At 67.7% G+C, this 56,416-nt stretch carries 52 protein-coding genes, 3 tRNA genes and 1 other RNA gene (1 of these 56 cut by a window edge); 20 read left to right on the forward strand and 36 right to left on the reverse strand.

The features are described from left to right. On the forward strand, positions 1 to 1,019 hold a 1,019-nt coding region (locus E3O57_RS00830; protein WP_174776292.1), incomplete at its 5' end, for a 2-oxo acid dehydrogenase subunit E2. A 22-nt stretch (positions 1,020 to 1,041) separates the two neighbouring features. Here E3O57_RS00830 and E3O57_RS00835 read toward each other — a convergent pair. Then, positions 1,042 to 2,604 carry a hypothetical protein gene (locus E3O57_RS00835; RefSeq protein WP_103480216.1) on the reverse strand — a complete coding sequence of 521 codons (1,563 nt, stop codon included), beginning with the start codon at positions 2,602 to 2,604 and terminating at the stop codon, positions 1,042 to 1,044. A 105-nt stretch (positions 2,605 to 2,709) separates the two neighbouring features. On the opposite strand from E3O57_RS00835, the gene lipB reads away from it, so the two are divergent. From lipB to E3O57_RS00850, 3 genes are read left to right on the forward strand one after another with little or no spacing between them, the layout of a single operon-like run. After that, positions 2,710 to 3,345: a lipoyl(octanoyl) transferase LipB gene (gene lipB / locus E3O57_RS00840; RefSeq protein WP_103459767.1), complete on the forward strand. Its 636-nt coding sequence runs from the start codon at positions 2,710 to 2,712 to the stop codon at positions 3,343 to 3,345. Then, positions 3,342 to 4,328 (forward strand): lipoyl synthase, encoded by a 987-nt coding sequence (gene lipA / locus E3O57_RS00845; protein ID WP_103480215.1) that lies wholly within the window; start codon positions 3,342 to 3,344, stop codon positions 4,326 to 4,328. The genes lipB and lipA overlap by 4 nt, the downstream gene beginning before the upstream one ends. A gap of 48 nt (positions 4,329 to 4,376) precedes the next feature. After that, complete coding sequence (locus tag E3O57_RS00850) at positions 4,377 to 5,087, forward strand: DUF4191 domain-containing protein (RefSeq protein WP_088456159.1); 711 nt, start codon at positions 4,377 to 4,379, stop codon at positions 5,085 to 5,087. Between the two features lie 68 nt (positions 5,088 to 5,155). On the opposite strand, the gene E3O57_RS00855 is transcribed toward E3O57_RS00850, so the two are convergent. After that, complete coding sequence (locus E3O57_RS00855) at positions 5,156 to 5,599, reverse strand: RDD family protein (protein WP_241990253.1); 444 nt, start codon at positions 5,597 to 5,599, stop codon at positions 5,156 to 5,158. A gap of 145 nt (positions 5,600 to 5,744) precedes the next feature. Here E3O57_RS00855 and glnA (E3O57_RS00860) point away from each other — a divergent pair, with 145 nt between their 5' ends. Continuing rightward, positions 5,745 to 7,169, forward strand: a complete 1,425-nt coding sequence (glnA, locus tag E3O57_RS00860; RefSeq protein ID WP_088456157.1) for a type I glutamate--ammonia ligase — start codon at positions 5,745 to 5,747, stop codon at positions 7,167 to 7,169. A gap of 70 nt (positions 7,170 to 7,239) precedes the next feature. Here the strand turns inward: glnA (E3O57_RS00860) and E3O57_RS00865 are convergent, their stop codons facing one another. Together E3O57_RS00865 and glnA (E3O57_RS00870) are read right to left on the reverse strand one after the other, a co-directional pair. Next, positions 7,240 to 10,275 carry a bifunctional [glutamine synthetase] adenylyltransferase/[glutamine synthetase]-adenylyl-L-tyrosine phosphorylase gene (locus E3O57_RS00865; protein WP_103459764.1) on the reverse strand — a complete coding sequence of 1,012 codons (3,036 nt, stop codon included), beginning with the start codon at positions 10,273 to 10,275 and terminating at the stop codon, positions 7,240 to 7,242. Positions 10,276 to 10,301: 26 nt separating this feature from the next. Beyond that, positions 10,302 to 11,639, reverse strand: a complete 1,338-nt coding sequence (gene glnA, locus E3O57_RS00870; protein WP_066595282.1) for a type I glutamate--ammonia ligase — start codon at positions 11,637 to 11,639, stop codon at positions 10,302 to 10,304. Between the two features lie 115 nt (positions 11,640 to 11,754). Between glnA (E3O57_RS00870) and panB the strand changes: the two genes are divergently transcribed. Then, positions 11,755 to 12,627, forward strand: coding sequence for a 3-methyl-2-oxobutanoate hydroxymethyltransferase (gene panB, locus E3O57_RS00875; RefSeq protein ID WP_103480214.1), 873 nt, complete (start codon positions 11,755 to 11,757; stop codon positions 12,625 to 12,627). 22 nt (positions 12,628 to 12,649) lie between these two features. Here panB and E3O57_RS00880 read toward each other — a convergent pair whose 3' ends face one another. Then, entirely contained in the window at positions 12,650 to 12,838 is a 189-nt protein-coding gene (locus tag E3O57_RS00880) for an SPOR domain-containing protein (protein ID WP_088456154.1), read from the reverse strand. Between the two features lie 12 nt (positions 12,839 to 12,850). Here E3O57_RS00880 and map point away from each other — a divergent pair, with 12 nt between their 5' ends. Together map and ppgK are read left to right on the forward strand one after the other, a co-directional pair. Next, entirely contained in the window at positions 12,851 to 13,729 is an 879-nt protein-coding gene (gene map / locus E3O57_RS00885; protein WP_088456153.1) for a type I methionyl aminopeptidase, read from the forward strand. 4 nt (positions 13,730 to 13,733) lie between these two features. Continuing rightward, complete coding sequence (gene ppgK, locus E3O57_RS00890) at positions 13,734 to 14,501, forward strand: polyphosphate--glucose phosphotransferase (protein WP_103480213.1); 768 nt, start codon at positions 13,734 to 13,736, stop codon at positions 14,499 to 14,501. A gap of 25 nt (positions 14,502 to 14,526) precedes the next feature. Here the strand turns inward: ppgK and E3O57_RS00895 are convergent, their stop codons facing one another. The 7 genes from E3O57_RS00895 to E3O57_RS00925 form a co-directional block, all read right to left on the reverse strand. After that, positions 14,527 to 14,895 (reverse strand): TIGR02611 family protein, encoded by a 369-nt coding sequence (locus E3O57_RS00895; protein ID WP_088456151.1) that lies wholly within the window; start codon positions 14,893 to 14,895, stop codon positions 14,527 to 14,529. 77 nt (positions 14,896 to 14,972) lie between these two features. Then, an RNA gene (gene rnpB / locus E3O57_RS00900) (RNase P RNA component class A) lies at positions 14,973 to 15,345 on the reverse strand. Between the two features lie 64 nt (positions 15,346 to 15,409). Next, positions 15,410 to 16,147, reverse strand: a complete 738-nt coding sequence (locus E3O57_RS00905; protein WP_103480212.1) for a zinc ribbon domain-containing protein — start codon at positions 16,145 to 16,147, stop codon at positions 15,410 to 15,412. A gap of 53 nt (positions 16,148 to 16,200) precedes the next feature. After that, the gene (locus E3O57_RS00910; RefSeq protein ID WP_103480211.1) at positions 16,201 to 17,022 is read right to left on the reverse strand and encodes a Nif3-like dinuclear metal center hexameric protein; all 822 of its coding nucleotides are present in this window, start codon (positions 17,020 to 17,022) and stop codon (positions 16,201 to 16,203) included. Positions 17,023 to 17,072: 50 nt separating this feature from the next. Further along, a complete protein-coding gene (locus E3O57_RS00915) occupies positions 17,073 to 17,576 on the reverse strand; it encodes a DUF427 domain-containing protein (protein WP_088456148.1) in 504 nt (167 codons plus the stop codon). A gap of 7 nt (positions 17,577 to 17,583) precedes the next feature. Next, a complete protein-coding gene (locus tag E3O57_RS00920) occupies positions 17,584 to 18,213 on the reverse strand; it encodes a response regulator transcription factor (protein ID WP_088456147.1) in 630 nt (209 codons plus the stop codon). Beyond that, positions 18,213 to 19,931, reverse strand: coding sequence for a GAF domain-containing protein (locus tag E3O57_RS00925; protein ID WP_240632454.1), 1,719 nt, complete (start codon positions 19,929 to 19,931; stop codon positions 18,213 to 18,215). Before E3O57_RS00925 ends, E3O57_RS00920 begins: the two co-directional genes overlap by 1 nt. Before the next feature lie 140 nt (positions 19,932 to 20,071). On the opposite strand from E3O57_RS00925, the gene E3O57_RS00930 reads away from it, so the two are divergent. Both E3O57_RS00930 and E3O57_RS00935 read left to right on the forward strand, forming a co-directional pair. Further along, a complete protein-coding gene (locus E3O57_RS00930; protein WP_103459760.1) occupies positions 20,072 to 20,953 on the forward strand; it encodes a universal stress protein in 882 nt (293 codons plus the stop codon). Then, complete coding sequence (locus tag E3O57_RS00935; protein WP_103459759.1) at positions 20,950 to 21,831, forward strand: universal stress protein; 882 nt, start codon at positions 20,950 to 20,952, stop codon at positions 21,829 to 21,831. Before E3O57_RS00930 ends, E3O57_RS00935 begins: the two co-directional genes overlap by 4 nt. A 49-nt stretch (positions 21,832 to 21,880) precedes the next feature. Here the strand turns inward: E3O57_RS00935 and E3O57_RS00940 are convergent, their stop codons facing one another. From E3O57_RS00940 to E3O57_RS00955, 4 genes are all read right to left on the reverse strand, one after another. Beyond that, the gene (locus E3O57_RS00940; protein ID WP_133159863.1) at positions 21,881 to 22,219 is read right to left on the reverse strand and encodes a hypothetical protein; all 339 of its coding nucleotides are present in this window, start codon (positions 22,217 to 22,219) and stop codon (positions 21,881 to 21,883) included. Positions 22,220 to 22,298: 79 nt separating this feature from the next. Beyond that, positions 22,299 to 23,009 carry a GAF and ANTAR domain-containing protein gene (locus tag E3O57_RS00945; RefSeq protein ID WP_103480210.1) on the reverse strand — a complete coding sequence of 237 codons (711 nt, stop codon included), beginning with the start codon at positions 23,007 to 23,009 and terminating at the stop codon, positions 22,299 to 22,301. A gap of 45 nt (positions 23,010 to 23,054) precedes the next feature. Beyond that, a tRNA-Val gene (locus tag E3O57_RS00950) sits at positions 23,055 to 23,127 on the reverse strand. A 63-nt stretch (positions 23,128 to 23,190) separates the two neighbouring features. Next, a complete protein-coding gene (locus tag E3O57_RS00955) occupies positions 23,191 to 23,658 on the reverse strand; it encodes a peroxiredoxin (RefSeq protein WP_088456141.1) in 468 nt (155 codons plus the stop codon). A gap of 241 nt (positions 23,659 to 23,899) precedes the next feature. Here E3O57_RS00955 and aceE point away from each other — a divergent pair, with 241 nt between their 5' ends. From aceE to E3O57_RS00985, 6 genes are all read left to right on the forward strand, one after another. Beyond that, positions 23,900 to 26,626 (forward strand): pyruvate dehydrogenase (acetyl-transferring), homodimeric type, encoded by a 2,727-nt coding sequence (aceE, locus tag E3O57_RS00960; protein ID WP_103431778.1) that lies wholly within the window; start codon positions 23,900 to 23,902, stop codon positions 26,624 to 26,626. A 71-nt stretch (positions 26,627 to 26,697) separates the two neighbouring features. Then, positions 26,698 to 27,840 carry a PucR family transcriptional regulator gene (locus E3O57_RS00965; protein ID WP_370289680.1) on the forward strand — a complete coding sequence of 381 codons (1,143 nt, stop codon included), beginning with the start codon at positions 26,698 to 26,700 and terminating at the stop codon, positions 27,838 to 27,840. A gap of 90 nt (positions 27,841 to 27,930) precedes the next feature. Then, entirely contained in the window at positions 27,931 to 28,851 is a 921-nt protein-coding gene (locus E3O57_RS00970; RefSeq protein WP_103480209.1) for an ACP S-malonyltransferase, read from the forward strand. A gap of 30 nt (positions 28,852 to 28,881) precedes the next feature. Then, positions 28,882 to 29,883: a beta-ketoacyl-ACP synthase III gene (locus E3O57_RS00975; RefSeq protein WP_088456137.1), complete on the forward strand. Its 1,002-nt coding sequence runs from the start codon at positions 28,882 to 28,884 to the stop codon at positions 29,881 to 29,883. Between the two features lie 61 nt (positions 29,884 to 29,944). Then, the gene (locus E3O57_RS00980; protein WP_022883990.1) at positions 29,945 to 30,193 is read left to right on the forward strand and encodes an acyl carrier protein; all 249 of its coding nucleotides are present in this window, start codon (positions 29,945 to 29,947) and stop codon (positions 30,191 to 30,193) included. A 126-nt stretch (positions 30,194 to 30,319) separates the two neighbouring features. Next, entirely contained in the window at positions 30,320 to 31,555 is a 1,236-nt protein-coding gene (locus E3O57_RS00985; protein ID WP_103459755.1) for a beta-ketoacyl synthase, read from the forward strand. Positions 31,556 to 31,588: 33 nt separating this feature from the next. Here the strand turns inward: E3O57_RS00985 and E3O57_RS00990 are convergent, their stop codons facing one another. Next, positions 31,589 to 32,110, reverse strand: coding sequence for a DUF3145 domain-containing protein (locus tag E3O57_RS00990; protein WP_103459754.1), 522 nt, complete (start codon positions 32,108 to 32,110; stop codon positions 31,589 to 31,591). 212 nt (positions 32,111 to 32,322) lie between these two features. Between E3O57_RS00990 and E3O57_RS00995 the strand changes: the two genes are divergently transcribed. Continuing rightward, the gene (locus E3O57_RS00995) at positions 32,323 to 32,910 is read left to right on the forward strand and encodes a PadR family transcriptional regulator (protein ID WP_241990254.1); all 588 of its coding nucleotides are present in this window, start codon (positions 32,323 to 32,325) and stop codon (positions 32,908 to 32,910) included. A 1-nt stretch (position 32,911) separates the two neighbouring features. Here the strand turns inward: E3O57_RS00995 and E3O57_RS01000 are convergent, their stop codons facing one another. From E3O57_RS01000 to E3O57_RS01015, 4 genes are all read right to left on the reverse strand, one after another. Continuing rightward, positions 32,912 to 34,660, reverse strand: a complete 1,749-nt coding sequence (locus tag E3O57_RS01000) for a bifunctional 3'-5' exonuclease/DNA polymerase (protein ID WP_103480207.1) — start codon at positions 34,658 to 34,660, stop codon at positions 32,912 to 32,914. Between the two features lie 16 nt (positions 34,661 to 34,676). Continuing rightward, positions 34,677 to 34,750 (reverse strand) — tRNA-Ile (locus tag E3O57_RS01005). Between the two features lie 34 nt (positions 34,751 to 34,784). Beyond that, on the reverse strand, positions 34,785 to 36,035 hold the full coding sequence (locus E3O57_RS01010) for a glycosyltransferase (RefSeq protein ID WP_088456132.1): 1,251 nt from the start codon (positions 36,033 to 36,035) through the stop codon (positions 34,785 to 34,787). Positions 36,036 to 36,236: 201 nt separating this feature from the next. Then, positions 36,237 to 37,151 carry a DMT family transporter gene (locus E3O57_RS01015; RefSeq protein WP_088456131.1) on the reverse strand — a complete coding sequence of 305 codons (915 nt, stop codon included), beginning with the start codon at positions 37,149 to 37,151 and terminating at the stop codon, positions 36,237 to 36,239. A 40-nt stretch (positions 37,152 to 37,191) separates the two neighbouring features. Between E3O57_RS01015 and def the strand changes: the two genes are divergently transcribed. Beyond that, positions 37,192 to 37,758 carry a peptide deformylase gene (def, locus tag E3O57_RS01020; protein ID WP_103459751.1) on the forward strand — a complete coding sequence of 189 codons (567 nt, stop codon included), beginning with the start codon at positions 37,192 to 37,194 and terminating at the stop codon, positions 37,756 to 37,758. Positions 37,759 to 37,781: 23 nt separating this feature from the next. Here the strand turns inward: def and E3O57_RS01025 are convergent, their stop codons facing one another. The 14 genes from E3O57_RS01025 to recO form a co-directional block, all read right to left on the reverse strand. Then, positions 37,782 to 38,657, reverse strand: a complete 876-nt coding sequence (locus E3O57_RS01025) for a sensor histidine kinase (protein ID WP_241983651.1) — start codon at positions 38,655 to 38,657, stop codon at positions 37,782 to 37,784. Positions 38,658 to 38,745: 88 nt separating this feature from the next. Further along, positions 38,746 to 38,818: transfer RNA gene (locus E3O57_RS01030), tRNA-Asn, on the reverse strand. A gap of 85 nt (positions 38,819 to 38,903) precedes the next feature. Continuing rightward, positions 38,904 to 39,896: a D-isomer specific 2-hydroxyacid dehydrogenase family protein gene (locus tag E3O57_RS01035; RefSeq protein WP_103480206.1), complete on the reverse strand. Its 993-nt coding sequence runs from the start codon at positions 39,894 to 39,896 to the stop codon at positions 38,904 to 38,906. Further along, entirely contained in the window at positions 39,893 to 40,822 is a 930-nt protein-coding gene (locus tag E3O57_RS01040; protein ID WP_103459748.1) for an ATP-binding cassette domain-containing protein, read from the reverse strand. Before E3O57_RS01040 ends, E3O57_RS01035 begins: the two co-directional genes overlap by 4 nt. Positions 40,823 to 40,827: 5 nt before the next feature. Beyond that, entirely contained in the window at positions 40,828 to 42,537 is a 1,710-nt protein-coding gene (locus tag E3O57_RS01045; protein ID WP_103459747.1) for an ABC transporter ATP-binding protein, read from the reverse strand. Further along, on the reverse strand, positions 42,534 to 43,601 hold the full coding sequence (locus E3O57_RS01050; protein WP_088456125.1) for an ABC transporter permease: 1,068 nt from the start codon (positions 43,599 to 43,601) through the stop codon (positions 42,534 to 42,536). The genes E3O57_RS01045 and E3O57_RS01050 overlap by 4 nt, the downstream gene beginning before the upstream one ends. A 2-nt stretch (positions 43,602 to 43,603) precedes the next feature. Continuing rightward, positions 43,604 to 44,707, reverse strand: a complete 1,104-nt coding sequence (locus E3O57_RS01055) for an ABC transporter permease (protein WP_088456124.1) — start codon at positions 44,705 to 44,707, stop codon at positions 43,604 to 43,606. 91 nt (positions 44,708 to 44,798) lie between these two features. Further along, a complete protein-coding gene (locus E3O57_RS01060) occupies positions 44,799 to 46,427 on the reverse strand; it encodes an ABC transporter substrate-binding protein (RefSeq protein WP_103480205.1) in 1,629 nt (542 codons plus the stop codon). 157 nt (positions 46,428 to 46,584) lie between these two features. Then, the gene (gene dnaG / locus E3O57_RS01065) at positions 46,585 to 48,444 is read right to left on the reverse strand and encodes a DNA primase (RefSeq protein WP_088456122.1); all 1,860 of its coding nucleotides are present in this window, start codon (positions 48,442 to 48,444) and stop codon (positions 46,585 to 46,587) included. Next, on the reverse strand, positions 48,432 to 49,730 hold the full coding sequence (locus tag E3O57_RS01070) for a deoxyguanosinetriphosphate triphosphohydrolase (protein WP_241990256.1): 1,299 nt from the start codon (positions 49,728 to 49,730) through the stop codon (positions 48,432 to 48,434). The genes dnaG and E3O57_RS01070 overlap by 13 nt, the downstream gene beginning before the upstream one ends. Next, a complete protein-coding gene (gene dusB / locus E3O57_RS19000) occupies positions 49,723 to 50,886 on the reverse strand; it encodes a tRNA dihydrouridine synthase DusB (protein ID WP_088456120.1) in 1,164 nt (387 codons plus the stop codon). Before dusB ends, E3O57_RS01070 begins: the two co-directional genes overlap by 8 nt. A 209-nt stretch (positions 50,887 to 51,095) precedes the next feature. Further along, entirely contained in the window at positions 51,096 to 51,776 is a 681-nt protein-coding gene (locus E3O57_RS01080) for a DsbA family protein (RefSeq protein WP_103459745.1), read from the reverse strand. A gap of 52 nt (positions 51,777 to 51,828) precedes the next feature. Then, positions 51,829 to 52,656, reverse strand: coding sequence for an isoprenyl transferase (locus tag E3O57_RS01085; protein ID WP_088456118.1), 828 nt, complete (start codon positions 52,654 to 52,656; stop codon positions 51,829 to 51,831). After that, positions 52,653 to 53,375 (reverse strand): DNA repair protein RecO, encoded by a 723-nt coding sequence (recO, locus tag E3O57_RS01090; RefSeq protein ID WP_088457987.1) that lies wholly within the window; start codon positions 53,373 to 53,375, stop codon positions 52,653 to 52,655. The genes E3O57_RS01085 and recO overlap by 4 nt, the downstream gene beginning before the upstream one ends. A 76-nt stretch (positions 53,376 to 53,451) precedes the next feature. On the opposite strand from recO, the gene E3O57_RS01095 reads away from it, so the two are divergent. Then, entirely contained in the window at positions 53,452 to 54,189 is a 738-nt protein-coding gene (locus E3O57_RS01095) for a trimeric intracellular cation channel family protein (RefSeq protein ID WP_088456117.1), read from the forward strand. A 111-nt stretch (positions 54,190 to 54,300) separates the two neighbouring features. Beyond that, positions 54,301 to 55,008: a hypothetical protein gene (locus E3O57_RS01100; protein WP_206750285.1), complete on the forward strand. Its 708-nt coding sequence runs from the start codon at positions 54,301 to 54,303 to the stop codon at positions 55,006 to 55,008. Between the two features lie 78 nt (positions 55,009 to 55,086). Here E3O57_RS01100 and leuA read toward each other — a convergent pair whose 3' ends face one another. Beyond that, positions 55,087 to 56,416 carry the 3' portion of a 2-isopropylmalate synthase gene (gene leuA, locus E3O57_RS01105; RefSeq protein WP_103431755.1) on the reverse strand. Its footprint extends 437 nt past the window's final position, so 1,330 of the gene's 1,767 nt are visible here — the last part of the coding sequence; its start codon lies beyond the right edge, outside the window; it ends in the stop codon at positions 55,087 to 55,089.

Raw genomic sequence — 56,416 nt, forward strand, 5'->3', positions numbered from 1 at the left:
CCCCGGCACCCGTGGCAGCAGCACCCGCCCCCGCACCGGCGGCCCCGGCACCGGTAGCAGCAGCACCCGCCGCCGCCCCGGCAGCCCCGGCAGCACCCGCTGCCGAGCCGACCCGTGGCGCCCACGCCGGCACCAGCGGTTACGTCACGCCCATCGTCCGCAAGCTCGCGAACGAGGCCGGCGTCGACCTGTCCACCATCACCGGCACCGGTGTCGGCGGACGCATCCGCAAGCAGGACATCGTCTCCGCCTCCGCCACGGCTACGCCCGCGACTCCGGCCGCCGCCGAGGTCGAGGTGTCTCCGCTGCGCGGAACCACCGTGCCGATGTCCCGCCTGCGCAAGGTCGTCGCCGAGCGCGCTGTAGCGTCGATGCAGCAGACGGCCCAGCTCACTACTGTCGTGGAGGTTGACGTCACCCGTGTCGCCATGCTCCGCGACAAGGTCAAGGTCTCCTTCCACGAGAAGACCGGCAACAAGCTGTCCTTCCTGCCGTTCTTCGCCCTGGCCGCGGCCGAGGCGCTGAAGGCGAACCCGATCATCAACGCGACCGTCGACGGCACGTCGATCGTGTACCCGGGCCAGGAGAACATGAGCATCGCCGTGGACACCGAACGCGGGCTGCTGACTCCTGTCATCCGGGACGCCGGAGACCTCGATCTGGCCGGTTTCGCCGCCCAGATCGCTGACCTGGCTGCCCGCACCCGCGACAACAAGCTCAAGCCCGACGAGCTGTCCGGTGGCACGTTCACCCTCACCAACACGGGTTCGCGCGGCGCTTTGTTCGATACCCCGGTGGTCTTCCTGCCGCAGAGCGCCATTCTCGGCACCGGCGTTGTCTACAAGAAGCCCGTCGTCGTGACCGACAAGGGTCTGGACTCCATTGCGATTCGTTCGACGGTGTTCCTCGCGCTGTCCTACGACCACCGCATCATCGATGGAGCGGACGCCTCGCGCTTCCTCACCACCATGAAGGCACGTCTGGAAGCCGGCGCATTCGAGGCCAACCTCGGAATCTAGTGTCACAGACCCGCCAGACGGGTCAGTAGTCGAAGAGTTCGCGTAACCGCCAGCCGGCCTCGCCCTTGATCACCAGGGCTGAGGCCGGTTGTGTGTTCGCGGGACCGCCGGCCGCCGGCGTCAGAACTATCAGCGCGGCGTTGCCACGGCGCTCCTGCACGGTGGCCGTGAAACCCGCAGCAGTGCGGTCGGCGCTCGGTTCCATCTGAAGTGCCTGATACGAGTCGGCGGCCATGGCCACGGAACCGGCCTGGTCGACACTTTCCAGACACAGCACCGACGCCTCCGCCAAACACCCCTCGCGCAGCTCGAGCAGGACCAGGGTCGCCGCCGCCGGATCGTCAGACGCGAGAGTCGCTGCAGATCCGTCGGCGCCTGCCGGCCCGTCGCCTCCCGGCCCCGCGGTCGCGTCGGCACCCGGTGACGAGGACCGCGACGCGGGCGCCGACAGGTCGCCGGCGTCCCCGGCGACCACCGGGGACTCGGCCGGGGACTCGGCTGGGGACAGCGCGGCAAGGCCTCCGGCGGCCAGCACCACCGCGAGGCAGACACCGACGATGACCGGCCGTGCTCGACTCCGGTTCCGCAGCAGCGCCTGCAGCCACCGAGCGCCCGCCCGCGACCGAGCATTCACGATTCGCAGCCCTGACCGGCATCCGGCCAGCCCACGCCGCACCTCCCGCTCCAACCGCCCTGTCGGCTTCGCCGCGCTTCCACGCTCTGCACCCGCCAGTCGCCCGCGGGCTCGGATGGCCGGCTCACGCGCCCCGGCCGGGCGGGCCGGTCTGGTCAGTCGGCTCGACGGTGCGGCCAGGCCGTGGGTATCCTCCGGTCCCTCGGGATCTGCCGGCACTGTGCCCGGTACCGCACCCCGGACGGCTGTCGCTGCCGCCCAGTCGAACAGAACGGATTCCACGCCGGACAAATCCGGCGGGACGGGTCGCGCCGTGGCCGCGGCTTCGAACTCGGCCACGACCGACTCCGCCGTCGCCGCCTCCGGAGCCTGAGGGTCCAGGTGGTCACAGATGGATCTCACACAGCCCGCCAGGCGCACGAGGTCGTCCCGCCGCCGCGCGACACCGGCTCCCCCGGCGGGCAGATCCTCCAGCGCGCCCAGCCCGAGAAGCACCGGTCGGCCACGGCCGTCGAACCGTACGCAGGCAGGTCCGATCATGGAGTGGCTGAATCCGGCGTCGTGCAGCGCCTGCAGTGCTGCCGTGATCGTCGCGGCAATGGTCACGACCTCACCGGCACCGATGGTGCCCCGCTCGGCCAGCAGCCGGTCCAACGACGAACCGGTCAAGCGGTCCAGCACGAGGCAGAGCCGGCCGTCGGGTGCCGTCGCCACGTCCCGCAACGGCGCGAGCATCGCCGGCGGCACTGTGAGCATGGCTCGCACCTGCCGGTCGAGCGCCGGCCTGTCAGCATCCGGCCCGAACACCTTCAGCGCCATATTCAGGGCCTGGCCCTGCTTTCCGGGCGCCCGGCCGAGGTAGATGATCGAACGGCTCCCCGTGCCGATCCGGCGTATCAGCCGGAACCCGGCCAGGGTCTCCTCTCGGGCGGGAATCTGCCTGTGCTCCATCACTCCACCGTGCCGTTCGGACCGGCGGCCCCCTCCCCTCGGTGGGAATCTGGCGGAAACTCGAGCGGTGCTCAGGCTGGGGAGGAGACCCCCTAGACTTGCCGCATGCTCGACTTTGTCGTCGCGGGGCTAAGCGCCAACTCCGTGCCATATTTCGAGGGCCTTGAGCTCCAGCGCGCCGTCCATCGCACGGTGGTGTCCGGTCAACGACCGAACACCGTCCTGCTCCTCGAACACCCCGCCGTGTACACGGCCGGCAAACGCACCCAGCCGGAGGACCGTCCCACCGACGGCACGCCGGTCGTGGACGTCGACCGCGGCGGCCGGATCACCTGGCACGGGCCCGGTCAGCTGATCGGCTACCCGATCCTGCGCCTGCCCGAACCTCTCGACGTGGTCGGATACGTGCGTCTGCTCGAGGACATCCTCATCGACGCGCTGGCCGATTTCGGGATCGACGGCAGACGGGTTCCCGGACGCAGCGGTGTCTGGGTCGGGCCCGCCGGGGCCGAGGACAAGATCGCCGCCATCGGCATCCGGGTCGCCGACGGTGTGACCATGCACGGGTTCGCCCTCAACTGCAACAACTCGCTCGAACCGTACGACCGTATTGTCGCCTGCGGCATCGTCGATGCGGGCGTCACCACCATGTCTCAGGTACTCGGCCGAGACGTCAGCACCGAGGACGTCGTCGACTCCATCACAACCCATTTCCGCAGCCGGCTGGCGGTGTCGGCATGACCGCCGCGCCCGACGGACGCCGGATGCTGCGACTGGAAATACGCAACGCCGAGACGCCCATCGAGCGGAAGCCCGACTGGATCAAGACTCGCGCCAGGATGGGCCCCGAATACCGCCACCTGCAGGATCTGGTGAAGAGCGAGAACCTGCACACGGTGTGCCAGGAGGCCGCCTGCCCGAACATCTACGAGTGCTGGGAAGACCGCGAGGCCACCTTCCTGATCGGCGGCTCCCAGTGCACCAGGCGCTGCGACTTCTGTCAGATCGACACGGGCAAGCCCGCAGACTACGACACCGACGAGCCGCGCCGGGTCGCCGAGTCGGTGGTGGCGATGAACCTGCGTTACGCGACGGTGACCGGGGTCGCCCGCGACGACCTGCCCGATGAGGGAGCCTGGCTCTACGCCGAGACGATCCGGCAGATCCACCTCCAAAGCCCGGGGACCGGGGTCGAGATCCTCGTCCCCGATTTCACGGGCAACCCGATCCACCTGGCCGAGGTGTTCTCTGCCAGCCCTGAGGTCTTCGCGCACAACGTCGAGACGGTCCCGCGGATCTTCAAACGCATTCGTCCCGCCTTCCGTTACGACAGGTCCCTCGACGTGCTCAGCCAGGGGCGGGCCGCGGGACTGATCACCAAGTCGAACCTGATTCTCGGCATGGGCGAGGAACGCGCCGAGGTGTCCCAAGCGCTGCAGGACCTGCACGATGCCGGGACCGACATCATCACCATCACGCAGTACCTGCGGCCGAGCCCCCGGCACCTGCCGGTGGCCAGGTGGGTGCGACCGGAGGAGTTCGTTGACCTCAAGGCCGAAGCGGAGCAGATCGGTTTTCTCGGCGTCCTCGCCGGACCGTTGGTGCGTTCCTCCTACCGGGCCGGTCGGCTCTGGGCACAGTCGATGACGGCCACCGGACGCCAGGTGCCCGCCCACCTGCAGCACCTCGCCGACGCGACCGTGGCCTTCAGCCAGGCCGTTTGACCCTAAATCCGTTCCGCGGATATCGACCGACTGGGTAGTCTTAGAACCATGGCACGAAGCAAGGACAAGAGTCCCCGCACCCCCAAAGAACCTGGCCGCTTGAAGCAAATGTGGCAGGTCTTCCAGATGACCCGGCGCTACGACTCGAACATCGTTCTGTTCATGATCCTGGGTTTCCTGATCCCTGTTGTTGTCGGCTTGGCCCTTGCGCTGTTGCTGACCCCCGACAACGGTTTCACCATCGCCCTCTGGATCGTCGCCGGCGTGCTCGCCGGCGTCCTGGCGATGCTGATCATCCTGGGTCGGCGTGCAGAGAAGGCCGCGTACTCGCAGATCGAGGGCCAGCCCGGCGCCGTCGGCGCGGTTCTGCGCAGTTCGTTGAAGCGCGGCTGGGTGGGGAGCGAAATGCCCGTCGCCGTCAACGGTAAGACCCAGGACGCCATCTATCGCGCCGTCGGCCGCGGTGGAGTTGTGCTCATCAGCGAGGGACCGCGCACCCGCACCGCCCGCATGTTGGACGAGGAAAAGCGTTCGGTGGCCAAGGTCGGCGGCAACGTCGCGGTCACCGTCATCACCGTGGGCCCAGACGCCGACGCCGTTCCGCTGCACAAGCTCGCCCGGCGGCTGACCAAGATCAAGCCGACCCTGACCAAGGCCGAAGTGCTGGCGGTCAACAACCGCCTCAACTCCATGACCAAGAAACTGCCGATTCCCAAGGGTGTCGACCCCACCAAGGCCCGTCCGCAGCGCGGCAACTAGCCACACGCATCCACCAGAACAACGAAGGGCACGGGGTCAACCCCGTGCCCTTCTCTGCGTGCCGGAGACTAGCGCCTGATCAGGACGGTGCCGGCGATCTTGTCGTGGAAGCCCCGCTGGTCCGAGTCCCAGACCAGGGCGGGAACGGCCAGACCCAGCAGCACCGACCGGACGATCGGGCGCCACAGGCCCGCACGGCCTCCGGTGAGGGCGATCACTCGCAGGCCGAGCAGGCGGTGGCCGACGCTCCCCCCGAACACGGCGAGTTGCAGGGCTTGGAGGCCCACGAAGACCATCAGGACCACGAAGCCGTCATAGTTGAGCCAGGTGTACCCCCAGATCAGGCAGGTCAGGGCCACGGCGACGGCCCAGTCGATGGCCAGCGCCGCGATGCGCCTGCCGACCCGCCCCACGGAATGCGGTCCGGTCCGAGGCAGGCCGAGTCGCTCCCCTGGCCAGGTGCTGGGCGGTAACTGCCCGAAGGTGGTGGGTCTTGACGGCGTCGAATTCACCCGATCAGTGTACCGACCGAGCCCTCTGTAACATGGAGGAAACATAAGCGTCATTCTTAAGTAACCCGTCCGTAATAGTGTCGGGGAAGCCGCAGTGTGCGACATTTCTAGTCACCCACGCCTACGTCGTTTGGAGTCAACCCGCATGTTCCGCGATTCGTCCGAAGTCCTCTCGTTCATCAAGGACACCGATGTCAAGTTCCTTGACCTCCGTTTTACCGACCTGCCGGGTGTGCAGCAGCACTTCAACATCCCCGCGTCGACCGTTGACGAGGACTTCTTCACCGTCGGCCAGATGTTCGACGGCTCGTCGATCCGCGGTTTCGCGTCGATCCACGAATCCGACATGCAGCTCATCCCCGACGTCACCAGCGCGTACATCGACGCGTTCCGCGCCGAACGCACCCTGATCATGCTCTTCGACATCTACAACCCCCGCAACGGCGAGATCTACTCCAAGGACCCCCGCCAGGTGGCCAAGAAGGCCGAGAAGTACCTCGCCTCCACCGGCATCGGCGACACCGCGTACTTCGGCTCAGAGGCCGAGTTCTACATCTTCGACGACGTGCGCTACGAGGTCAACCAGCACACCAGCTTCTACTCCGTCGACTCCAGCGAGGGTGCCTGGAACTCCGGCCGCAAGGAAGAGGGCGGCAACCTCGCCAACAAGACCCCGTTCAAGGGCGGCTACTTCCCGGTCAGCCCGGTCGACCAGCACGCCGACATGCGCGACGACATCTGCCTCAAGCTGATGGACGCCGGCCTCATCCTCGAGCGCAGCCACCACGAGGTGGGCACCGGCGGCCAGGGCGAGATCAACTACAAATTCGACACCATGGTGCACGCGGCCGACGACCTGCTGAAGTTCAAGTACATCGTCAAGAACACCGCGCACGAGTGGGGCAAGACCGCCACGTTCATGCCCAAGCCGCTGTTCGGCGACAACGGCTCCGGCATGCACACCCACCAGTCCCTCTGGGCCGACGGCAAGCCGCTGTTCTACGACGAGGCCGGCTACGGCGGCCTGTCCGACGTTGCACGCTGGTACATCGGTGGCCTGCTCAAGCACGCTCCGGCTGTGCTCGCCTTCACCAACCCGACGGTCAACTCGTACCACCGCCTGGTTCCGGGCTTCGAAGCTCCGGTCAACCTGGTCTACTCGGCCGGTAACCGCTCGGCCTCGATCCGTATCCCGATCACCGGCACCAACCCCAAGGCCAAGCGCCTCGAGTTCCGCGCCCCCGATGCCTCCGGCAACCCGTACCTCGCCTTCGCCGCCCAGCTGATGGCCGGCCTCGACGGGATCAAGAACCGCATCGAGCCGCACGAGCCCGTCGACAAGGACCTCTACGAGCTGCCGCCGGAAGAAGCGAAGAACATCCCGCAGGTTCCCGCATCGCTGGAAGAGGCCCTGCAGGCGCTGGAGGCCGACCATGACTTCCTGCTCGCCGGCAACGTCTTCACCCCCGAGCTGATCGAGACCTGGATCGACTACAAGCGCGAGAAGGAAATCAAGCCCCTCGCGCAGCGCCCGCACCCGTTCGAGTTCGAACTGTACTACGGGGTCTAATCTCCCCAACGCACGACGAAGGGGCCGCAACCGTCAGGTTGCGGCCCCGTCGTCGTCGACGGTGTCGAGGTCAGCCGGAGAACGGCCCCGGCCGTTCGACCGGTCCATAGAACCGGCGTTCGAAGACCGCACGGGCGCGCCGGGTCACCGCGAGGTAGTCTTCCTCGAGCTGATTCGCCGAACCCGGCGGGTACTCCATCATGCGGGCGACGCCGTCGAGCTGCATCCTGTCAGTGGGCAGCACATCCGCGGTCTTGTTCGTCCACAGGGTGATCGCCGAGCGGCACCGTGACGCGAACAGCCACGCGGCGCGGAGGACGGCGGCATCCGGTTCGGTGACCAAACCGGCGCGGGTGGCCTCCTCGAGTGCTTCGAGGGTTGACGTCGTGCGCAGGGCGGGGACGCTCGCGGCGTGCTGGAGCTGCAGCAACTGGACGAACCACTCCACATCGCTCAGCGAGCCGCGGCCCAGCTTGAGGTGCCGGTTCGGGTCGGCTCCCTGCGGGAGACGTTCGTTCTCGACGCGGGCCTTAATGCGCTTGATCTCACGGACGTCCTGGTCACTGATCTGTTCCGGGTACCGCACAGTGTCCATCACGGCGTGGAAGGACTCCAGGAGCGCGGGTTCGCCCGCGACACCGCGGGCGCGCAACAGCGCCTGGGCCTCCCAGGTGAGCGACCAACGGCGGTAGTAGGCCTGGTAGGAATCGATGGACCGCACCACCGCACCGTTCTTGCCCTCGGGGCGCAGGCCGATATCCAGGTCGAACGGCAGCCGGTTGTCCTCGGTGAGTCGGTTCAGCTCCCGGACGATGAAGGTGGCCCGGTCGTGGGCCGCACCGCCCTCGAGGGCAGCGGGCCTGAAGACGTACATGACGTCAGCGTCGGAACCGAAACCGAGTTCGGCTCCCCCGAACCGGCCCATGGCGATCACAGCGAACTCGATGCCGTCCGGAGCGAACGGACCGTCGTCCCCGGTGAGACCGGCACCACGGATGGCGCCGAGGATTCCCTGGATGATGACGGTGGAGATATCCGTCAGGCCCGCGGCGAGCTCGTCAATGCTGATGCGACCGAGGATGGCCGACAGCGCCAGGCGAAGCATCTCGCGTCGCCGGCTGGTGCGGAGCACGGACGCGGCGGCGTCGGGACTGCCGTGCCTGGCCAGCACGGCACGCGCCTCGTCCTGCAACACGCTGAGCGGGCGGGGGCGCAGGTCATTGTCGTGTTCCAGCCAGGCGACGGCCTCGGGAATGGTCTCCAGGAGTTCGCCGACGTACCGCGACGCCGAGAGCACCCGGGTGAGACGTTCGGCGGCCCCCGACGAGTCCCGGAGCATCCGCAGGAACCAGTAGGTGGAACCGAGGCTGTCGCTCAGCCGCCGGAAGGCCAGCAGCCCGTAGTCGGGGTCGGCGCCATCGGACAGCCACTGCAGCAGCACCGGCAACAGGTGTTGCTGAATGGTCGCCCGCCGGGACACACCGCTGGTCAGCGCGGCGATGTGGGCCAGGGCGCCCGTGGTGTTGCGGAAGCCGATCGCCGCCAGCCGGGCCTCGGCCTGCGCGCTGGTGAGGTTCAGGCCCTCAGCGGGCAGGGCGGCGACCGCGGAGAGCAACGGCCGATAGAACAGCCGTTCGTGCAGGCCGCGCACCCGGTGTTTGGTGGCCTCCCACCGGGTTGTCAGCGCCGCCGCGCTCGTGGCCAGGCCCGTCGCCCGTGCCAGGACCCGCAGCCCGGACTCGTCGCGGGGCAGCAGGTGTGTTCGGCGCAGCCGGTCCAGTTGCAGCCGGTGTTCCATCAGGCGCAGCATCCGGTAGTCCTGGGCGAACTCGGCGGCCTCGGCGCGACCGACGTAGCCGGCATCGGCCAGGGCGGCCAGGGCCGGCAGGGTGCCGGGCTGACGGATGTCGGGATCGGTCTGGCCGTGCACGAGCTGAAGCAGTTGCACGGTGAATTCAATGTCCCGCAGACCGCCGGGGCCCAGCTTGAGTTGCACGGCGACCTCGTCGGCGGGGATGTTACTGGTCACCCGTTCGCGCATCCGCTGCACGGAGTCGACGAAGTTCTCCCGGCTGGCGCTGGTCCATACCTTGGGGGCCACCGCGGCGACGTAGCGGGAGCCGAGCTCCAGGTCGCCGGCAAGGGGGTGTGCCTTCAGCAGCGCCTGGAACTCCCAGCTCTTGGCCCAGCGGTCGTAGTACGCGATGTGGGAGTCGAGGGAACGCACCAGGGCGCCGGACTTGCCCTCGGGGCGCAGGTTGGGATCGACCTCCCACAGCTCAGGCTCCATGCTGGGCTGGTTGAGCCCACGCATCATCAGGACCGCGAGCCGGGTGGCGATGTCCACCGCCCTAGCGGCGCTGAGCCCGGCGTCGTCGTTGCCCTCGGCGACGAAGATGACGTCAACGTCACTGACGTAGTTCAGCTCCCCCGCCCCCGCCTTACCCATTCCGATCACGGCGAGCTTGGTCAGCCGCACCTCGTCAACGGGATAGACGCCGTGCGCGGCCACGGTGCCGCTGCACATCCCCCTGGCGACCGCTAGGGAGGCTTCCAGCGCCGCCGCGGCCAGGTGCGCCAGGGTCCTGGCGATCCGGTCGAGTCCGGCCACGGGGTCGGCCTGTTCGAGGTCGAAGGCTGCCAGTTCGGCGAGCCGGCGGCGGTACCGCACCCGCAGGGCCACCCACCCGTCGTCGTCGATGAGTTCGGCGAAGCCGTCCTTCGACTGGACGGCGTCGAGCAGGTCGTCGGTCAGCTCACGGAGCCCGGCCACGGCGGTGGTCTTCTCGTGCAACACCGCGAGTTCTGCCGGATGCCGGAGGAAAAAATCGGTCAACCCGGTCGAAGCCCCGGACACGAGCACCAGGCGCTGCAGGGCGCCGGGATGCCGCCGGAGCGCCACGAACTCGGTCGGGGCCTGGCGCACCAACGACAGCACGGCGAAGAGGGCCGCATCGGGATTCGCAGCCCGGGTGAGCAGCGGGAACAGATCCGACGGGTCAGGCCCGCCGAGTTCACCGACCTCGTCGAGACGCGCGCGGGCCTCGCCAAGATCGGCGAAGCCCACCCGAGCGAGGTCCGTCAGAGTCAACTGTTCTCTCGCCATGTCCTGTACCTGTCTGAGGTGAGTCCCTAGAGCATCTCGAGGTTCTTATTGAGTTCGAATGGGGTGACCTGCGAGCGGTACTCTCGCCATTCCTGACGCTTGTTCAGCAGCACGTAGTTGAACACGTGCTCCCCCAGCGTCTCGGCGACCAGCTCGGACTCCTCCATGTACTGGATGGCATGGTCGAGGCTGGCGGGCAGCTGGTGGTATCCCAGCGCGCGACGCTCGGTGTCGCTGAGTCCCCACACGTTGTCCTCGGCCTCCGGCGGAAGCTCGTAGCCCTCCTCGATGCCCTTGAGCCCGGCGGCGAGCATCAGCGAGTACGCGAGGTACGGGTTGGCTGCCGAGTCGATCGCCCGGTACTCGATGCGCGAGCTCTGGCCCTTGTTGGGCTTGTAGAGCGGAACGCGAATCAGCGCGGACCGGTTGTTGTGGCCCCAGCACACGAAGCTGGGGGCCTCGTCGCCACCCCACAGGCGCTTGTACGAGTTCACGAACTGGTTGGTCACCGCCGTGATCTCCGGCGCGTGCCGCAGCAGACCGGCAATGAACTGACGTCCGGTCGTCGACAGCTGGTATTGTGCGCCGGCTTCGTAGAACGCGTTGGTGTCGCCCTCGAAGAGCGAGAGGTGGGTGTGCATTCCGGAGCCGGGCTGGTCGGAGAGCGGCTTGGGCATGAACGTCGCGTAGACGCCCTGCTCGATCGCCACCTCCTTGATGACGGTGCGGAAGGTCATGATGTTGTCGGCGGTGGTGAGAGCATCCGCGTAACGCAGGTCGATCTCGTTCTGGCCGGGGCCGGCCTCGTGGTGACTGAACTCCACCGAGATGCCGAGATCCTCGAGCATCCGCACCGACCGGCGCCGGAAGTCGTGCGCCGTGCCGCCGGGAACGTTGTCGAAATACCCGGCAGAATCGACCGGGACCGGTCCGTTCTTGCCGAACTTGGACGATTTCAGGAGATAGAACTCGATCTCCGGGTGCGTGTAGAACGTGAAGCCTCGTTCGGCGGCCTTCGCCAGGGTGCGCTTGAGCACGTTCCGGGGGTCGGCGACGGCGGGCTGTCCATCCGGAGTGGTGATGTCGCAGAACATCCGGGCGGTGGGGTCGACCTCGCCCCGCCAGGGCAGGATCTGGAACGTGGTGGGGTCCGGGTGGGCCAGCACGTCGGCCTCGAACGAGCGCGTCAGGCCCTCGATCGCTGACCCGTCGAAGCCCAGTCCCTCGGCGAACGCACCCTCCACCTCGGCCGGCGCGATGGCAACCGACTTGAGGGTGCCGACCACATCGGTGAACCATAGTCGAATGAACTTGATGCCCCGTTCCTCGATGGTCCGAAGAACGAAGTCGCGCTGCTTGTCCATCCACGCCCTTTCTTGTTGCCCCTAGGCTACCGGCTGCCGACAGCGCGCGGGCGAAAACCGGCTGATCGCAGCTGCGAATGACTCTCAGAATCGACCGCTGAGTACACTTGGGCACATGCCAGAGATCCCCACGCCAGACGCCGCCAACGCCGTCGAGGTGCAGAATCCATTCGTCAGTGCCACCGCAGGGCCCAAGCGCGTGCGCACCAGGCATTTTCAGAACGCGAAGCAGCAAGGTATCCCGATCACGGGCCTGACCAGCTATGACATGCTCACCGCCCAGATTTTCGACCAGGCCGGCATCGACTTCCTACTGGTGGGAGATTCCGCCGGGAACAACGTCTTCGGTTACGAGACCACCCTCCCCGTCACCGTCGACGAGTTGATCCCACTGACCCGCGCCGTGGCCAGGGCCGTGACCCGGGCGCTGGTCGTTGCCGACATGCCGTTCGGCAGCTACGAGACCGGTCCGTCTGAGGCCCTGCACACCGCGGTGCGTTTCATGAAGGAAGCCCAGGCTCACGCCGTGAAGCTGGAGGGCGGGGTGCGCAGTCGCAAGCAGATCTCGCGGATCGTGTCTGCCGGCATCCCGGTCATGGGGCACATCGGCTTCACCCCACAGAGCGAACATGGTTTGGGCGGACACATGATTCAGGGACGCGGCGCGGGCGCCGAACAGCTGATCACGGATGCTCTCGCCGTGCAGGACGCCGGCGCTTTCGCGGTCGTTCTGGAGATGGTGCCGTCAGGCGTCGCCGCAGAGGTCACCGAACGCCTGGAGATCCCCACCATCGGCGTCGGGGCCGGGCCCGGCGTCGACGGTCAGCTGATGGTCTGGACAGATTTCGCCGGCATGACCGGGGGACGCGTGCCCCGGTTCGTGCGGCAGTACGCGAACCTGCGTTCGGTCCTCACCGATGCGGTGCACTCGTTCAAGAACGACGTCGATTCCGGCGCCTATCCGGGCCCCGAACACAGCTACGAGTAAACACTGCCGGAGCGGGTGCGCCTCAGCGGTCCTCGGCCTCGTCGTCTTCGGCCCATTTGGCGCTGTTGGCGCGGAGCTTGTCGAGGGCGTTCGTCGCCTCGTCGAATGTCGAGAACGGGCCTACCCTGTCGACGGACGGCGACAGCATGCCCTTCTCGACGGCGCCAGTGCGCATGTTGTACCAGAACTGGTGATCAGCATCTTCGGCCATAAGGTTGATCCTATGCCTAAGGATTCAATCGGTCACCTCGTTCCGGGAGCCGTGTCCAGCCACCGCTCCGTTCCCTCCCACATCGTTCGGCCCGAGTATGTCGGGCACACCGCGCCGGCCCGGTTCACCGGATCCGATGTCTACTCCCCCGAACGCATCGCACTGATCCGGGAGTCCGGCCGCATCGCCGCGAACGCGATCCAGGCGGTCGGGCGTGCGGTACGCCCCGGGGTCACGACCGAGGAACTGGACAGGGTCGGCCACGAGTTCCTGATTCGGAACGACGCCTACCCGTCCACGCTCGGCTACCGCGGCTACCCGAAGTCGCTGTGCTCCTCGGTCAACGAGGTCATCTGCCACGGAATTCCTGACGACACCGTGCTCGAAAACGGTGACATCGTCAATATCGACATCACCGCGTACAAGAACGGGGTGCACGGTGATTCCAACGTCACCTTCATCGTCGGCGAGGCCACCGAGGAGGTCACCCTGCTCGTCGACCGCACCCGGGAGGCCCTGGCGCGCGGAATCAAGGCCGTGGCACCCGGACGGCAGGTGAACGTGATCGGCCGCACCATCGAGTCGTACGCCAAGCGGTTCGGCTACGGGGTCGTTCGCGACTTCACCGGTCACGGGGTGGGGGACGCGTTCCACTCGGGCCTGATCATTCCGCACTATGACTCCGCACCGCAATACGACACCGTCATGGAGGTAGGCATGGTGTTCACCATCGAGCCGATGCTGACCCTCGGCACCAGTGACTGGGACATGTGGGCGGATGACTGGACGGTTCTGACCCGCGATCGCAGCATCACCGCGCAGTTCGAGCACACCCTGGTGGTCACCGAACGTGGCGCCGAAATCCTGACGCTGCCGCAGCCGGTAGATTGACATCATGAGTTCAACCACTGCCATCGGCATCGATATCGGCGGAACCGGCATCAAGGGGGCTGTGGTGGACCTGTCCACCGGGGCCCTGCTCTCCGACCGCGTCAAGCTGCCCACCCCCAAGGGCGGCCGGCCCCAGGACATCATCGAGACCACCCGCCAGCTCCTGGCAACGGTGTCCGCCGGAACGGGCGAGATGCCCATCGGCGTGTGTTTCCCCGCCGTCGTCAAGCACGGTCACACGATGTCGGCGGCCAATGTGTCCGACAAGTGGATCGGCCTCGCCGCGGAAAAACTTTTCGAGAAGGGCCTGGGCGTGCCCATCCACTTCGTCAACGACGCTGACGCGGCCGGATACGCGGAGTCGACGTTCGGCGCGGCCAAGGGTGTCGACGGTGTCGTGCTGCTCACCACGCTGGGCACCGGCATCGGCACGGCCCTGATCAACGACGGGGCCCTGGTGCCCAACACCGAGTTCGGTCATCTGGAGATCGACGGCGTGGACTACGAGACCCGCGCGGCCTTCTCGGCCAAGGAACGGGACAACCTCAGCTGGGAGAAGTGGGCGTCACGCCTGCAGAAGTACTACTCCACGCTGGAGTCCCTGTTTACTCCCGACCTGTTCATCGTCGGCGGCGGCGTATCGAAACACCACGAGAACTTCCTTCCCCTGCTGCACCTGAACACCCGGATCATCCCGGCCGTCCACCGCAACAATGCCGGCATCCTGGGCGCAGCCGCCCTGGCCGTCAAGCACGCGCCAGTTTCCGCATAGCGGACTCCGGCCTCGCCGACTCCGCTTAGCTGTACGCCCGGGTGCTCTGGCGCTGCTGACGCGCCCGCCACCAGAGTCGCACCCGGTGCGCGAGCCGTCGGACGACCGTGGTGACCCGGTGGGCAGCGGGGAACTCCGTGCCGAGCACGGCGACGCCCACGAAGACGATCAGCCAGCCCGGTCCCGGCAGGGGCACCAGGATGAGACCGACGACCATGACCGTCAGCCCGGCGAGGGCGACGAGCAGCCGATACGGCGCCCGCAGGCGCGGGTGAGCGTGGATCCAGGTCCGGGACCGGCCGAGCAGCGCCCTGAACCGCAGCCAGACCCCGGACGAGGCCGTGGCCGGGCGGTGCGTGGTGACGGCATCGGAGGTGGACCCGGGGGTGCTCATGGCCCCAGCGTAGGAGCACCGGCTGGGAATGCACCACCCCCGCGGCACGGTCCCGCGCAACTCACAGGTTCGAGAGGGGAATGGGCCGACTATTACGCCGGGTTTTGTCCCGGTTTTCACCATGGACGGCCATCTATCTCGGGACTACGTTGCCGCAGCCCTCTAGCGGTCTACCCGGAAACTCGGCGAGCCGCCTTGGCGTTTCCTGTTCGACCTTGCTCCGGACGAGGTTTACCTAGCCGGCCAGGTCACCCTGGCCGCTGGTGGTCTCTTACACCACCGTTTCACCCTTACCGCCGGCTTGCGCCGATGGCGGTCTACTTTCTGTGGCACTGTCTCGCGGGTTGCCCCGGGTGGGTGTTACCCACCGTCCTGCTCTGTGGAGCCCGGACGTTCCTCGGCATCACGAGCTGTGAAAAGCCCGGATGACGCGACCGTCTTGTCGACCCATTCCGTCGTCGAGCCTACAGCGCCCCGGCCCTGTTGCCGAACCGGGCCCTGGCGGCGGCCTGCTCTAGATGCCGGATTCCTCGGTGCGGACGAGGATGGCGCCGCAGTCCGGGCAGAAGACGATGTCGTCGGCGGGCGCTGCCCGCACCTCTTCGAGGTCGTTGCCCGTCAGGGTCATGGTGCATCCGCTGCAGGTGCGGGCGCGGAGCAGGGACGCCGCGTTGCCCCGCCCGGCCACGCGCCGCTTCTCGTACAGCCCCGACAGGTCCTCGCCGATGGCGGAGACGATCGCGACCCGGTCCCGGGCCAACTCGCCCAGCTGGCGGTTCAGATCGACCAGAAGCGCGTCGCGGTCGGCTTCAATTCCGGCGACCCGGCCCGCGACGTCGGCGCGTTCGGATTCGGTCTCAGCGACGGCCGCTTCCTTTTCCTCGAGACGTTCCATCACCGCGAGTTCGATCTCCTCGAGCGCGGCCAGGCGCGCGCCCAGGGCGGTGAGTTCGCTCTCCAGTGCGTGAATATCCTTCATCGAGGAGGTGTGCTGGGCGCGCTCGGTATCGCGGGCGATGCGCTTCTCGACCACCTCGACATCCGACTCGATGCGGCGCAATTCGATCTGGGCGTCCTCGACCTCGCCGACGCGACCGGTCAGGACCGTCTTGGACGCATCGAGTCCGCGGCCCAGCTCTGCGAGCTCGGCGTGTTGCGGCAACGCCTTGGCCTGATGTTCGACCTGCTGCAATTTGATGTCGAGGGCCTGGAGCCGCAGAAGCTCCTTCTGCTCGGTGGGAGATGCCTTCACAATGTCCTGACCTTCATGATTATGGAGTTGAAATGAACGGGGGTGAGCCAGGCTCACTGGGTGACGGCGAAGTCCCAGGGGTCGGTCCGCACGTCGCTGACCTCGATGCGGATGCCGGGCAGCTTCTGCCGCAGCGCCGAGGCGGCGACGTCCAACCAGAGCCATTCGCTGGCCCAGTGTGACACGTCGATGAGGGCGGGGCCAACCCCCGCCAGGATCGACTGTTCCCTGGACTCCGACGCCGGGTGATGCCGGAGGTCGGAGGTGATGAACACGTCGGCGGAGCGCACGGCAGGTTCGCGCAGCAGCGAGTCACCGGCTCCCCCGCACAGGGCGACGGTCTGGATCGTGTCGGCATAGCCGCCGGCCACACGCACACCCGTCGCCGTCGGGGGGATCAGCGCCGCCAGGCGGCGGGCGAGAAGACCGAGCGTCGTGGGCTCCGGGAGCCGGCCGACCCGACCGATGCCCGTGCCAGGGACCAGTCCACCCGTGATCGGGCGCGTCTCGACCAGGCCCAGACTGGAGGCGATGACATCGGAGACCCCGTCTTCGACGACGTCGGCATTGGTGTGGGCGGCCAGGAGACCGCAATCGGCACGGATCAGCCGAGCGAGCAGGGCACCCTTGTAGCGGTCTTCGGCGACGCTGGTGACCCCGCGCAGCAGCAGCGGGTGATGGGCCAGCAACAGGTCGGCCCCGGAGGTGATCGCTTCCGCGACGGTCTCGGAGACGACATCGACGGCCAGCAGAATGGAATCGACCCGACGCGCGGGGTCGCCACTGATCAGACCCGGCGCATCCCATTCCTCGGCGCCGGACAGGGGCCACAGTTCATGGGAGACCCGGGCGACTTCAGCGAGCGAGAATGACACCCTGTCAGCCTACTAGCCGGCGGCCGCCACAATCGGCGACGTGCCGACGCTCACCAGCCCAGTGTGCCCGGCGCACCCTTGAACGGGCCGACGATCCGGTCGGTGATCCACCCGCCGTAGAAGTCGCCCGGCTGAGCGCGCACGAGTTCGCCGTCCACCGTGCACTCGTCGAGCCGGCCGGGGTAGACGGCCACCCGGCCGGCCAGCGATTCGAAGCCGGCCTCCGGATGGGGATAGTGCCAGGCAACCGCATCGGCCCGTCGGTCGCCGACGACGATGCTGAGGTAGGACGCCAGCCCTTTGTACTCGCAGAAGCTGTGCCCGTTGACCGGGGCGAGCACACCGGCCGAGAACGCGTCCCTCGGCAGGTAGTAGGTGGGCGGATGGCTGGTCTCCAGCACGCGCACGCTGTCCCTGGTATCGGCGATCACTGTGCCGTTGAACCGGAGCACAACATGCTCCAGACTCGGTTCCACCCGCGGCGGGCGCGGGTAGTCCCAGACCGACTCCTGGCCGGGACCCGGTATCGCCGGGTGCCGGTTCGTGGCGCTCATCGGCTGGCTACCGCGGGCGCAACCCGGCGCCGTACACGGCTGCCTGGGTGCGCCTGGCCATGCCGAGCTTGGCGAGCAGGCCCGACACATAGTTCTTCACGGTCTTCTCGGCCAGGTCGAGCTGGTCACCGATCTGCCGGTTCGTCAGTCCTTCCGCGATCAGCTCGAGCACCTGGCGCTCCCTCGTCGTGAGATTGGAGGCCGGCGAATCCGCGGCGGTGCCGGTGAGCTCGGTGACCACCTTGCGGGTCACGGCCTTCTGCACGAGGGACTCGCCGCGGGCGACCCGACGGATGGACTCGACCAGGTGCTGCCCGCGGATGTCCTTGAGGACGTAGCCAGATGCGCCGGCGAGGACAGCCGAGTAGCTGGCCTCGTCGTCGTCGTATGCGGTGAGCATGAGGCACTGCACCCCGGGGTTGGCCGAGCGGATGGTGCGGCACACGTCGATACCGCTGCCGTCGGGCAGCCGCACGTCGAGGACCGCCACGTCGGGTACCGTTGCCGCGACCCTGGCGACCGCCTGCCGAGCCGTCGACGCTTCACCGACGACCTCGAGGTCGGGCTCTGCGTTGATCATGTCCGCGATTCCGCGGCGCACCACTTCGTGGTCATCCACGAGGAAGACTCGGATCATCACGATTCCTTTCGTACAGGTTCAGGTTCTATGAGGGCGGTCCAGCGCAGTCGGCTGCCGCCCCTGGCACGGTTCTCGAGGACGAGGTCGCCGCCCCACTGCTGCGCCCTGGCGGAGAGGTTGGCCAGTCCGCTGCGCCGGTCGGATTCCACGACGCCGATGCCGTTGTCGACCACCTCGATCACCACCAGGTCGTCCGCGACACTGAGGTTGACGACGGTTTCGGTGGCGTCGGCATGACGGATCACGTTCATCAGCCCCTCCCGGATGACCGCGGCGATGTCATCGGACATCTCCGGCGGGGTCAGCAGGTCGATCGGGCCGGTGAAGACCAGGCGGGGGGTCTGGTCGAAGAGCGACGCGAGCTCACTGAGCAGGTCGATCACACGGTGACGGATCGAGCCGCGGTCGCGGCTGGTCTCGGCGGTCAGGGCGAAGATGGCCGTGCGGATCTCGACGATCGCCACGTCGAGCGCCACGACCTCCTCGATGATGCGCTCCCGGACGTTAGGGTCGTCAACCGACCCGCTGATGGCCTGCAGCCCGATGCCGGCCGCGAACACCCGCTGGATGACGTTGTCGTGCAGATCGCGGGCGATCCGGCTTCGGTCTTCCAGCAGCGCCAGTTTCTGGCCGGCGGACCGACCGCGGGCGAGTTCGAGCGCAACACTGGCCTGGCCGGCGAAGTCCGCTGCCATCTCGAGGTCGGAGGTGGTGAAACGGGGTCGGCCGGAGGAGCGGGACACCGTCATGACACCGTGGGTGCGGCCGGAGGCCAGCAGCGGGATCACCATTGTCGGGCCGAGCACCAGCTGGGCGTCCGGCTGGTCGAGGCTGGCACCGCCGTCGGCCGTGAGGATCGGCTGACCGCTTTCGAAGGCCCGCCCGACGGTGGTTCCGGCGGACGGGATGACGAGTCCCTTCACTTGCTTGGCGAGTTTTCCCCTGGCGGTGTCGACGATGAGCGTGCTTTCGCCTGCGGCGAGGACCACGCAGACCAGATCGGCGTCGGCCAGTGACGCGAAACGATCGGCGAGGAGTTCGAGGGAGGCATCCGCGCGGTCGGAGAGCAGCGCGGCGCTGATCTCGGCCGATGCCGCCGACCAGCGCTGCCGACGGCGGGTCTCGTCGAAGAGACGGGCGTTGTCGATCGCGATGCCCGCCGTGGCGGCCAGGGCGGTCAGTAGTTCCTCGTCTTCTTCGCTGAACGCGCCGGACACCTGATTGGACAGGTAGAGGTTGCCGTACACCTCGCCGCGCACCCGCACGGGCACGCCGAGGAAGCTGTCCATCGGCGGGTGGTGCGCCGGAAAGCCCGAAGATCGGGGATCCTCGCCCAGGTGCGTCAGGCGGATGGCGTGCGGGTCGTCGATGAGGGCGCCCAGTAAACCGTGCCCGGCCGGTAAGTGGCCGATCGACGTGGCCAGCTCGTCCGGGATGCCGACGTGGATGAATTGCTCCAGATTGCCGTTGGGTGCGATGACACCCAGCGCGCCGTACCGGGCTCCGACGAGGTCGACGGCGACGTCCACGATGCGGCGGAGCACGGCCGCGAGGTCGAGTTCTTCGACGACGGCCTGGCTCGCCTGAAGCAGGCTGCGCAGCCGCCCCTGGGTGGCGAGCACCTTCTGGGCGTTCAGGACGAGTTCGGACAGCGCCTGGTCAAGAGCGGACCGCGGTCCGTCGGGAAACGAAAGCCTGGTCTCAGGAACGGTCACGGAATGCGTCCCCTTTCGGTCGGAGCTAGCCCAAAGTGTACCTGACTGGGACCTTCGGCCCTTCCCCGGATTTGCACTCCGGCCCATTCTGGAGATGTGTCATCTCCCGAAGCACCCCGGGAAGAACTGGAGATCAGCTCATGGTTGAGAGAGTGATCGTAGCCGTTGACGGGGGGCCGGCGAGCCGGGCCGCCCTGGACTGGGCGTTGGCCAGGGCCGAGGACGTGCCGCTGAGTCTGGAGCTGACCACCGTCGTTGAACTCGGCTGGTCGCCGGTCGGCGGCCCCGAGGATGATTTTCAGCCCGTCTACGAACGTGCCCTGGCCGAGGCCACCCGTTTTGTGGCGCAGAACGTCCCCGCGGTCAAGGCGACAGGTGTCGTGCGCCGTGGTGTTCCCGTCGACGAGTTGGTGCGGGCTTCGTCCGCGGCCGACCTGCTCGTGATCGGGACCAACAAGACCAGCGCGCTGGCCGGCGCCGTGCACGGCACGTTGCCGCTTCGACTCGCCGCTCACGCGCACTCGGCCGTCGTGGTCGTTCCGGCCGGCTGGGTCGCCGGCGGCGACAGGGTCGTGGTCGGCATCGAGGATGACGGCACCATGGATGCCCCCCTCGACGTCGCGGCGGCCGAGGCCGCCCGCCGCGCCGTACCCCTCGTACTCGTGCATGCCTGGTCGATCCCGGCGACTCTCGGTGTGGACTACGGCGCCGCTGTGCCGTTCGACGCCCTGATCGAGGCGCACGAGGACATCCTGGCCCGTGCCCTCGAACGGGTCAGGGCCCAACACCCGGCGGTCGACGCATCCGGGACCCTGGTACAGGGCGCCGCGGCGCCTGCCCTGGTCGAAGCCGCCGGGCACGCGGCGCTTCTCGTCGTGGGAACACACGGCCGCGGTGCCGTGGCTGGACTGATTCTCGGCTCCGTCAGTCACGACGTGCTCCTGAACATGCCCTGCCCGGTCGTCGTCGTGCCGCGCAGCCGGCCCGCCGCCGAGCCGCAGCGATCGGGGGCGTCAGAATGAGCGCCACCTACTACATCGGTGTCGACGGTTCCGGCCCGAGCCGAGCCGCGTTGCGCTGGGGGGTCCGCCGCGCCGCAGAGCGGAACGCCGACGTGGTACTCGTCAACACGGTCGACGACGAATGGGGTCTGGTCGGCCGGGACGCTGCCGCCGATGCGGAGCGTCAGGCCAAAGATCTTCTGATCGAGGAGTCCGCCCGGGTCACAGCGCTGCACTCCGGGGTGACCCTGACAACGCGGATCGTGCACGGCGGCACGGCGTGGGCGCTCGCCACACTGCCCAGCCCCGAGGACCTTCTGATCGTCGGCACCCACAAGACCGGCTTCCTGCGCGGCCGGGTGCTCGGCTCGCGGAGCGTGCAGATCGCCTCTGCGGCGCGCTGCTCGGTGGCCATCGTGCCAGACACGACTCTCGATTCCCGCCACGACGTCGTCGTCGGCGTTGACGGCACCGACGGCGCCCTGTCCGCGGTGCGGCTGGGCGCGCAGGAGGCGGCCAGACTCGACCAGGATCTGCTCCTGGTTTACGCTCCTCCGGGCTCGCCTCGATCCGAGTCGTCGCGCTCGGACCCTGTTGAGGACCGAAGCCCGCAGGCCGCGCGTATGCTGCAGGACGCCGCCACCGAGGCCGCCACCATGGCGTCCCGGATCACGGTGCGACGCCGTGTCGCGCACCGGGACCCGGCCGAGGCCCTCCTCGACGCCAGTTTCGACGCCGCCCTGTTGATCCTGGGAGTATCGACCCGGCACGGCGAGAACACGCTGATCGGTTCGGTCACCCACGACGTCCTGATGAACATCAACGTCCCCGTTCTCATCGCACGCGGGCTCCCCACCACGAGCGACACGACGTCGCTCGCATCGTCGGCCAGCGCCTGAGGGCATCCGAACCCGCTGCTTTCCCGCACGGTCCTGCTGCCGGGCGCGGTCAGTAGTCGAATTCGTCGAACTGTGGCGACCCCTGCGGCGCGCCCGCCCACGCCAGCGACGCGGCCATCGTACCCACCCGCACCTTGTCCTGCAGCGCTTGGGTCGTCGCGATCTCGGTCAGTTCCCAGTCGCTTTCGGTGCTGGTCACGCAGACCAGTTGGCTGGACGACCCGATCAGGAACTGCGCCCGACCGTGACTGCCGTCAGCGGTTATCACCGGGATGTCGACGACATCGGTTTCCCGACGGTTGCTCAGCGCTTCGGCATAGAGCATCACAGCGTCAGCCAGTGCGGTACCGGTGACTATCGAGCCACCCGGATGAAAAATGCGTTTCATGATGCTTCCCTGCTTGTCACGGAAAAAGACACGTGCAGCCAGGGTCTGGGGCTATAGGCAAATACTACGTCCGTGCGGACTAAAGCGCGAGGTCTCCGCTGACAATCTGCGCGGCCACCTCGGCCAGCGGCAGCCCGTTCGACCGCGCGTGCTGGCGCATCAGAGCGAAGGCCTCGTCCATGGTGGCGCTCCGGGTGTAGGCCACGACGCCCTTGGCCTGTTCGATCACGACTCGGCTGCTCAACGCGTACTGCAACTGCTGCCGGGCGACATCACTTTCCCGCAACGCCCGTTCCTGGAGGATCCCGATCGTGGCCACGTCGGCGAGGGCCTGCACCGTCGGCGCGTCGGAACCCGGCAGCCCACCGGTGCGGTCCCAGAACAGGTTCAGCGACCCGATCGTGGTCGTCCGCAAGCGCATCGGCACCGAGAACATCGACCTGAAGCCTTGCTCGACGGCGCCGGCACGGAATCGGGGCCACTTCGGACCGGAGGCCTCGATGTCGGGAACGGAGACGGCGTGCCCGGTGATGACACTTTCCACGCACGGACCGGAACCGCTGCGCAGCTGGAGGATCTCGATGAGGCGGCTGCGCTCGTTGGTGGAAGCGACGACCTCGAACTCCTCATCGTCGGTGAGGATGATGCCCGCGGCCGAGGCGTCGAAGAGCGGCACGCACTGGGTGACGAGGGTGTGCAAGGGATCGACGAGATCGTAGCCGACCACCAGAGTGTCGGCGAGAGTCACGAAGGCCTCGACGAGTTGGCCCTCGCGTGTCTGTGTCGCCATCACCCCATCATAAATGACGCGTGGCTACCGATGATCAGAAGTGTGTGGGCCCTACCGGGCTCGAACCGATGACATCCACGGTGTAAACGTGGCGCTCTACCAACTGAGCTAAAGGCCCCGACCGAAGATTTTCGGATAACAGGATGGCACGAGCTTAGCGACATTCCGGCCGGGAGGAAAACTAGGCCGGCTGCAGCTCGTCGAGGGCTGCCCGATACGCCGCGAGCGAGCGGGCCTCCCCCGGAGCGGTGATGAAACTCGCCCGGATGATGCCGTCCGGATCGATCAGGAAGGTCGCCCGGTTGGCGAAGCCCTTGTCTTCGAGGAAGACCCCGTACTCCTTGGCGACGGCGCCGTGCGGCCAGAAGTCGGCGAGCAGGGTGAACCCGTAGCCCTCCTGGTCTCCCCAGGCCCGCAGGGTGTGCCGGGAGTCCACGGAGATGCCGATCAGCTCGACGCTGTTGTCGGCGAAGAGCGCGAGGTTGTCGCGCAGCTCGCAGAGTTCGCCGCTGCAGATTCCGGAAAAGGCCAGGGGGAAGAACACCAGCGCCACGGACTTCTCACCCCGGTACCGGCTGAGCTGGATTCGCTCGCCGTACTGGCTGACGAGCTCGAAGTCGGGTGCCTGGGTGTCATTCTCCAGCGCCATGGTGCGTGTCCTTTCCGGCCATCGGGGGACGATGGCTGAATACGGGGGGCAAGCCTAGCCGCCCCAGGAGGCTTCACCAACACTGACCCGGCATACTGCGGCGGCGCCGTACGCGCTTCCCAGTAAGAATCACTAGGCTGACGGGGTGCCTTTCGGTCGTGACCCGACCTAGTTCTGTCCGGCACGCCTAACCAGGCATGATCTTCCCCCACACGATCTGCCCTACAGAAAGAGGTCGAGTGTGACTGTCAACGACCAAGACCCGTATTCAATGGACAACTCGGACGCCGATCCGGATGAGACGTCCGAATGGTCGCAATCCCTCGACGCGCTGGTCGCGGCCAACGGCCCCGGCCGGGCCCGCGAGATCATGCTCAGCCTGCTCAAGCGGTCCAAAGAATTGCACCTGAACGTTCCGATGGTGCCCACCACGGACTACATCAACACCATCGCCTCGTCGAACGAGCCCGACTTCCCCGGCGATGAAGACATCGAGCGCCGCTACCGCGCCTGGATCCGTTGGAACGCCGCCGTGCTCGTGCACCGCGCCCAGCGCCCCGGCATCGCGGTCGGTGGCCACATCTCGACGTATGCCTCCTCAGCTGCTCTCTACGAGACCGGCTTCAACCACTTCTTCCGCGGCCAGGATCACCCGGGCGGTGGAGACCAGATCTTCATCCAGGGCCACGCCTCCCCCGGCACCTACGCCCGCGCCTTCCTGGAGGGCCGTCTGAGCGCCAACCAGCTCGACGGTTTCCGTCAGGAGAAGTCGCACGCGCCCGACGGCATCTCGTCGTACCCGCACCCCCGGTTGATGCCGGAGTTCTGGCAGTTCCCGACGGTCTCGATGGGCCTGGGCCCGATCAACGCGATCTACCAGGCGCAGTTGAACCGGTACCTGACCAACCGGGGCATCAAGGACGCCAGCGACCAGCAGGTCTGGGCCTTCCTCGGCGACGGCGAGATGGACGAGGTCGAAAGCCGCGGACAGCTCCAGGTCGCCGCCAATGAGGGTCTCGACAACCTCAACTTCATCGTCAACTGCAACCTGCAGCGACTCGACGGTCCGGTGCGCGGTAACGGCAAGATCATCCAGGAGCTGGAGAGCTTCTTCCGCGGCGCCGGCTGGAACGTCATCAAGGTGGTGTGGGGCCGCGAGTGGGACGACCTGCTCTCCCGCGACACCGACGGTGCCCTGCTGAACCTGATGAACGTCACCACCGACGGTGACTACCAGACCTACAAGGCCGAGAGTGGCGCCTACGTGCGCGAGAACTTCTTCGGCCGCGACCCGCGCGCGCTCAAGCTCGTCGAGGGGTACACCGACGACGAGGTCTGGAACCTCAAGCGCGGTGGCCACGACTACCGTAAGGTCTACGCCGCGTTCAAGGCCGCATCGGAGCACAAGGGCCAGCCGACGGTCATCCTGGCGAAGACGGTCAAGGGCTACGGCCTGGGCCCGAGCTTCGAGGGGCGCAACGCGACCCACCAGATGAAGAAGATGACGCTGGACAACCTCAAGACCTTCCGCGACAGCATGCACGTGCCGATCACGGATGCGCAGCTCGAGGCCAACCCGTACCAGCCGCCGTACTACACCCCCGGTGAGAACGACGAGGCGATCCAGTACATGCACGAGCGCCGCCGCGCGCTCGGCGGCTACCTGCCCGAGCGTCGCAGCAAGTACACCCAGGTGAACCTGCCGGACGACTCGACCTACGCCGTGACCAAGAAGGGCTCCGGCACCCAGGAGATCGCCACCACCATGGCGTTCGTCCGGCTGCTCAAGGAACTGCTGCGCTCGAAGGACTTCGGCCACCGCATCGTGCCGATCATCCCCGACGAGGCTCGCACCTTCGGCATCGACGCGTTCTTCCCGAACGCGAAGATCTACAACCCAAACGGTCAGCACTACACGTCGGTGGACCACGCGCAGCTGCTGGCCTACAAGGAAAGCCCGCAGGGCCAGATCATCCACGTCGGCATCAACGAGGCCGGCGCCCTCGCCGCCTTCACGAACGTCGGAACGTCGTACGCCACCCAGGGTGAGCCGCTCATCCCGGTGTACGTGTTCTACTCGATGTTCGGCTTCCAGCGCACCGGCGACGCCATGTGGGCCGCCGGCGACCAGATGGCCCGCGGCTTCATGATCGGCGCGACCGCCGGCCGGACCACCCTCACCGGTGAAGGCCTGCAGCACGCCGACGGCCACTCGCCGTTGCTCGCGTCGACCAACCCGGCCGTCGTGTCGTACGACCCCGCCTTCGGGTACGAGATCGGGCACATCGTCCGGTCCGGCCTCGAGCGGATGTACGGCGGCACCCACACCGACCCGAACGTCATGTACTACATCACCGTGTACAACGAGCCGCAGGTGCAGCCCGTCGAGCCGGCCGATGTCGACGTCGACGGGATCATCCGCGGCATCCACCGCGTGTCGGAGTCCACCGTGGCCGGCCCGAAGGCCCAGCTGCTCGCCTCCGGCGTTGCGGTGCCGTGGGCGCTCGAAGCGCAGACCCTGCTCGCCGAGGACTGGGGGGTGTCCGCCGATGTCTGGTCGGTCACGTCCTGGTCGGAACTGCGCCGGGACGGCCTCGCGGCAGAGGAGCACAACTTCCTCTTCCCGAACGAGGAGCCGCGCACCGCGTACGTGACGGACAAGCTCGCCAACACGGCCGGTCCGTTCGTGGCGGTGTCCGACTTCATGCACGCGGTGCCGGATCAGATCCGCCAGTTCATCCCCGGCGACTTCGCCACCCTGGGTGCCGACGACTTCGGGTTCTCCGACACCCGCCCCGCGGCTCGCCGGTTCTTCAAGATCGACGGCCCGTCCATGGTGGTCCGCACGCTGCAGCAGCTCGCCAACAGCGGCGAAATCGACCGCAGCCTCATCCAGCAGGCGATCGACAAGTACCGCCTGCACGATGTCCTGGCCGGCAACACCGGCTCGGCCGGTGGCGAGAGCTAACCCGGACCGTGTCACCGGCGCCGAAGACAAAGGAACAGACCCTCACCTGGTTGCGCACAATTTCGGGTGAGTTGTCTACGGCGACTCTGAAACGACTCGAGGACACGCTGCCCTGGTATGGCGACATGCCACCAGGGCGGCGGTCCGCCGTCGGCCTGGTGGCCCAGGCCGGCATCACCTCCTTCATCTCCTGGTACGACGACCCACGGTCCACACCGTGGATCGCGGCGGATGTCTTCGGCGCCGCTCCCCGGGAACTGCTCCGCTCGGTGAGCCTGCAGCAGACCCTGCAGCTGATCAGGGTGACCGTCGAGGTCGTCGAAGAGCGGGTCAAGGACGGCTCGGAGACCCTCCGCGAGGCGATCCTGCTGTACTCCCGGGAAATCGCCTTCGGTGCCGCGGATGTCTACGCCCGCGCCGCGGAGGCCCGGGGGCTCTGGGACGCCAGGCTCGAGGCCCTGGTCGTCGACTCCATCCTCAGCGGCGAGTACGACGACGAACTGCCCAGCAGGATCGCGGCCCTCGGCTGGCACGGCCACGGCGAGGTCTGTGTGCTCGTGGGCACCACACCGAAGATGCTCGACGTCGACCAGCTACGCCGGGCGGCGCGGCACATGACCGCCGACGTGCTGATCGGCGTGCAGGGCAACCGGCTGGTGTTGGTCATCGGCCGGGCCCACCCGGCCAACCCCGAGGCCGACGAAGCCGCCGGAGGACCGTCCTCACTCAGTTTCATGGAGATCGCCATGCAGCTCGAGCCCAGCTTCGGCCCCGGCCACCTCGTCCTCGGTCACGAGGTGCCCAACCTCGTCGATGCCTCCAAAAGCGCCAAGGCGGCCCTGGCCGGGTTCGCCGTCGCCCGCTCCTGGCGGAACGCTCCCAGGCCGGTGCAGGCCGACGACCTGCTTCCCGAGCGGGCCCTGGCCGGTGATCCGCTCGCGCGCGCCACGCTCATCCACCGGATCTACCGCCCGTTGCAGGCGCACTCCACCGAACTCCTCACCACGCTGTGGTGCTACCTGGACAACGGCCGCTCGCTGGAGGCGACGGCGCGTGAACTGTTCGTGCATCCCAACACCGTGCGTTACCGCCTCAAGCGGGTGTCTGACGTGATCGGCTATGACGCGACGGGGGCCAGAGAAGCGCTCATCCTGCAGTCGGCGCTGATCATCGGTTCGATCAGTGACCACGACGGCTCGACTCGGCGCCGCTGAACCCCCGTTTGCGGTATCTGACAAACGTTCCGCGGATAGTCGGTAGATTGCCCACACCCTCCGTCCGTTCCGAATTGGGAGACTAAGGAAATGATTGTTGTCGTCTGTCCCGGTCAGGGCTCGCAAACGCCCGGATTCCTCGAACCCTGGCTGCAGGATCCGGCTTATGCCGAACAGCTCCGCGCCATGTCGGAGCAGTCCTCGACCGACCTCGTGACGGCGGGAACTGTCGCTGATGCCGACACGATCCGCGACACCGCGATCGCCCAGCCGCTCATCGTGGCCGCCGGGCTCCTCGCCCTCACCGCCCTGTTCGCCGACGGCCGGCGCGACGCCATCGGCGGTATCGCCGGGCACTCCGTCGGGGAGATCACCGCCGCGGCCGGCGCCGGAGTCCTCAGCTCCTCGGACGCTCTCACCTTCGTCGGGGAGCGCGGGCGTGCCATGAAGGCCGCAGCCGCCGTCACGCCCACCGGCATGAGCGCCGTCCTCGGCGGGGACGAGGCCGAACTCCTGGCCCGACTCGCAGACCTCGGCCTGGAACCGGCCAATTTCAACGGCGGCGGCCAGATCGTGGTCGCCGGTGACCTCGACGCCCTCGCCGCCCTCGCCGCTGATCCGCCCGCCAAGAGCCGCGTAATCCCGCTCCAGGTCGCCGGCGCCTTCCACACCCGCCACATGCGTCCCGCCGTCGCGCACCTCGCCGACGTGGCGACAGGCCTGAACCCGCAGACCCCGACCCTGCCACTGTGGACGAATCACGACGGCAGCACCGTGGCCGACGGGGCGCGTTTCGTCGACCTGCTCGTCGGTCAGGTGTCGTCGCCGGTACGGTGGGACCTGTGTATGCAGTCGTTTGCCGACGCTGGAGTGACCGGAATCATCGAGGTCGCACCGGCCGGCGCACTCGTCGGACTGGCCAAGCGCGCCCTGCGGGGCATCCCGAGCGTGGCCATCAAGACCCCCGACGACCTGCCCGCTGCGTACGACCTGATCGACCGCCAGGCCTGAATCAGCCAGAGTCGCCACCGGAAGAGACGAATGACCCAGCCACAACTCCTGCAGTCGCAGGGCGCCCAGTACACCCGCATCCTCGCCGTCGGCGCCGCCCGCGGCGACCTCATCGTTCCCAACGACGACATCGTCGGCCCGATCGACTCATCGGACGAGTGGATTCAGCAGCGCACCGGAATCATCACCCGCACCAGGGCCAGCCAGGATGTGCTGGCCGTCGACCTCGCAACGACCGCCGCGCTCGAGGCCATCGAACGCTCCGGCATCGCCCCTGAGCTCATCGACGCCATCATCATCGCCACCATCAGCAACGGCCGCCAGACGCCATCGATGGCCGCCGTCGTCGCCGAGCGCATCGGTGCGGTTCCCGCCGCCGCCTTCGACCTCAACGCCGCCTGCGCCGGCTACGCCTACGGTGTCGCCCAGGCGGATGCCCTCATCCGGTCCGGCGCCGCCCACTATGCCCTGGTCATCGGTGCGGAGAAACTCTCCGACATGGTCGACCCCACCGACCGGAGCATCTCGTTCCTGCTCGGTGACGGTGCCGGCGCCGTTGTCATCGGCCCGAGCGACTACCCCGGCATCTCCGCCTCAGTGTGGGGCTCGGACGGGCGCGCTGACGCCGTGGGGATGAACGGCACCCTGCAGGAATACCGACGGGGCGAGAAGGAATGGCCGACCCTGCGCCAGGAGGGCCAGACCGTCTTCCGCTGGGCCGTCTGGGACATGGCGAAGATCGCCAAGCAGACCCTGGCCGCCGCCGGCATCACCGCCGACCAGCTCGCCGCCTTCATCCCGCACCAGGCGAACATGCGCATCGTCGACGAGTTCGCCAAGCAGCTCAAGCTGCCGGAGTCCGTCGTCATCGCCCGCGACATCGCCACGACCGGGAACACCTCGGCCGCGTCGATCCCCCTTGCCACCCACCGCTTGCTCGAGGAACACCCCGAACTCAGCGGAGGTCTTGCCCTCCAGATCGGCTTCGGAGCCGGCCTGGTTTACGGCGCGCAGGTGGTTGTGCTGCCGTAGCTCCCCTCTATCCAACTAAACTGAATCTCGGTCAAACGAGACACCCCCAAGGAGAAACAACATGGCATTGTCCACCGAAGAAGTTCTTGCCGGCCTGGCCGAGCTCATCAACGACGAGACGGGCATCGCAACCGACACGGTTGAGCTGGACAAGTCGTTCACCGACGACCTGGACATCGATTCCATCTCGATGATGACCATCGTCGTCAACGCTGAGGAAAAGTTCGACGTCAAGATCCCCGACGAAGAGGTCAAGAACCTCAAGACCGTCGGCGACGCCGTCGAGTTCATCGTCAAGGCCCAGGACTAGGTCCACGCCCGAACGGGCCGGTTGGCTCTGCCAGCCGGTCCGTTCTCCAGGGACGCTCCAACCGGGGTTTCCACCTCGTTTCGCACACGTTCTCACTCGAGCACGTTCTGACGGAGAGTCGTTGTTATGACCAAAAAAATCGTTGTCACCGGCCTCGGTGCCACCTCGCCCCTCGGCGGGAACGCCACCGACACCTGGAACGCCCTCCTCGCCGGCGAGTCCGGCGCATCCACTCTGGACTACGAGTGGGTTGAGCGCACCGCGCTCCCCATCACCTTCGCCGCCCAGGCCAGGGTGCGCCCCGTCGACGTTCTGGCCCGCCAGGAAACCAAACGCCTCGACCCGTCCAGCCAGTTCGCCCTGATCGCCGGCCGCGAGGCCTGGGCCGATGCGGGGATGCCTGAGGTCGACCCCGAACGTCTCGCCGTCGACTGGGCCACCGGCATCGGTGGAGTGTGGACCCTGCTCGACGCCTGGGACACCCTGCGCGAGCGTGGACCCCGTCGGGTCCTGCCGATGACCGTGCCCATGCTGATGCCCAACGGTCCCGGAGCAGCGATCGGCATGGACCTGCACGCCCGCGCCGGCATCACGACGGTCGTGTCCGCCTGTGCGTCCAGCACCGAATCTCTCGTCAACGCGTACAACCGTCTGCAGGCCGGACTGGCCGACGTCGTCATCGCCGGTGGCTCGGAGGCGGCCATCCACCCGCTGCCGATCGCATCCTTCGCGGCGATGCAGGCGCTCTCCAAGCGGAACGACTCCCCCGCCACCGCGTCCCGCCCGTATGACGTCAGCCGCGACGGCTTCGTGCTCGGCGAAGGCGCTGCGGCCCTCGTGATCGAAACCGAAGAGCACGCCCTCGCCCGTGGTGCACACATCTACGCCGAACTGCTCGGCGGCTCCATCACGAGCGACGCGTACCACATCACCGCGCCGGATCCCGAGGGATCGGCCGCCGCGCGGGCCATGATCGCGACGATCCACAACGCCGGGGCCGACCTGTCCGACGTGATGCACATCAATGCCCACGCCACGAGCACCCCGGTGGGCGACATCGCTGAGTACAACGCGCTCCGCCGCGTGTTCGGGGACCTCCTCGACGGCATCCCGGTCTCGGCAACCAAGGCGTCCACCGGGCACCTGCTCGGCGGAGCCGGCGCGATCGAGGCGCTGTTCACGGTGAAGGCCCTGGCCGAACGGATCCTTCCGCCGACCATCAACCTGACCCAGCAGGACCCCGCCATCCCGCTCGACGTGGTCACCTCGCCGCGCGCCCTGGGCACCGGCGATCTCCTGGCCATCAGCAACTCGTTCGGTTTCGGCGGCCACAACGCCGTCGTCGCGTTCCGCTCGGTCTAGCCGTCGCGGGCGGGGCCCCGGCCTCGCCCGCACTCAGCCGACATTGTGCAGCCAGACCACGCTGGAGAAGTCGCTGGCGTGCCGGTACGGCTCCAGTTCGTCATCCCAGGCCTGGCCCAAGGCGCGCCGCAGCTCACGGTGCAGGTGCACGGAGTCGGTACCCGCCGCGTGGATGGCCGCACGCAGACGGTCCTCCGGCAGGACGACGTTCCCGGCCGTGTCAGTCTGGGCGAAGTGGATGCCCAGAGCCGGCGTGTGCAGCCAGCGGCCACCATCGCGGCCGGGCCCCGGGTCCTCGGTCACCTCGAAGCGCAACTGATCCCAGCCGAGCAGGGCGGACGCAATGGCCGCGCCGCCGCCCGCAGCGCCCTCCCAGAAGAACTCCGCACGCTGGGCGCCCGGGAGGGCAGGCTGTTCGCTCCAGTCGAAACTGACCGCCTCATCTAGCGCGCTGCCGGCGGCCCACTCCACGTGGGGGCACAGGGCGCGCGGCGACGAGTGCACATACAAAACTCCCCGTGCAGCCGGTGACTGACGAGTGTGGGGTGCCGTCATAGTGTTCTCCGTTCCCTGGATGGTGTTCGAGGTGCGTCTTCCCCAACGATCTCAAACGACTCTCAACCAGGACCCGCGGAACACAATTCGGCGGCTAGCTGAATTATGCCCCACCCGGCCGGGAAATCCCAACAGCCGGTCATTCTCTAATGTATATTCGGTATGGCTTTAGAGGTCGACCGCGACCGTCGCAGCCGCAGGCTGGAGACATCGTGTCGGTACGCAATTCGCTTCTCGCCATCCTCACCATGGGCCCGGCATACGGCTTCCAGCTGCACGGCGAGTTGGCGACCCGCACCGCCGGCCGGCGCACGGTGAACGTCGGACAGATCTACAGCACCCTGGAGCGTCTGGTCCGCCAGGGCTCCGTCGAGGCGGCGGGCAGCACCGAGGACGGTCTTCCGCTGTACAGGCTGACCGGGGGCGGCCACGCCGAGGCTCTGGCCTGGCTGCGGGAGACCGACAGCGACTCCGGAGCCGACTGGACCGACATGCTGGACAGGGTGCTGATCGCCTCATCCCTGCCGCACGTCGATCTTGCACCGCTGCTGGCCGGCTACCGATCCGCCTGGCAGCTGAGGCTGAACCGCCGCGGAGACGCGAGCGGGCGTCCCTGGGAGTCCGGTCAGGAACGGTTGGCCACCGAGGCCCAGCTCGTCCAGGCCCGGGCCGCGCTTGCCTGGCTCGATACCGTGGCCGCTGTCGCCGATCGCCCTCCAGCGGAGGAGGAACCTGGACTGCACCGCGAACTGAGCCTGCAGCGACCCAAACGGGGCCGTCGGCCCGGCACATCGTCGTGACCTATTTTGCGTCCGCGTAACTGTCCACTACAACGCAGGTCAACGGGAAGTCCACCGGAAAATCGCCGAACAGCAGTCGGCCCGCCGTCGAGGCCGCCTCGGTGACGATTCGCGACACCTCGCCGGCCAGTGCCGCAGGGGTGTGCACGATGACCTCATCGTGCAGGAAGAAGACCAGATGAGGGATGTCCGCGAACGGGCTGGGGGGCGTCCGGGCCGGCACCTGACCGCGCGCGAACGCGGTGGGCGGCTGTGCCGGGACCGGCAGGGCCCGAAGCCCTTTCCTGATCTCGGCCATCCAGCACAGGGCCCACTCCGCGGCGCTTCCCTGCACGATGAAATTGCGGGTGAACCGGCCCCAGTCCCTGGCCTGGCTCCTGGCCCGGCGTTCGTCGGCCGGGGTCGCCCCGGCCTCTGACCCGCGGGCCTGGTCGTCCTGCCAGCCGCCCCCTGGCCGCGGCGAGGACCGGCCCAGCCGGGTGCTGACCACGTCGCCGCGCTCCCCCGTCCTCGCCGCCGCCTCGGTCAGGGCGATCGCCCGCGGATATGCGCGCGCCAGTCGAGGCAGCAGGCGCCCGCTTTCCCCGGATGTGGCGCCGTACATGGCGCCGAGCATGGCGACCTTGGCATGAGCGCGGGTGTCCACCACTCCGCTCGCCACGATTCCGGCATAGAGGTCAGTGCCCCGTCCGGCGGCGGCCATGGCGGTGTCGGTGGACAATGCGGCCAGGATGCGAGGCTCCAATTGGGCTGCGTCCGCCACCACGAAGCTCCAGCCGGGGTCGGCCACGACCGCGCCGCGAATCTGCTTGGGCAGCTGCAGGGCACCGCCGCCGCGGGTCGCCCATCGCCCGGTCACCACCCCGCCCGGCAGGTACTCAGGGTGGAAGCGGTCGTTGATGATCCAACTCTCCATCCAGAACCATCCGTTGGCGGCGAGCAGTCTGGACAGCTTCTTGTAGCGCAGGAGGGGCTCGATGACGGGGTGTTCGAGCTTCTCCAACTCCCATGCCCGCGTGGTCGCCACGGCCAGCCCAGCCCGGTTGAGCGCCCGGAGCAGGTCTGGCGGGGAATCCGGGTTGACCTCCAGGTCGCCGAGTTCGGTGCGGATACGCCCAGCGAGTTCTTCCAACCGTGCCGGCCGGATGCCCGAGGCTGCCCGCGGGCCCAGTTCTGCGGTGAGCAGGCTGTCATGGATCGCGCTCCGCCACGGCAGTCCGGCGAACTGCATTTCGGCCGCGATGAGGGCGCCAACGGATTCTGCCGCCAGGAGCAGACGCAACCGGCCGGGGTCGGCCGAGGCGTGGACCGCCTGAAGCTGGGCCTGGAACTCCGCCAGGACGTCGTCGTCGGCCGGCTCCAGTCCGGCGTCGTCGGCCAGACCCAGATCCATCTCGAACAGGGTCGTCCCCGGGGATTCGACGGGGACGGTCGCAGCAGGCGCATCCCACCGGCTTGCCGGGGCGTTCGCCAGCGCGCTTCCGCCGGTCATCGCCGAGTTGCGCAGGATGGCGTGACACAGCCGTAGATCATGGCAGCGCTGGACAGTGACACTCCCCCGCAGCAGGACGGGATAGCTCCGCGCGGTGTCCTCCCAGACCCAACGCACCGCGTCTTGATCGCGTTCCCGCACCATCGCACCGAACTCGTCGGTCGTGAGCGTTGTGTCGGCACCCGCGGGAACGCCGGCGGCGTCGAGCTCCCTGACCCGGAGCCGTTCCGAACTCGATCCGGTCACCAGGATGTACACAAACCGTGCTTTCTCGTAGGGTGGACGGGACTTGAACCCGTGACCGTGCGGTTATGAGCCGCGTGCTCTAACCAGCTGAGCTACCACCCCGTGCCTGACCATAGTATCGGCCAGGCGCCGCCCTTCAGTCGCGCCGAGGCGTGACGTCCAGGACCGGAGGGTGGGCCGCAGCCGGATCCGGCTGGACGCTGGAGTTCGTGTCCGCCGTGGATACGCCGCGGTAGAGGCGTTCGAATGTCGTCAGGGTGCGCTTGATGTCGTGTGCCTCGATCAGCTTCAGCGACTCGTTCTTGAGGGCGTCCAGTTCGTCGGGCGACGTCGTGAACACGCGGGTCAGCTTGTCCGCAAGGTCCTGGGCGCTGCCCGGCTCGAACAGGTAGCCGTTCTGCCCGTCGTGAACCAGGTGCGGCAGCGCCATTGCGTTCGCCGCCACGATCGGGAGACCCGACGCCATCGCTTCCATGGTCGCAATGCTCTGCAGTTCCGCAATGGACGGCATCGCAAACACTGTGGCACGCGTGTAGGCCTCGCGCAGTTCCTCGTCGGTGACATAACCCGTGAACGTGAACTGTGCGCTCAGTCCGAGCGATTCCACGAGGTGTTCCAGGTTGCGGCGCTGGTCGCCACCGCCGACGATTTCAACCTGGGCACACAGGTTCGGATCCAACAGGGCGACGGCCTGCACCAGGACGTCGATCTGCTTCTCACCGGTGACCCGGCCGACGAAGAGAATCCGGTTCTCGGTGCGCGGAGCGAAGCTGGGGGAATAGTTGTCGGCGTCGATTCCGCAGGAGATGGCCTGCACCCCCGCGAGCCCCGTGTACTTCTCCAGGAACTCCGCCGCCCGGCGGGTCGGCGTGGTGACGGCCTCTGCGCGCTTGAAGGTATGTTCAGCGTCCTTCCAGAGTGCCTTGACGAGCTGGTCCTGGAAACCCTTGGGAACGAGGGAGAACTGCAGCATGTTCTCCGGCATGAAGTGGTTGGTGCCGATGATGCGGATCCCGCGCTTCTGTGCCTCGATCGACACACCGCGACCCACCACGATGTGGGACTGGAAGTGCACGACGTCGGGCTGGAAGGAGTCGAGGATGGCACGGCTCTGCTTGCGCACGATCCACGGCAGCGCGAAGCGGAGCCAGTCGTGCGGGCGCCACCGCCAGCTGTGCAGACGGTGCACGGTCATCGATTCGCCCTCGTGCACCTCGGTCCAGGTGCCGTGCTTGCGCGTCGGAGCCGGAGCCATGATCTGCACCACGTGGCCGCGTCCGACCAGGCCGGCGGCGAGCCGTTCCGCGAACCGGGCCGCACCGTTCACATCGGGCGCGAAGGTGTCTGCGGCGATGAGAACCCGGATGGGTCGGGTGGTGCCCGGCATGGCCGGGTCGGACGAGCTGCCCGGCAAATCAGATGAAGCGCTCAAGTGGGATAGTCCCTACGTAGGTGGGCCGGGGATCAGCGTCCGGCGCGAAGTCTGGGTCTCAACGATTCTCGCCGTCGAGGTGTGTTAGCACCCTATTCTAAACCGCTTGACCCATGGCAGCCCCCCAGACGCGGCGCGTTCACGAAAAAGCACCGGTCAGCTCTGGGTTTGCGGGTGATACTTCGCGAGCCTGAAGACGCCCCACATCGCCACGGCGCCAGCGACCGCGAAAAGAACGGCGGCCCAGGTCGGCGCCTGAGAGGCTTCGCCGAGCACGATGACGCCGATGCCGACGGCGATCATCGGGTCGATCACGGTCAGACCCGCGATGACGAGGTCGGGCGGACCCGATGAGTATGCGTTCTGCACGAAGTAGGCGCCCGACGCAGCAGCGAGGAGCAGGCCGACGACGCAGACGACGGTGAGCCACTCGACGTTGCCGTTCTGGATGCGGTTGATGATCACCTTGGCGAGGGTGGCCACGAATCCGTACAGCACGCCGGCGCCGATGATGTAAAAAATCGCCTTGAACCGGCTGCGCAGCAGCACGAACGCGACGGCGAAGGCGGCCAGGACCACAGCGAGGACCACCAGGATGGTGATCAGGTTCGCATCCGTCACGGGCTTGTCGACCGCCGTGAAAGCGGCGACGGTGACAAAGAGCCCGACCCCGCCGACACACATCGCGATCGCGATGACCGAGGCTCGGTTCAGCTTGACGTGGCTGACCCTGGCGTTCAGGATCGCCGTGATCACCAGAGCCACCGCCCCGAGGGGCTGCACGACGATGAGGGGCGCGAAGGCGAGGCTGGTGAGCTGGAAGGCGATGGCCAGACCGAGCATCACGGTGCCGAACACCCAGGAGGGCCGGGAGAGCAAGAGCACCAGCTGCCGGGTGTTCAGTCCGCCGGTGATTTCCCTCGTGTGGGCTTCCACCTTGGTCACACCGCGGTGCTGGAATTGTGCGCCAAGGGAGAGGAAGACAGCGCCGATCAACGCGAGCGGGATGCCGATTGCCTGGCGTGGATCAATCGCGATCTCTCCAGCCAGGTCTGTCAGGTCGGGAGTCACTCAACGAGACTATCGAGATCCATGCCGATATCCTTGGTGAATGGCCGTTCGACCGATAGTAATTTCAGGTGACCCCGTCCTGCACTCCCCCGCCGCTCCCGTCGTCGAGTTCGACGACGAGTTGCGCACGCTGGTGCAGGACATGTTCGAGACGATGGATGCCGCTCCCGGTGTCGGTCTCGCCGGACCCCAGGTGGGGGTCGGGCTGCGGCTGTTCACGTTCAGCTACCTCGACGACGACGAGGTCGAGACCAGGGGTGTCGCGATCAATCCGGAGCTCTGGATCACGCCGGTCCCCGCCGGTGAGGCCGATGAGGACGAAGACGTCGAGGGGTGCCTGTCGTTTCCCGGCGAGCGGTTTCCGCTGCAGCGGGCCGGCTCGGCCGTGTTGCGCGCCGTGGACCTTGACCAGAAGCCCTTCGAGATCCGGGCCGACGGCTGGCTGGCACGGATTTTCCAGCACGAGTTCGACCACCTCGACGGCACCCTCTACGTGGACCGGCTCGAACACTTTTACGCCAAGATCGCCGCCAAGGTCAGCCGGAAGCGCGGCTGGGGTGTGCCCGGCGTGACCTGGCTGCCCGGTGTGGACGACCTCGAAAGCTGAGCTGCTGAGACGCTGTGTGCGGGTCAGCGGGTCAGGTTGACGCCGTGCACACCGTTGTGGAACCGCAGCGACGGGAAGACGGCTGAGACCGAGAAGCCGACCCCAGGCACGGTTCCGGCGTTGAAGATCCCGCCGAAGAGCTGGGCTCGTTCGCGCATCTGGGTGATCCCGGCGCCCGAGATGCTCTCGCTCAGGGCCTTGAGGTCGTCGTCGATCGTGTAGGCGGTCTTGGCGGCGAAATCCGAGGGCGAGGCGCTTTCCCGCTTGGCCGCCGCGCGGATGCCGTCGTCGTCGATGAGGAGCTGCAGGCCGTCCTGGGTCCAGGTGAACGACACTCTGGCCTCGGTGCCGGGCCCGCCGTGCTTGAGCGCGTTCGCGAGGGCGCTCTGCAGGATGCGGTAGATGGCGAGCTCCGCCCCGGGTTTGAGCGGGAACCTGTCACCAGACTCGGTGAAGGCGACGGCCAGGCCGGCATCGCGCATCACGCCGAAGAGGCTGCGGGCCGATTGCAGGCCCGGTGCGCTGGTCGCGATGGCCTCGCCCTCTCTGGCGATGGTCAGGACCCGGCGCAGGTCGGCGAGGGCGACCCTGCCGTCCTCGACCAGGGCCGTCGCCGCGCGCACGGCCGTGGATGGGTCGCTCTCGGCCGTGTACCGGGCCCCCTCGGCCCGGGTGATGAGGCGTGCGAGAGACAGCACGGCGATGTCCTGCAGCTCGCGGATGATCGCGAGACGCCCGTGCTGCTCGGCGAGGGACAGCTCGAGGTCGATGCGCACGCGTTCGGCCGCCGATCTGGCGAAGCGGCTGCGGCGTTGCTGCGCCACGGCAAGCAACCAGAGAATGACCACGGCCACGGTGAGCACGGCCAGTACAGCGCTGAGGGTCTGCCAGGGGAACACAACCGCCACCTTTCGCATCTTTTCGGGATCAGACTAGCGGCACGCACAAAAAAGGCCACCGGGGGTGGAGCCCCTAGTGGCCTTTTCGCTCCCCGACTTGGACTCGAACCAAGAACCTGCGCATTAACAGTGCGCTGCTCTGCCAATTGAGCTATCGAGGAATGCATGCTCAGCGAAAGTTTCCCTCGCTTGAACGGCGTAGTTACTTTACCAAAAGTTCGCCGTGCACCAAATCCGAGTGGACGCTCAGTACCCCGCAGCGGGGTCGACAACCCCGACAAACGGCCCGTTTCCCAGCAAAGCGGCCACATTGAGCCGAATTCTCTCGGCCAGAAGCGGCGCGGTCATCTCGGGCGTGTCGGCCATGTGCGGCGTGATGAGGCACCGGGGCTCACTCCAGAGCGGATGCCCGTCCGGCAGCGGTTCCGGGTCGGTGACGTCGATGGCCGCGCCCGCGAACGTGCCGGCGGCCAGAGCGGCCACGAGCGCGTCGGTGTCGACCAGGGGGCCTCTGGCGATGTTCACCAGGTGGGCGGTCGACGCCATCAGGGCGAGTTCGGCCCCGCCGAGCAGGTGCCGGGTGTCGCCGGTCAACGCGGCAGCGACCACCACGATGTCGGCCAGGGGCAGCTCCGTATTCAGCTGCCCCACCGGCACGGTGCGGGCGGCTCCCGGCACGGGCTCCGAGCTGCGACGCGCCACCACGATGCGGGTGCCGAACGGTTCGAGCAGCCGGATCAGTTCACGGGCGATGCCGCCGGCCCCGATGATCAGCACCGACCGGCCATAGAGCGATGCTCCGGCGGGCACCGAATTCCAGGACCGCGCCCTGGCCCGCACGGGGAGCACCCTCAGCGACGCCAGGATCAAGGCCAACGCGTGTTCGGCCACCGGTTGGGCGTAGGCGCCCTTGGCACTGGTCACGAGCAGGTCGTGCCGCTGATGCCGGGAGAGAATGTCGGCGAAAGCGTCGACACCGGCCCAGGGCAGCTGCACCCAGCCGATCTGGGGGTTTTCCGCCAGCACCTCCTCGAGTTCCGCGGCGCGGGCGTATGACAGCCAGATGAGTCCCCGGGTGTCCGGTGACAGCGGGGCGACGACTCCCCCGGCCGACGCGACGGCGCCGGCGAAGAGAGCGTTGTCCTCGGGCAGGATGGCTACCGGACCGGCCGTCGGCCGCCATCCGCCCGGGTCGCGCTCGGGTTCGTCGGAGAGGACCGCGCGGTGCTGCCCGGTCATGCCTCCGGGCTCCGGTCGGTGTCGGCCCCGACATCGTGCGCCGGGGAATCCAGCACGGTGGAATCCGAAGCTGTGGAATCCAGCACGGTGGAATCCAGAGCTGCGCCGTCCAGCGTCAGCGCCGCCGCGAGTTCGACGACGTAGGGATGCCACGGGTTGTCGAAGACCTCGTCGATGGTGCCCAGCCCGACCAGGACGCCCTGGTGCATGACCCCGATCCGGTCGGCGACCCGACGGAGCACGCTCAGGTCGTTGCTGATCAGCACGGCCGAAAAGGCACGTTCTCGTTGCAGCTCGCCGATCAGGTCGATGACATCGTCGCGCACCAGGGCATCCACGCCCGCGGTGGGTTCATCGGCGATGAGCAGCGTCGGCCCGAAGACCAGGGCCCTGGCCAGTGCAACACGCTGGCGTTGGCCGCTGCTGAGCTCATAGGGGTACTTGCCCAGCACCGAGAGCGGCAGGCGCACGGCGTCGATCATCGTCGCGACGAGGGTCTCCAACGCCGCTCTGTCGTAGCGCCGATCGCGTTCGAGGACGGGTTCGGCGACGATGTCCGCCACGGTGAGGCTGGCGGGGAGGGTGCTCGCGGCATTCTGGGCGAGCATCCCCACGCCGAAGGTAAGCCTGGCGAGTTTGCGTCGGCCGATGCGCCGCAGCGGGTAGCCGAGCACCGTCGCCTGCCCGCCGGTGATCTGCGCGCGCACGTCACCGTGGCCGGTCCCGGAGTCCGCCCCGGAGAGCACCCGGGCGATCGTGCTCTTGCCCGACCCGCTCTCGCCCAGCAGTCCGAGGACTTCCCCCCGGCCGAGGGTCAGGGTCAGTCCGCGCAGCGCCACGAACGCGGGGCTGGCGCCGTGGCCCGGGTATTCGACGGTCAGGTCACTGGCAACGATCGGATACGGATCTGCTTCGACGCGTCTCATGACTTCTATCCTGCCGCACGCAGCCTCCGGAGTTCGTCCCGCCGCTTCGCCTGGGCGGCCGGATCGGGCACCGGCAGCGACGCGAGAAGCCGCTGGGTGTACGGGTCCCGGGGCGATCCGAGCACCTGGGCGCCGGTGCCCTCCTCGACCAGGCGACCGTGGTAGAGCACGGCGATCCGGTCGGCGAGGATGTCCACAACGGCGAGGTCGTGGCTGATGAAAAGGGCCGCGAAGCCGAATTCGCGCTGCAGCTCCGCGAAGAGTTCCAGCACCCTGGCCTGCACAGACACGTCCAGCGCTGAGGTCGGTTCGTCCGCGATCAGCAGGGCAGGTTCCAGCGCCAGGGCCCTGGCCAGGCTGGCCCGCTGGCGCTGACCCCCGCTGAGCTCGTGCGGGAAGCGGTCACCGAAGGCACGCGGCAGCTGGACGGCCTCGAGCAGTTCGTCGACCCGTGCTCGCGCGGCCCGGGGGTTGGCGGCCCTGCCGTGTACCACGAGGGGTTCGGCGACGCAGTCCGCAATGGTGAGCAGCGGGTTGAAGCTGGAGGCCGGGTCCTGGAACACGAAGCCGATATCGCTGCGAAGGTGCTTGAACCGGCGCTCCTTGAATCCGTTCATCTCGTGTCCGAGAACGGTGAGGGACCCGTCGGTGACCCTGGTGAGGCCGGCGATGGCCCGGCCGATGGTGGTCTTACCCGACCCGCTCTCCCCCACCAGGCCGAGCACCTCGCCCGGGCGGATCGAGAAGCTCACTCCGTCCACGGCCACAAAGCCCGGCCGGCCGAGCCTGCCGGGGTATTGGATGCGCAGGTTGTCCGCGACGACGACGGGGGTTTGTGCGGCCCACTCCGGGGAACGGGCCTCGGCCCGCTCCGCCGCCCGCACGACCCCCTGGCCCACATACGGCACCGCTGCGAGTAGCTTCTGCGTGTACGGATCCTGGGGTGAGCTGAAGAGGGTCTGAGCGTCGGCTTCCTCGACGACCTTGCCCTGGTACATCACCGCGACCCTGTCGGCGAGGTCGGCCACGACACCCATGTTGTGGGTGATCAGCACGATCGCGGTCCCGAACTCGTCGCGGCAGCGTCGGAGCAGGTCGAGGATCTCGGCCTGCACGGTCACGTCGAGCGCGGTCGTGGGTTCGTCGGCGACGATCAGGCCCGGTTCGAGGACCAGGGCCATGGCGATCACCACCCGCTGCTTCTGACCGCCGGAGAACTGATGCGGGTAGTAGTTGACCCGCACCTCGGGGTCGGGGATGCCGACCCTGCCGAGGATCTCGATGGCCTTCTTCCTAGCGTCGGCGCGGCTGACGGTGCCGTGCGCCCTGATGCCCTCCATGATCTGCCAGCCGACGGTGTATACCGGGTTCAGCGCCGTGGACGGCTCCTGGAACACCATGGAGACGTCGGTGCCGCGCACCTGGCGCAGGCGCTGGCGGCTGAGCGCGATGACGTTGTTCTCACTCGCCCCATCCCTGCTGGTGAGGATCACGGCGCCCTCGGAGACCGCGGTCTCCGGCAGCAGCCCGAGGATGGTCTTGGCGGTGACGGTCTTGCCGCTGCCGCTCTCGCCGACGATGGCGAGGACCTCGCCGCGGCGCACGCTGAGAGTGACCCCGTCGACGGCGCGAACGGCGCCGGCATCGGTGGAGAAGGACACGCCGAGGTCGTCGATCCTGAGGATGGTCTGCTGGTCGGTGCGGATATCGCTCATGAGGTGGCCTCGCCGTCGTTGGTGTGGAGGGGGCCGCTTTCGAGCCCGCCGAGACCGCCGGGGCCGGCGGTCAGGGTACCGCCGGGGACCACGGAGGTCTCGGCGACCAGGCCGGCGTTGGCGCCGACCGCGCGGCGGCCGCGCAGTCGTGGGTCGGCCAGGTCGTTGAGACTCTCGCCGACCAGGGTGATGCCCATCACCACCAACACGATCGCGAGCCCGGGGAACAACGAGGTCCACCAGATGCCGCTGGACACGTCGGAGATCGCCTTGTTGAGGTCGTAGCCCCATTCGGATGCGGCGGTCGGTTCGATGCCGAAACCGAGGAAGCCGAGTCCGGCGAGGGTGAGGATCGCCTCGGAGGAGTTGAGAGTGAAGATCAGTGGCAGCGTTCGCGTGGCGTTGCGCAACACGTGCCGCACCATGATCCGGATGTTGCCGGAACCCAGCACCCGGGCGGATTCGACGTAGGCCTCGGATTTGATCCGCACGGTCTCGGCCCGGATCACCCTGAAGTACTGCGGGATGAACACCACGGTGATCGAGATGGCTGCCGCCATGACCCCGCCGACGAGGTCGGATTTGCCGCCGGAGATGACGATGGACATCACGATGGCCAGCAGCAGCGATGGGAAGGCGTACACGGCGTCACAGACGACGACGAGCACGCGGTCGAGCCAGCCGCCGAAGTACCCGGACACCAGGCCCAGGAACACGCCGGCGAAGATCGACAGCAGGACGGCGACCACAATCACGAACAGGGCCGTCTGGGCACCCCAGAGCACCCTGGACAACACGTCGTAACCGCCGACGGTGGTGCCGAACAGGTGTGCGCCACCTGGCGGCTGCTGGGCGCCGAAGACCCCGTCCGGACCGCGCAGCTGGCTGTAGCCGTACGGCGCGACCAGCGGCGCCAGGATGGCGGTGAGCACGAACAGTGCCGTGATGACCAGGCCGGCCACGAGCATCCCGCGTTGCAGGCCGACGCTCTGGTGGAGCTGGTGGATGATGGGCAGGCGGGCCAGGCGGCTGGGCCGGCGCGGCGGGGAATCGATCCGGGTCATGATCAGTACCGCACTCTCGGGTCGATCAGCGCGGCGATGATGTCCACGATGAAGTTGGACAGGGCGACGATGACGGCGAGCAGGGCGACGATGCCCTGGACGGCGACGAAGTCTCTGGCCTGGAGGAATTCGGAAAGCATGAAACCCAGCCCCTTCCACTCGAAGGTGGTCTCGGTCAGCACGGCGCCGCCGAGGAGCAGGGCGATCTGGAGGCCGATCACCGTGATGATCGGAATCAGTGCTGGCCGGTACGCGTGCTTCCGCACGAGCCTGAATTCGCTGACCCCGCGGGACCGGGCGGCGTCCACGTAATCGGTGCCCAGGGTGCCGATCACGTTGGTGCGGACCAGGCGCAGGAAGACCCCGGCGGTCAGCAGACCGAGGGCTAGGGCGGGCAGCACCGCGTGGGTCAGGACGTCGACCAGGATCGCCGGGTTGCCGGTCTGGATGGCGTCGATGGTGTACAGACCGGTTTTGCCCGGCAGCAGCTGCATCTGCAGCTCCGAGCTCGTCGAGGCCCGGCCGGCGACAGGCAGGACCTTCAGCCAGACGGCGAAAATGAGCTTGAAGAGCAGGCCGGAGAAGAACACCGGGGTGGCGTAGCAGAGGATTGCGAAGATTCGCAAGGACGCATCCGGCGACTTGTCCCGCCAGTACGCGGCGACCATGCCCAGCGGGATCCCGACGATGAAGGCCACCAGCAGGGCGTAGAACGCCAGCTCGGCGGTGGCGGCGCCGTAGGTGAGGAGCACCTCCGAGACCGGCCGGTTGGTGCTGATCGTGGTGCCGAAGTTGCCCGTGAAAATCTGGCCGAGGTATTCGACGTACTGCACCAGGATGGGCCTGTCGTAGCCGGCCGCGGCGACCCGCTCGGCGAGCTGGTCGGCGCTCAGCCGGCCACCGAGTGCCGCGGTGATCGGGTCACCCGTGGTGCGCATCAGCCAGAACACCATGGAGACCAGGATGAAGATGGTCGGGAAGATCAGCAGGAAGCGGATCACGATGTAGCGGATGATGCCGCCGCCGGAACCCTTTTTCTTCGGTGCCGTCGTGGTGGGCTGTCGCCCGGCCGCCGGGGCCGCTGGCGTTGTCGCTACAGTCGTCATTCCTACCTCACTTATGCAAACGAAAGACGGGGGCGTTCGGCGCGTAGTCGCCTGAACGCCCCCGTCGTCTAGCTAGGTGAAACCTGCGAGCCTAGCCCTTGGCCAGGGCTGCGTAACGGAACTTGAACGACGCGTCGAGCGTGTCGCTGGCTCCCGTCACCGTCGTCCCGGTCACGGCGACCTGCGCACCCTGGAGCAGCGGCACCGTCGACAGCTGGGCCGCGACCTTGTCCTGGATCTGTTCGAGGAGCGCGGTGCGCGCGGCGGGGTCGACCGTCACGGCCTGCTGCAAGATCAGGTCGTTGACCTCCTGGTCGACGTAGTGGTTCTTCAGGAAGTTCTCCGTGAGGAAGAACGGCGTCAGGTAGTTGTCAGCGTCGGAGTAGTCCGGGAACCAACCGAGCTGGTACGCGGGGTACACGTCGCTGGAACGGTCCTTGGAGTACTGCACCCACTCGGTGGTCTGCAGGTTCACCGTGAACAGGCCGCTGGACTCCAGCTGGTCCTTGATCAGCGCGTATTCGTCACCGGACGAGGGGCCGTAGTGGTCGTTGCTGTACTGCAGGTTGAGCTCGACGGGCTCGGTGACGCCGGCGGCCGTGAGGGTCGCCTTGGCCTTGTCGGCATCCGGAGCGCCGTTGCCGACGCCGTAGAGGCCCTTGAGGGACTCGGTCGCACCGGTCAGGCCGGCCGGGACGTAGGAGTACAACGGGGTGTACGTGCCCTTGTACACCTGGTCGGCGATCTCTTCACGGTCGACGAGGTCGGCAACCGCCTGGCGAACGGCGAGGGACTTGGCCGCGTCGGCGTCGGCTGTGGTGGCGCCGAACGGCTGGGTGTCGAAGTTGAAGGTGATGTAGCGGATCTCGCCGCCGGGTCCGTCGACGACCTCGACGTTGTCGTTGCCGCGAAGGTCTTCGATGTCTGTCGCGGACAGGCTGCGGAACGCCACATCGATGCCGCCCTCCTGGACCTCGAGCTTGAGGTTGGACGAGTCGGCGAAGTACTTGACGTTCACGACGTCGGTCTTCGCCGCACCCAGGAGACCCTCATAGTCGGGGTTGGCCTTGTAGCCGATGAGGTTGTTGAAGTCGTAGCTGGTGATGACGTACTGTCCGGCGAACGCATTGGCCTTGACGATGTCGTCGTCGCTGGTGAGCTCGGTGGCCGAGAATGACTCTTCGTCCACGATCGGGCCGGCCGGGCTGGACAGGATCTGGGGGAAGATCTGGTCGTCGGGGGCGAGCAGGTTGAACACGACGGTGGTGTCGTCCGGGGTGTCGACGCTTTCCAGGTTGTACAGCAGCGAGGAGGGGCCGTTGTCGGCGGCGATCGCCAACTGACGGTCGAAGGTGAACTTGACGTCAGACGAGGTCAGCTTGTTGCCGTTGGCCCAGACCAGGTCGGGCTTGAGGGTGACCGTGTACTGCGTCGGCGCGGTGAACTCGGCGGAGACCGCGATGTCGGGTTCGACGTCGGGGCTGCCGTACGGCGTGTTCATGAGGAACGGGAAGACCTGGTTCTGCACGGCGAACGAGCCGTTGTCGTACGAGCCGGCCGGGTCAAGGGTGGTGACCTTGTCGGTGGTGCCGATGGTCAGCGGAGCGGCGCCCGCCTCCTCGGCGGTGGAGCCTGCACAGCCGGCGAGCACGAGTGCTGCGGCGGCGAGACCGGCGGTGACGCCGACGGCGCGGCCGCGCCTGGTGGGTTCAAAAGCCATAGTCGAATGCCTCTTCCTCAAGGTGTGGGTGTCTTGGTGAAACCGAATATCTGCGCTCAGACGCAGATATGCGTTGCTGTAAACCAAGAATTAGCACACTCTGCGCGTCAGACGGCCATTCTGCAATGCATCTTAATAGACCCGCAATATAAGCCGGCTACTCGACCCGGAGGTTGCGCCGTTCGGCTTCGACCCGCACGAGCTCGCGCTGAATCGCGACATAGACCTCACGGTTGGTCGCATCGGCCCGTTGCAGGCGGCCGAGCAGTTCGGCCTTCTGCCGCAGCAGGTCCTTCTCGATCAGCACGATGGTGATGTCTCGCACATAGCGGGTGACCTCGCGCTCGGTGCGCTCAGGCAGTGGGGCCATCGCCAGTTCGGTGACCAGGTTCGCCAGCGGAGCCGGGGTCTCTGCGACGACCCGTTCCAGCCAGTCCGGAGCCGCGGCGTGCGGCAGGGCGGCGGCCACGGCGTCCCGGACGACCGCGAGGGTGCTGTTGGTCATGCCGGTCGACACCGCCCGCTGCACGAGGTCGAGCCCGACGAGAGTCGGATGCTGCAGCATCGCCATCAGCGCGTCGCGCTCGATCCGGGTGACCGGGTCCTGGGGCAGGTCGGCGAGGGCGAAGAGGCGCTCGCGCGGGGCCGGTGCCGGTTCTCCCGCCCGGCGAGGTGCCTCGAGGGGCGCGGTGCGGGACCGCGCCTGGGCCGAGCTGACGGCGCGGGACACCTCACCGAGGTCCATTCCCAGCATGCGGGAGAGTTCGTGGGTGTAGCCCGGTCGCAATGACGGGTCCCGGATGTCGCTGACCACCGGGGCGGCCGCGCGCAGGGCGGAGACCCGGCCTTCGACGGTGTCGAGGTTGTACTGGGCCAGAAGCTGGCGGATCATGAACTCGAACATCGGCTTTTTGGAGTCGACCAGTCGACGCACGGCGTCGTCTCCGCGGTGCAGCCGCAGGTCGCACGGGTCGAGCCCTTCCGGGGCGACGGCCACGAAGGTCTGGGCGCTGAACCGTTGCTCCTCGGCGAAGGCCCGCACGGCGGCTTTCTGCCCCGCGGCATCAGGGTCGAAAGTGAAGACGACCTCCCCGACACCGCTGTCGTCGCCGAGTACCCGGCGCAGCACCTTGATGTGGTCCACACCGAACGAGGTTCCGCAGGTGGCCACGGCCGTGGTCACGCCGGCCAGGTGGCAGGCCATGACGTCGGTGTAGCCCTCGACGACCACCACCTGGTGGTTGCGGGAGATGTCACGCTTGGCCAGGTCCAGGCCGTACAGCACCTGGGCCTTGTGGTAGATCGGGGTTTCGGGTGTGTTGAGGTATTTGGGGCCTTTGTCGTCCTCGAGCAGCTTGCGGGCGCCGAAGCCGATGGTCTGCCCGGTGATGTCACGGATCGGCCAGACCAGGCGGCCGCGGAACCTGTCGTAGATCCCCCGGTCCCCGGCTGACACCAGGCCGGAGAGGGTGAGTTCCTCGGTGCTGAAACCACGGCCGCGCAGATGTTTGGTCAGCTCGTCCCAGCTTTTCGGCGCGAAGCCGACGCCGAACCGTTCGGCGGCCTGAGCATCAAAGCCACGGTCGCCGAGGAAGGTGCGGCCCACCTGGGCCCCCGGGCTGCCGAGCTTGTCGATGAAGAACTCGGCGGCGGCCTGGTTGGCCGCGTACAGCCGCGCCCGGTTGGTGTGGTCAGGGGCCTCGGCGCCGCCACCCTCGTAGTGCAGTTCGATGCCGGCCCGGCCGGCCAACCGTTCCACAGCCTCGCTGAAGCTGACATGGTCCATCTTCTGCAGGAAGGAGTAGACGTCGCCGCTCTCTCCGCAGCCGAAGCAGTGGTAGAACCCGACCTGCGGACGCACGTGGAAACTGGGGCTGCGCTCGTCGTGGAACGGGCACAGGCCCTTCATCGAACCGACCCCGGCAGATTTGAGGCTGACATAGTCGCTGATGATGTCGGCGATGTTGGTGCGGGACTTGACCTCTTCGACGTCGCCCTGCCGGATCAGTCCTGCCATGCGGCACCGGTCCGAAGCGTGATCCCGGCGGGTTCACGGGTCAGGTGCAACCGGCGCTGCAGGGCGATCGCGCTCTGATCGGTCAGGCTGGCCACCTGGTCGACGATCACGCGTTTGCGGGCCGCGTCGTCCGCGGCAGCCACCCAGTCCTCCCGGAAGCCGGGGTCCAGGTGCTCGTCGCCCGTCGCCAACAGCGTGTCCGCCAGGTAGGTGAGTGTTTCGCGTTGCTCGATGTAGATCGGCTGGCGCACGTGGGTGGACATGACGAACGCGGCGACGATGCCCTTGAGCACGCCGATCTCGGCCTGGACCTCCCGCGGGACCACGACGTGGGCGGCGAACCTGATGAGATGTCGGTCGGGGTAGGCCGCTCTGGTGGCCGAGACGGCCGCGCCGCTGAACCGGCCGATGAGCTGGCTGGTCAGGTTCTTCAGACGGCCCTGGTCCCGGCGGCCTGCGTTCCAACCGTGCAGCCATACGTCGAGGGCGTCGAGCCTGTCGAAGGCGGCGATGAGTTCGTCGTGGCTGAACTGCCCGCCGGTCCACTCGTACATCGAGGTGACCAGGGCGGCGTGATCGCTGCGGCTGCTGAGCAGTTCCACGTCGAGGTAGCCGTTGACCACGGCGTCCTCGAAGTCGTGCACCGAGTAGGCGATGTCGTCGGAGAGGTCCATCACCTCCGCCTCGACGCAGAGCTGGCGTTCCGGTGCGCCGTCGCGCAGCCATTCGAAGGCCGCGCGGTCGTCCTCGTAGAAACCGAATTTGGCGCGTCCGCTCGGGTCGGCGACCGAGGAGTCGGCTGCCCACGGGTACTTGCAACTGGCGTCGAGGCTGGCGCGGGTGAGGTTGAGTCCGAAGCTCGCGCCGTTGTCTCCGAAAACCTTGGGTTCGAGCCGGCTGAGCAGGCGCAGGGTTTGCGCGTTGCCCTCGAAGCCGCCGATGTCGGCGGCCCAGGTGTTGAGGGCCTTCTCGCCGTTGTGACCGAACGGCGGATGCCCGATGTCGTGCGCCAGGCACGCCGTATCGACGATGTCGGGGTCCAGGGCCAGGCGCAGGGCGAGCTCCCGGCCGATCTGCGCGACCTCGAGCGAGTGGGTGAGGCGGTTGCGGGCGAAGTCCAGACCGGCGGCAGGGCTGAGCACCTGGGTCTTCGCGGCCAGGCGGCGCAGGGCGCTGGAATGTAGCAGCCTGGCCCTGTCGCGGGCGAAGTCGCTGCGGCTGGAATCATGCTCTTCAGGTCGGAACCTGGCCTCGTCGTGAACGCTGTATCCGGTCTGATTAACCACCGCTGGTGTCCCCCTCGCCCTCCGTGAGATTGCTGCGCTCTGCGCCGACGATGTCGCGAGACTCGAGCCAGCGTTCGGGCAGGGAGGTCTTCTTGGGGCTGCCGGCCCGGCCGCGCTGGCCCTCGGCCCCGATGCCGGGATACGGCTGGTCGGGGTCCATGGTCGCCAGGAGCTCGTCCAGCTGCTCGAGCGACACGACGGAGGCCAGGCTGGCGCGCAGGTCACCGCCGACGGGGTAGCCCTTGAAGTACCAGGCCACGTGCTTGCGCACATCGCGGCAGGCCCGTTCTTCGCTGTCGAAGAACTCGGTGAGCAGCTCTGCGTGCCGGCGGAACGCATCCGCGACCTGGCCGAGGGAGGGTTCGGCCTTGAGTACTTCACCGCGGAAGGCCGCCGCGAGGTCGCCGAACAGCCACGGACGTCCCAGGCAGCCACGGCCGACGACGACGCCGTCGCACCCGGTCTCCTCGATCATGCGCAGAGCGTCGGCGGCGGACCAGATGTCACCGTTGCCGAGCACGGGCACGCTGGTGATGGTGTCCTTGAGGGTCTTGATGGCGGCCCAGTCGGCGTGGCCGGAGTAGTAATCCGCGGCGGTGCGGGCGTGCAGCGCGATCGCGGCGACGCCGGCGCCCTCGGCGACGCGACCGGCCTCGAGGTAGGTGAGGTGGTCGGAGTCGATGCCCTTGCGCATTTTGACGGTCAGCGGGATCGTCCCCGCGGCCGTCACGGCGGCCTCGACGATCTCCCGGAACAGGGTGATCTTCCACGGCAGCGCCGCTCCCCCGCCCTTGCGGGTGACCTTGGGCACCGGGCAGCCGAAATTCAGGTCGATGTGGTCGGCGCGGTCCTCGGCGACGAGCATGGTGACGGCCTCTGAGACCGTCTTCGGGTCGACACCGTAGAGCTGGATGGAGCGGGTCTTCTCGCTCTCGTGGTGCGTGATCAGCCGCATGGATTCCGGGGTGCGTTCGACGAGCGCCCGTGAGGTGATCATTTCGCTCACGTAGAGTCCGGCGCCGTATTCGCGGCAGAGCCGGCGGAACGCCGTGTTGGTGATGCCGGCCATGGGTGCCAGCACCACGGGCACATCGAGTTCGATGTCGCCGATTCGTAGCGGGGACACCGGGCTGATCGTGGAAGTGGGAGTGTTCATCTCATCCAATTCTCCCAGACCTGGCCGGGCATGGACGCCACGTTCGTTCGACGGTGGAAAACCGTCGGCCGGCCGGGCTGAAACGTCGGACGGCTAAATGCCGCAGGACCCGCCGCCGCAGCATCCGCCGGCGTCGGGCTGGTCGAGCAGCTGGATGATCGGACGCAGCACCGGGGTGGTCGCAGTGTCGGTCGCGGTGGTGGTCTCGCTCATGCGTGGGTCTCCTCGGTTGCGCGGGTGTCGGTGTCGGTCCGCTCGCTGCGGACCTGGCGGAGGGCTTGCGCAAAGGTATCAGGGTCCTGTGCGCCGGAGATGCCGTATTTGCCGTCGATCACGAAGAAGGGCACCCCTTGGATGCCGTACTCGGTGGCCTGGGCGACATCGGCCTTGACCGCGGCCAGGTACTCGTTCTCGGTGAGGGAGCGCACCACGTCGGCGCGGTCCAGGCCGACCGTGGCGGCGAGGTCGGCGAGATCCTCGATGCGGCCGACGTGGCCGCCGTCGACGAAGTACGCCTTGAGCAGGCTCTCCTTCATCTCCAGCTGCAGACCGTGCGCCTTGGCGTAGTGCAGCAGCTCGTGCGCCTTGATGGTGTTGGTCTGGTGCACCGAGTCGTAGTCGTAGTGCAGGCCGACACTCTCGGCGATGCCGGTGACCCGCTCCAGCATCTCGAGCACCTGCGGCACCGGGATGCCCTTGCGTTCGCTGAGGTAATCGATCGGGCTGCCCGCGAAATCGACGGGGGTGTCCGGGGCGAGTTCGAAGGAGTGGTACTCCACCTCGACGTCGTCGCCGAATGCGGCCACGCCGGCCTCGAACTTGCGTTTGCCGATGTAGCACCAGGGGCACTGCACGTCGGACCAGATGTCTACTTTGATGGTTTCGCTCACGTGGAGGCTAACTCGAGCGGACCCTCCAGTTATTCCCGCGTACCCGGAACGGTCAGGCGGTGGGCGTGTCCACGGCGCCGCCGTAGCGGCGGTTGCGGGCGGCGTACAGCTCGATGGCGTGCCAGAGGTCGACGCGGGTGAAGTCGGGCCAGAGGGTGTCCAGGAACACCATCTCGGCGTATGCGCTCTGCCAGAGCAGGAAGTTGCTGGTGCGCTGCTCACCGGAGCTGCGTACGAACAGGTCGACGTCGGGCAGGTCGGCGGTGTACAGGTGCCGCTGGATGGACTTCTCGGTGATGCCGGACGGCTTCAGCCGGCCCGCGGCGACGTCCTCGGCCAGGGCCCGCACGGCATCCGCGATCTCGGTGCGGCCGCCGTAGTTGACGCACATGGTCAGAGTCAACACGTCGTTGCCGGCGGTGAGCTTCTCGGCGAACTGCAGCTCGTTGATCACCGAGGCCCACAGCTTGGGCTTCCGGCCGGCCCAGCGCACCCGCACGCCCCAGTCGTTGAGCTGGTCGCGACGGCGGTGCAGGACATCCCGGTTGAAGCCCATCAGAAAGCGCACCTCGTCGGGTGAGCGCTTCCAGTTCTCGGTGGAGAACGCGTACACGCTGAGGTGCTTGACGCCGATCTGGATGGCTCCGGCGACCACGTCGAGCAGTGATGCTTCACCGGCCTTGTGGCCCTCGACCCTGGACAGGCCCCTGGCGTTGGCCCAGCGGCCGTTGCCGTCCATCACCACGGCCACGTGTTCCGGCACGGCCTTGGCGGGCAGCGCCGGCGGGTAGAGCCCGGTCCAGTCGACGGGCTTGAACGGCACCGCGTCCTTGTGGGTGAAGGGGGTGCTCGAGGAGGAACGGAAGGGATTCGGCGTCATGGGCGCACGTGCTCCAGTGATCGGAGGCCGCGGCCGAGGTGCCACTGCGTGTATGCGGCGACGACCCCGGTGGCCTGGGCGTGGGTGGTGTCAGAGGCATCGGCTGTGAAGGCCCAGTCTCCGGTGAGCAGGGCGCTGAGCAGGGCGATGGTGTCGGGGTCGAGGCGGGGCGAACCCGGGGCGGCGCAGTTGTCGCAGACGATGCCGCCGACCTGCGCCACGAAAGCCGAATGCGGGCCCGGCGCGCCGCAGCGGGCGCAGTCGTGGAAGCTGGGCGCCCAGCCGGCCATGGACAGTGACCGGAGCAGGTAGGAGTTGAGGGTGGCGCCGGAGCCGTGCTCGTGCCTGGACAAAGACCGCAGCGCCCCCACCAGAAGCAGGTATTGCTGCAGCGATCCCTCGGATTCGGTGAGCTTATCCGCGGTTTCGACCATGGCGCTCGCGGCGGTGTAGCTGCCGTAATCGGCGGTGATGACGGCCCCATACGAGCCGATCGATTCGGCCTGGTTGACAATGTCGAGGCTGCGACCGATATAGAGCTGCACGTCGACGACCATGAACGGCTCGAGCCTGGCACCGAATTTCGACGCCGTACGGCGCACGCCCTTGGCGACAGCACGCACCTTGCCGTGCTGGCGGGTGAGCAGGGTGATGATGCGGTCGGCTTCGCCCAGCTTGTGGGTACGCAGCACGACGGCTTCATCACGGTAAACGGGCACGGTCAATTCTCCCACTCCGGCGGACGGATGCCGACGCCCGCGCCGGAGGTCATGCGGGCCGTGGTAGATATTGACGGTGCCCACTCCCCTCTTCGCCATTCCGCTCTGGATCGACCTCGTCGCCGTCGCCATCGGCGCGATCCAGGGGGCGATGTTCGCGGGCCGGTTCACCGACCGCCGGATGGATCTGCTGGGCATCTCGATCATCGGCATCACGGTGGGCCTGGGCGGCGGCCTGCTGCGCGACATCCTGCTCGGCGGGGTGCCGGCCGCGCTGCTGAGCAACTGGTACCTGCCCGTCGCGGCGGTGTTCGCGCTGCTGGGCATGCTGTTGCAGAGCCTGTTCAACCGGCTCGGCCCGCTGATCATCACCCTGGACGCCGTGACCATCGGCCTGTTCGGCGTGATCGGCACCACCAAGGCGCTCGCCGCCGGCCTGCCGGAGATTCCCGCCCTGTTCGTCGGGGTGGTCTCCGCTGTGGGCGGGTCCGTGCTGCGAGACATGATGCTGAACGTGCCCATCGCCGTGATGCACGTCGGCTCGCTGTACGCCGTCGCCGCTCTGGTGGGCTGCGGGCTCCTGGTCACTCTTGTGGTGCTCGAGGTGCCGATCACCGCGGCGGCAATGATCTGCGTGGTCACGACCACGGTCATCCGGGTCCTCGCAGCCCGATTCGGCTGGACCCTGCCGCAGCAACGGGCCATCGGCAGCTGGCCGCACTGGCGCCGACGGGGTTCGATCCAGCCGTTGCGGTTCTGGCCACGGCGCCGCACCCAGGCGCACCCCGAGCCCACCGTCACGGCTGACCGCTGACGCGTTCCGGAGCGTTTTCTGAGCATTTGTCATCCGGACCGGTTTTGGCCTCGCCTTTCCCCCAATCTGGGGTCAGTATTGAGGCACAACCACGTCGCAGGGAGGTACTCCATGAAACGATACGAGGGCACTGCGCCCGAGCTGTTGCCTGTCCTTTCCCGGGGCAAACACAAGTCCCCACGCAGCGGAGCGTGCTTCATGGAATTCGCGTCGCACCTGTCCGGTGAGGCGTGGAGCGACCATCCAGCGTGCACACATCCGGTCGTGGCCTCGCTGGCACGCATGGTCAACGACTGCACCTCCGATGACGCCAGATCCCGCCTGATGATGCTGATCCCGTCCGTGATCGGACTGCGCGGCGACGACCAGCGGGTCCGTCTTGTCGTGGCCCTGCGGGCCGCGACGGCCGGTCTGCCGGTGGTCAGCGCCGATCACCAGCGGGCCCTGGCCGTGGGCATCCTCAACTGTCAGCGTCACCTGGCGCGGTCGTCGGAGGGAACCCCGATCGATGTGTCAGAGCAGGTACGTGCGGCATTCGACAAGGCGCCGCAAACCGAACGCTGGGCGCGCGAGTTCATGGGTTCGGTCGGGTCGTGGTCTCGTACCCGGTTCACCGACCGCACCGCGGAGTCGATCATCCGCATCACGGTGCAGGGCATCGCCGAGGCGTGCATTCCCGACACCGATGAGCGTCTCTACGCACTGTTGGCCCAGGCGATCGATGACTGCACGGCGGTGCTGGGCAAGCCGGACGGCGAACCAGTGCCGGTTCCTCAGCCGCTCACACCCAGCCAGGCCCGACGGGCCATGCGGGTCTGAGCCGTACACAGGACGGCGCAATACGCAGGATGGCCCCGGCCGCGACGAGAGTCGCAGCCGGGGCCATCCGCGTGCAGGTCAGACGGTCGCCAATTCCCGATCGCCCGCTTCGGCCCGGATGCCGCGGTTGACCGCCGACACGACGGCCTTCAGTGATGCCGTCGAGATGTCGGGGTCGATGCCGACGCCCCAGAACCGCTTGCCGTTCACGTCGAGCTCGACGTACGCCGCGGCCGAGGCGTCTCCGCCGGCGGCCATGGCGTGCTCAACGTAGTCGTACAGGGTGATCGTGACGCCACGGTCCGCCATGATGCCCAGGAACGCGGCGATCGGGCCGTTGCCTGTCGCCGTGGCCGGGGCGACGGCGTCCGAATCGCGCAGGTCGACGGTGAGGTCTACCGCGCCGGCCAGGTCGCTGGAGGTGCGGGTGGAGAACAACTCGAACCGGCCCCACTTCGCATCCGGGTTGGTGTGGTTGGCGGGCAGGTACTCGTCGTTGAAGATGTCCCAGATCTGATCACTGGTGACCTCGCCGCCGTCGGTGTCGGTCTTGGCCTGCACGACGCCGGAGAACTCGATCTGCAGCTTCCGCGGCAGGTCCAGGTGGTGGTCCGTCTTGAGCAGGTAGGCGACGCCGCCCTTGCCGGACTGCGAGTTGACCCTGATGACCGCTTCGTAGCTGCGGCCGAGGTCCTTGGGGTCGATCGGCAGGTACGGTACGGCCCAGACCAGGTCGTCGACGCTGGCCCCGGTCTCGGCCGCTTCGGCGGCCATGGCCTCGAAGCCCTTCTTGATGGCGTCCTGGTGGGAGCCGCTGAAGGCGGTGAAGACCAGGTCGCCCGCCCAGGGGCTGCGTTCGGGAACGGGCAGCTGGTTGCAGTACTCCGCGGTGCGCTTGACCTCGTCGATGTTGCCGAAGTCGATCTGCGGGTCGATGCCCTGGGTGAACAGGTTGATGCCCAGGGCGACGAGGTCGACGTTGCCGGTGCGTTCGCCGTTGCCGAACAGGCAGCCCTCGATACGGTCGGCGCCGGCCAGGTAACCCAGCTCCGCAGCCGCGATCGCGGTGCCGCGGTCGTTGTGCGGGTGCAGCGACAGGATGACGTTCTCGCGGTGGGCCAGGTGCCGGCTCATCCACTCGATGGAGTCGGCGTAGACGTTGGGCGTGGCCATCTCGACGGTGGCCGGCAGGTTGATGATGACCTTGCGCTCCGGGGTGGGCTCGAAGATCTCGATCACCTGGTTGGAGATGTCCACGGCGAACTCCAGCTCGGTGCCTGTGAAGCTCTCCGGCGAGTACTCGTAGTACACGGCGGTGCCGGGAACCGTGGCCTCGAGGGCCCGGCAGGTCCGGGCGCCGAACAGGGCCAGGTCGATGATGCCCTGCTTGTCCTCCCGGAACACGACA

It is taken from the genome of Cryobacterium sp. TMN-39-2, from assembly GCF_004402745.1.
GTDB lineage: Bacteria > Actinomycetota > Actinomycetes > Actinomycetales > Microbacteriaceae > Cryobacterium > Cryobacterium zongtaii.

Excerpts from the sequence above, each read along its gene's own strand:
- E3O57_RS00865 (WP_103459764.1), bottom strand. The coding sequence starts at position 10,275 with ATGGCGAGAGAACAGTTGACTCTGACGGACCTCGCTCGGGTGGGCTTC.
- E3O57_RS00920 (WP_088456147.1), bottom strand. The coding sequence starts at position 18,213 with ATGATCCGAGTCTTCCTCGTGGATGACCACGAAGTGGTGCGCCGCGGA.
- E3O57_RS01100 (WP_206750285.1), top strand. The coding sequence starts at position 54,301 with ATGAAACGATACGAGGGCACTGCGCCCGAGCTGTTGCCTGTCCTTTCC.
- E3O57_RS00880 (WP_088456154.1), bottom strand. The coding sequence starts at position 12,838 with ATGGCCGAAGATGCTGATCACCAGTTCTGGTACAACATGCGCACTGGC.
- E3O57_RS00850 (WP_088456159.1), top strand. The coding sequence starts at position 4,377 with ATGGCACGAAGCAAGGACAAGAGTCCCCGCACCCCCAAAGAACCTGGC.
- E3O57_RS00935 (WP_103459759.1), top strand. The coding sequence starts at position 20,950 with ATGAGCGCCACCTACTACATCGGTGTCGACGGTTCCGGCCCGAGCCGA.
- E3O57_RS01085 (WP_088456118.1), bottom strand. The coding sequence starts at position 52,656 with ATGACGCCGAATCCCTTCCGTTCCTCCTCGAGCACCCCCTTCACCCAC.
- panB (WP_103480214.1), top strand. The coding sequence starts at position 11,755 with ATGCCAGAGATCCCCACGCCAGACGCCGCCAACGCCGTCGAGGTGCAG.
- E3O57_RS00930 (WP_103459760.1), top strand. The coding sequence starts at position 20,072 with ATGGTTGAGAGAGTGATCGTAGCCGTTGACGGGGGGCCGGCGAGCCGG.
- E3O57_RS00980 (WP_022883990.1), top strand. The coding sequence starts at position 29,945 with ATGGCATTGTCCACCGAAGAAGTTCTTGCCGGCCTGGCCGAGCTCATC.
- ppgK (WP_103480213.1), top strand. The coding sequence starts at position 13,734 with ATGAGTTCAACCACTGCCATCGGCATCGATATCGGCGGAACCGGCATC.
- E3O57_RS01040 (WP_103459748.1), bottom strand. The coding sequence starts at position 40,822 with ATGAGACGCGTCGAAGCAGATCCGTATCCGATCGTTGCCAGTGACCTG.
- lipA (WP_103480215.1), top strand. The coding sequence starts at position 3,342 with ATGACCGCCGCGCCCGACGGACGCCGGATGCTGCGACTGGAAATACGC.
- dusB (WP_088456120.1), bottom strand. The coding sequence starts at position 50,886 with ATGAACACTCCCACTTCCACGATCAGCCCGGTGTCCCCGCTACGAATC.
- glnA (WP_066595282.1), bottom strand. The coding sequence starts at position 11,639 with ATGGACAAGCAGCGCGACTTCGTTCTTCGGACCATCGAGGAACGGGGC.
- glnA (WP_088456157.1), top strand. The coding sequence starts at position 5,745 with ATGTTCCGCGATTCGTCCGAAGTCCTCTCGTTCATCAAGGACACCGAT.
- E3O57_RS00990 (WP_103459754.1), bottom strand. The coding sequence starts at position 32,110 with ATGACGGCACCCCACACTCGTCAGTCACCGGCTGCACGGGGAGTTTTG.
- E3O57_RS00955 (WP_088456141.1), bottom strand. The coding sequence starts at position 23,658 with ATGGCGCTGGAGAATGACACCCAGGCACCCGACTTCGAGCTCGTCAGC.
- E3O57_RS00835 (WP_103480216.1), bottom strand. The coding sequence starts at position 2,604 with ATGGAGCACAGGCAGATTCCCGCCCGAGAGGAGACCCTGGCCGGGTTC.
- E3O57_RS00915 (WP_088456148.1), bottom strand. The coding sequence starts at position 17,576 with ATGAGCGCCACGAACCGGCACCCGGCGATACCGGGTCCCGGCCAGGAG.
- E3O57_RS01060 (WP_103480205.1), bottom strand. The coding sequence starts at position 46,427 with ATGGCTTTTGAACCCACCAGGCGCGGCCGCGCCGTCGGCGTCACCGCC.
- E3O57_RS00945 (WP_103480210.1), bottom strand. The coding sequence starts at position 23,009 with ATGGCGACACAGACACGCGAGGGCCAACTCGTCGAGGCCTTCGTGACT.
- E3O57_RS00940 (WP_133159863.1), bottom strand. The coding sequence starts at position 22,219 with ATGAAACGCATTTTTCATCCGGGTGGCTCGATAGTCACCGGTACCGCA.
- E3O57_RS00970 (WP_103480209.1), top strand. The coding sequence starts at position 27,931 with ATGATTGTTGTCGTCTGTCCCGGTCAGGGCTCGCAAACGCCCGGATTC.
- E3O57_RS01045 (WP_103459747.1), bottom strand. The coding sequence starts at position 42,537 with ATGAGCGATATCCGCACCGACCAGCAGACCATCCTCAGGATCGACGAC.
- map (WP_088456153.1), top strand. The coding sequence starts at position 12,851 with ATGCCTAAGGATTCAATCGGTCACCTCGTTCCGGGAGCCGTGTCCAGC.
- E3O57_RS00975 (WP_088456137.1), top strand. The coding sequence starts at position 28,882 with ATGACCCAGCCACAACTCCTGCAGTCGCAGGGCGCCCAGTACACCCGC.
- E3O57_RS01010 (WP_088456132.1), bottom strand. The coding sequence starts at position 36,035 with ATGCCGGGCACCACCCGACCCATCCGGGTTCTCATCGCCGCAGACACC.
- E3O57_RS01035 (WP_103480206.1), bottom strand. The coding sequence starts at position 39,896 with ATGACCGGGCAGCACCGCGCGGTCCTCTCCGACGAACCCGAGCGCGAC.
- def (WP_103459751.1), top strand. The coding sequence starts at position 37,192 with ATGGCCGTTCGACCGATAGTAATTTCAGGTGACCCCGTCCTGCACTCC.
- lipB (WP_103459767.1), top strand. The coding sequence starts at position 2,710 with ATGCTCGACTTTGTCGTCGCGGGGCTAAGCGCCAACTCCGTGCCATAT.
- E3O57_RS01055 (WP_088456124.1), bottom strand. The coding sequence starts at position 44,707 with ATGACGACTGTAGCGACAACGCCAGCGGCCCCGGCGGCCGGGCGACAG.
- E3O57_RS00895 (WP_088456151.1), bottom strand. The coding sequence starts at position 14,895 with ATGAGCACCCCCGGGTCCACCTCCGATGCCGTCACCACGCACCGCCCG.
- E3O57_RS00985 (WP_103459755.1), top strand. The coding sequence starts at position 30,320 with ATGACCAAAAAAATCGTTGTCACCGGCCTCGGTGCCACCTCGCCCCTC.
- dnaG (WP_088456122.1), bottom strand. The coding sequence starts at position 48,444 with ATGGCAGGACTGATCCGGCAGGGCGACGTCGAAGAGGTCAAGTCCCGC.
- E3O57_RS01050 (WP_088456125.1), bottom strand. The coding sequence starts at position 43,601 with ATGACCCGGATCGATTCCCCGCCGCGCCGGCCCAGCCGCCTGGCCCGC.